General features: G+C 70.1%; 41 protein-coding genes and 8 pseudogenes. 19 read left to right on the forward strand and 30 right to left on the reverse strand.

The window, feature by feature from the left end:
* Nucleotides 1–71: 71 nt before the first annotated feature.
* The 3 genes from ACGFSA_RS20005 (at nucleotide 72) to ACGFSA_RS20015 (ending at nucleotide 3,380) form a co-directional block, all read left to right on the forward strand.
* A complete protein-coding gene (locus tag ACGFSA_RS20005) occupies nucleotides 72–746 on the forward strand; it encodes a formylglycine-generating enzyme family protein (RefSeq protein ID WP_393305922.1) in 675 nt (224 codons plus the stop codon).
* A gap of 393 nt (nucleotides 747–1,139) precedes the next feature.
* Entirely contained in the window at nucleotides 1,140–1,589 is a 450-nt protein-coding gene (locus ACGFSA_RS20010) for a DUF2871 domain-containing protein (RefSeq protein WP_393305924.1), read from the forward strand.
* A 291-nt stretch (nucleotides 1,590–1,880) separates the two neighbouring features.
* Nucleotides 1,881–3,380, forward strand: coding sequence for a glutamate synthase subunit beta (locus ACGFSA_RS20015; RefSeq protein WP_393305926.1), 1,500 nt, complete (start codon nucleotides 1,881–1,883; stop codon nucleotides 3,378–3,380).
* A gap of 144 nt (nucleotides 3,381–3,524) precedes the next feature.
* Here ACGFSA_RS20015 and ACGFSA_RS20020 read toward each other — a convergent pair whose 3' ends face one another.
* Nucleotides 3,525–4,940: a DEAD/DEAH box helicase gene (locus ACGFSA_RS20020; RefSeq protein ID WP_393305928.1), complete on the reverse strand. Its 1,416-nt coding sequence runs from the start codon at nucleotides 4,938–4,940 to the stop codon at nucleotides 3,525–3,527.
* 143 nt (nucleotides 4,941–5,083) lie between these two features.
* The gene (locus ACGFSA_RS20025) at nucleotides 5,084–5,263 is read right to left on the reverse strand and encodes a hypothetical protein (RefSeq protein ID WP_393306007.1); all 180 of its coding nucleotides are present in this window, start codon (nucleotides 5,261–5,263) and stop codon (nucleotides 5,084–5,086) included.
* On the opposite strand from ACGFSA_RS20025, the pseudogene ACGFSA_RS20030 reads away from it, so the two are divergent.
* Nucleotides 5,214–5,465, forward strand: a pseudogene (locus tag ACGFSA_RS20030) (nuclear transport factor 2 family protein); the annotation flags it as partial. The gene ACGFSA_RS20025 and the pseudogene ACGFSA_RS20030 sit on opposite strands and share 50 nt — an antisense overlap.
* A gap of 269 nt (nucleotides 5,466–5,734) precedes the next feature.
* On the opposite strand, the gene ACGFSA_RS20035 reads toward ACGFSA_RS20030, so the two are convergent.
* From ACGFSA_RS20035 to ACGFSA_RS20095, 13 genes and pseudogenes are all read right to left on the reverse strand, one after another.
* Nucleotides 5,735–6,955 carry a cysteine desulfurase-like protein gene (locus tag ACGFSA_RS20035; RefSeq protein WP_393305930.1) on the reverse strand — a complete coding sequence of 407 codons (1,221 nt, stop codon included), beginning with the start codon at nucleotides 6,953–6,955 and terminating at the stop codon, nucleotides 5,735–5,737.
* A 294-nt stretch (nucleotides 6,956–7,249) separates the two neighbouring features.
* The gene (locus tag ACGFSA_RS20040) at nucleotides 7,250–8,860 is read right to left on the reverse strand and encodes an APC family permease (protein ID WP_393305932.1); all 1,611 of its coding nucleotides are present in this window, start codon (nucleotides 8,858–8,860) and stop codon (nucleotides 7,250–7,252) included.
* 243 nt (nucleotides 8,861–9,103) lie between these two features.
* Entirely contained in the window at nucleotides 9,104–9,493 is a 390-nt protein-coding gene (gene rbsD / locus ACGFSA_RS20045) for a D-ribose pyranase (protein ID WP_393305934.1), read from the reverse strand.
* Nucleotides 9,490–10,395 carry a ribokinase gene (locus ACGFSA_RS20050; protein ID WP_393305936.1) on the reverse strand — a complete coding sequence of 302 codons (906 nt, stop codon included), beginning with the start codon at nucleotides 10,393–10,395 and terminating at the stop codon, nucleotides 9,490–9,492. The genes rbsD and ACGFSA_RS20050 overlap by 4 nt, the downstream gene beginning before the upstream one ends.
* Before the next feature lie 37 nt (nucleotides 10,396–10,432).
* Nucleotides 10,433–10,759, reverse strand: a pseudogene (locus ACGFSA_RS20055) (substrate-binding domain-containing protein); the annotation flags it as partial.
* Nucleotides 10,747–11,346: a hypothetical protein gene (locus ACGFSA_RS20060; RefSeq protein WP_393306009.1), complete on the reverse strand. Its 600-nt coding sequence runs from the start codon at nucleotides 11,344–11,346 to the stop codon at nucleotides 10,747–10,749. The gene ACGFSA_RS20060 and the pseudogene ACGFSA_RS20055, both read right to left, overlap by 13 nt.
* Nucleotides 11,321–11,515, reverse strand: coding sequence for a hypothetical protein (locus tag ACGFSA_RS20065; RefSeq protein WP_393305938.1), 195 nt, complete (start codon nucleotides 11,513–11,515; stop codon nucleotides 11,321–11,323). The genes ACGFSA_RS20060 and ACGFSA_RS20065 overlap by 26 nt, the downstream gene beginning before the upstream one ends.
* Nucleotides 11,516–11,649: 134 nt before the next feature.
* Nucleotides 11,650–11,895: pseudogene (locus tag ACGFSA_RS20070) on the reverse strand (hypothetical protein); the annotation flags it as partial.
* 231 nt (nucleotides 11,896–12,126) lie between these two features.
* Nucleotides 12,127–13,242 carry an acyl-CoA dehydrogenase family protein gene (locus tag ACGFSA_RS20075; protein ID WP_393305940.1) on the reverse strand — a complete coding sequence of 372 codons (1,116 nt, stop codon included), beginning with the start codon at nucleotides 13,240–13,242 and terminating at the stop codon, nucleotides 12,127–12,129.
* Entirely contained in the window at nucleotides 13,239–14,426 is a 1,188-nt protein-coding gene (locus tag ACGFSA_RS20080; protein WP_393305942.1) for an acyl-CoA dehydrogenase family protein, read from the reverse strand. Before ACGFSA_RS20080 ends, ACGFSA_RS20075 begins: the two co-directional genes overlap by 4 nt.
* Nucleotides 14,423–15,388: an NADPH:quinone oxidoreductase family protein gene (locus tag ACGFSA_RS20085; protein ID WP_393305944.1), complete on the reverse strand. Its 966-nt coding sequence runs from the start codon at nucleotides 15,386–15,388 to the stop codon at nucleotides 14,423–14,425. Before ACGFSA_RS20085 ends, ACGFSA_RS20080 begins: the two co-directional genes overlap by 4 nt.
* Nucleotides 15,389–15,604: 216 nt before the next feature.
* On the reverse strand, nucleotides 15,605–15,946 hold the full coding sequence (locus tag ACGFSA_RS20090) for a hypothetical protein (protein ID WP_393305946.1): 342 nt from the start codon (nucleotides 15,944–15,946) through the stop codon (nucleotides 15,605–15,607).
* 213 nt (nucleotides 15,947–16,159) lie between these two features.
* A complete protein-coding gene (locus ACGFSA_RS20095) occupies nucleotides 16,160–16,588 on the reverse strand; it encodes a TIGR03668 family PPOX class F420-dependent oxidoreductase (RefSeq protein ID WP_393305948.1) in 429 nt (142 codons plus the stop codon).
* A 344-nt stretch (nucleotides 16,589–16,932) separates the two neighbouring features.
* On the opposite strand from ACGFSA_RS20095, the gene ACGFSA_RS20100 reads away from it, so the two are divergent.
* Genes ACGFSA_RS20100 through ACGFSA_RS20110 form a run of 3 tightly spaced genes read left to right on the forward strand, consistent with a single transcriptional unit; the run spans nucleotide 16,933 to nucleotide 19,535 of the window.
* Entirely contained in the window at nucleotides 16,933–18,345 is a 1,413-nt protein-coding gene (locus ACGFSA_RS20100; protein ID WP_393305950.1) for a rhodanese-like domain-containing protein, read from the forward strand.
* A gap of 51 nt (nucleotides 18,346–18,396) precedes the next feature.
* Complete coding sequence (locus tag ACGFSA_RS20105) at nucleotides 18,397–18,756, forward strand: rhodanese-like domain-containing protein (protein ID WP_393305993.1); 360 nt, start codon at nucleotides 18,397–18,399, stop codon at nucleotides 18,754–18,756.
* Nucleotides 18,753–19,535, forward strand: coding sequence for a sulfite exporter TauE/SafE family protein (locus ACGFSA_RS20110; RefSeq protein ID WP_393305952.1), 783 nt, complete (start codon nucleotides 18,753–18,755; stop codon nucleotides 19,533–19,535). Before ACGFSA_RS20105 ends, ACGFSA_RS20110 begins: the two co-directional genes overlap by 4 nt.
* Nucleotides 19,536–19,728: 193 nt before the next feature.
* Here ACGFSA_RS20110 and ACGFSA_RS20115 read toward each other — a convergent pair whose 3' ends face one another.
* Nucleotides 19,729–20,007, reverse strand: a complete 279-nt coding sequence (locus ACGFSA_RS20115) for a metal-sensitive transcriptional regulator (RefSeq protein WP_266978054.1) — start codon at nucleotides 20,005–20,007, stop codon at nucleotides 19,729–19,731.
* A 76-nt stretch (nucleotides 20,008–20,083) separates the two neighbouring features.
* Between ACGFSA_RS20115 and ACGFSA_RS20120 the strand changes: the two genes are divergently transcribed.
* Nucleotides 20,084–20,656, forward strand: a complete 573-nt coding sequence (locus ACGFSA_RS20120; protein WP_393305955.1) for a rhodanese-like domain-containing protein — start codon at nucleotides 20,084–20,086, stop codon at nucleotides 20,654–20,656.
* A 77-nt stretch (nucleotides 20,657–20,733) separates the two neighbouring features.
* Here ACGFSA_RS20120 and ACGFSA_RS20125 read toward each other — a convergent pair whose 3' ends face one another.
* Entirely contained in the window at nucleotides 20,734–22,029 is a 1,296-nt protein-coding gene (locus ACGFSA_RS20125; RefSeq protein WP_393305957.1) for an alpha/beta fold hydrolase, read from the reverse strand.
* Nucleotides 22,030–22,187: 158 nt separating this feature from the next.
* Between ACGFSA_RS20125 and ACGFSA_RS20130 the strand changes: the two are divergent.
* Nucleotides 22,188–22,320 (forward strand): annotated as a pseudogene (locus tag ACGFSA_RS20130) (DUF6807 family protein); the annotation flags it as partial.
* On the opposite strand, the pseudogene ACGFSA_RS20135 reads toward ACGFSA_RS20130, so the two are convergent.
* Nucleotides 22,306–22,497 (reverse strand): annotated as a pseudogene (locus tag ACGFSA_RS20135) (ABC transporter permease); the annotation flags it as partial. The pseudogenes ACGFSA_RS20130 and ACGFSA_RS20135 overlap by 15 nt on opposite strands.
* A 252-nt stretch (nucleotides 22,498–22,749) precedes the next feature.
* On the opposite strand from ACGFSA_RS20135, the pseudogene ACGFSA_RS20140 reads away from it, so the two are divergent.
* Nucleotides 22,750–22,932, forward strand: a pseudogene (locus ACGFSA_RS20140) (flavodoxin family protein); the annotation flags it as partial.
* Nucleotides 22,933–23,308: 376 nt separating this feature from the next.
* On the opposite strand, the gene ACGFSA_RS20145 reads toward ACGFSA_RS20140, so the two are convergent.
* From ACGFSA_RS20145 to ACGFSA_RS20155, 3 genes and pseudogenes are all read right to left on the reverse strand, one after another.
* A complete protein-coding gene (locus ACGFSA_RS20145) occupies nucleotides 23,309–24,010 on the reverse strand; it encodes a hypothetical protein (RefSeq protein ID WP_393305959.1) in 702 nt (233 codons plus the stop codon).
* A 409-nt stretch (nucleotides 24,011–24,419) separates the two neighbouring features.
* Entirely contained in the window at nucleotides 24,420–24,749 is a 330-nt protein-coding gene (locus tag ACGFSA_RS20150; RefSeq protein WP_393305961.1) for a hypothetical protein, read from the reverse strand.
* 230 nt (nucleotides 24,750–24,979) lie between these two features.
* A pseudogene (locus ACGFSA_RS20155) lies at nucleotides 24,980–25,177 on the reverse strand (ISAzo13 family transposase); the annotation flags it as partial.
* A gap of 236 nt (nucleotides 25,178–25,413) precedes the next feature.
* Between ACGFSA_RS20155 and ACGFSA_RS20160 the strand changes: the two are divergent.
* Together ACGFSA_RS20160 and ACGFSA_RS20165 are read left to right on the forward strand one after the other, a co-directional pair.
* Nucleotides 25,414–27,192 (forward strand): aminotransferase class I/II-fold pyridoxal phosphate-dependent enzyme, encoded by a 1,779-nt coding sequence (locus ACGFSA_RS20160; RefSeq protein ID WP_393305995.1) that lies wholly within the window; start codon nucleotides 25,414–25,416, stop codon nucleotides 27,190–27,192.
* On the forward strand, nucleotides 27,189–27,992 hold the full coding sequence (locus ACGFSA_RS20165; protein WP_393305963.1) for a phosphatidate cytidylyltransferase: 804 nt from the start codon (nucleotides 27,189–27,191) through the stop codon (nucleotides 27,990–27,992). The genes ACGFSA_RS20160 and ACGFSA_RS20165 overlap by 4 nt, the downstream gene beginning before the upstream one ends.
* A 250-nt stretch (nucleotides 27,993–28,242) precedes the next feature.
* On the opposite strand, the gene ACGFSA_RS20170 is transcribed toward ACGFSA_RS20165, so the two are convergent.
* The 3 genes from ACGFSA_RS20170 to ACGFSA_RS20180 are packed head-to-tail and all read right to left on the reverse strand — an operon-like array spanning nucleotide 28,243 to nucleotide 30,346.
* On the reverse strand, nucleotides 28,243–28,941 hold the full coding sequence (locus tag ACGFSA_RS20170) for a TetR/AcrR family transcriptional regulator (RefSeq protein ID WP_393305997.1): 699 nt from the start codon (nucleotides 28,939–28,941) through the stop codon (nucleotides 28,243–28,245).
* Nucleotides 28,942–28,979: 38 nt separating this feature from the next.
* The gene (locus ACGFSA_RS20175) at nucleotides 28,980–29,660 is read right to left on the reverse strand and encodes a DUF4166 domain-containing protein (protein WP_393305965.1); all 681 of its coding nucleotides are present in this window, start codon (nucleotides 29,658–29,660) and stop codon (nucleotides 28,980–28,982) included.
* A complete protein-coding gene (locus ACGFSA_RS20180; RefSeq protein ID WP_393305967.1) occupies nucleotides 29,657–30,346 on the reverse strand; it encodes a hypothetical protein in 690 nt (229 codons plus the stop codon). Before ACGFSA_RS20180 ends, ACGFSA_RS20175 begins: the two co-directional genes overlap by 4 nt.
* A gap of 106 nt (nucleotides 30,347–30,452) precedes the next feature.
* On the opposite strand from ACGFSA_RS20180, the gene ACGFSA_RS20185 reads away from it, so the two are divergent.
* Complete coding sequence (locus tag ACGFSA_RS20185) at nucleotides 30,453–30,875, forward strand: site-specific integrase (protein ID WP_393305969.1); 423 nt, start codon at nucleotides 30,453–30,455, stop codon at nucleotides 30,873–30,875.
* A 29-nt stretch (nucleotides 30,876–30,904) separates the two neighbouring features.
* Nucleotides 30,905–31,147 carry a hypothetical protein gene (locus tag ACGFSA_RS20190; RefSeq protein ID WP_393306011.1) on the forward strand — a complete coding sequence of 81 codons (243 nt, stop codon included), beginning with the start codon at nucleotides 30,905–30,907 and terminating at the stop codon, nucleotides 31,145–31,147.
* Between the two features lie 26 nt (nucleotides 31,148–31,173).
* Here the strand turns inward: ACGFSA_RS20190 and ACGFSA_RS20195 are convergent, their stop codons facing one another.
* Nucleotides 31,174–31,452, reverse strand: a complete 279-nt coding sequence (locus tag ACGFSA_RS20195; RefSeq protein WP_393305971.1) for a GNAT family N-acetyltransferase — start codon at nucleotides 31,450–31,452, stop codon at nucleotides 31,174–31,176.
* Between the two features lie 28 nt (nucleotides 31,453–31,480).
* Between ACGFSA_RS20195 and ACGFSA_RS20200 the strand changes: the two genes are divergently transcribed.
* Nucleotides 31,481–31,678 (forward strand): hypothetical protein, encoded by a 198-nt coding sequence (locus ACGFSA_RS20200; protein WP_393305973.1) that lies wholly within the window; start codon nucleotides 31,481–31,483, stop codon nucleotides 31,676–31,678.
* On the opposite strand, the gene ACGFSA_RS20205 is transcribed toward ACGFSA_RS20200, so the two are convergent.
* Together ACGFSA_RS20205 and ACGFSA_RS20210 are read right to left on the reverse strand one after the other, a co-directional pair.
* The gene (locus tag ACGFSA_RS20205) at nucleotides 31,673–32,674 is read right to left on the reverse strand and encodes a PHP domain-containing protein (protein WP_393305975.1); all 1,002 of its coding nucleotides are present in this window, start codon (nucleotides 32,672–32,674) and stop codon (nucleotides 31,673–31,675) included. The two genes, ACGFSA_RS20200 and ACGFSA_RS20205, sit on opposite strands and share 6 nt — an antisense overlap.
* A 167-nt stretch (nucleotides 32,675–32,841) precedes the next feature.
* Nucleotides 32,842–33,194 (reverse strand): annotated as a pseudogene (locus tag ACGFSA_RS20210) (zinc ribbon domain-containing protein); the annotation flags it as partial.
* 214 nt (nucleotides 33,195–33,408) lie between these two features.
* On the opposite strand from ACGFSA_RS20210, the gene ACGFSA_RS20215 reads away from it, so the two are divergent.
* On the forward strand, nucleotides 33,409–34,128 hold the full coding sequence (locus ACGFSA_RS20215; protein WP_393305999.1) for a TetR/AcrR family transcriptional regulator C-terminal domain-containing protein: 720 nt from the start codon (nucleotides 33,409–33,411) through the stop codon (nucleotides 34,126–34,128).
* A gap of 110 nt (nucleotides 34,129–34,238) precedes the next feature.
* Here the strand turns inward: ACGFSA_RS20215 and ACGFSA_RS20220 are convergent, their stop codons facing one another.
* On the reverse strand, nucleotides 34,239–35,933 hold the full coding sequence (locus ACGFSA_RS20220) for an acetolactate synthase large subunit (RefSeq protein ID WP_393305977.1): 1,695 nt from the start codon (nucleotides 35,931–35,933) through the stop codon (nucleotides 34,239–34,241).
* A 215-nt stretch (nucleotides 35,934–36,148) separates the two neighbouring features.
* On the opposite strand from ACGFSA_RS20220, the gene ACGFSA_RS20225 reads away from it, so the two are divergent.
* Nucleotides 36,149–36,886, forward strand: coding sequence for a flavodoxin family protein (locus ACGFSA_RS20225; protein ID WP_393305979.1), 738 nt, complete (start codon nucleotides 36,149–36,151; stop codon nucleotides 36,884–36,886).
* An 806-nt stretch (nucleotides 36,887–37,692) separates the two neighbouring features.
* On the opposite strand, the gene ACGFSA_RS20230 is transcribed toward ACGFSA_RS20225, so the two are convergent.
* Nucleotides 37,693–38,631 (reverse strand): sigma-70 family RNA polymerase sigma factor, encoded by a 939-nt coding sequence (locus ACGFSA_RS20230; RefSeq protein ID WP_393305981.1) that lies wholly within the window; start codon nucleotides 38,629–38,631, stop codon nucleotides 37,693–37,695.
* Nucleotides 38,632–38,641: 10 nt separating this feature from the next.
* Nucleotides 38,642–39,832, reverse strand: a complete 1,191-nt coding sequence (locus ACGFSA_RS20235; RefSeq protein ID WP_393305983.1) for an NAD(P)/FAD-dependent oxidoreductase — start codon at nucleotides 39,830–39,832, stop codon at nucleotides 38,642–38,644.
* A gap of 540 nt (nucleotides 39,833–40,372) precedes the next feature.
* Here ACGFSA_RS20235 and ACGFSA_RS20240 point away from each other — a divergent pair.
* Nucleotides 40,373–40,768: a WD40 repeat domain-containing protein gene (locus ACGFSA_RS20240; RefSeq protein WP_393305985.1), complete on the forward strand. Its 396-nt coding sequence runs from the start codon at nucleotides 40,373–40,375 to the stop codon at nucleotides 40,766–40,768.
* A 25-nt stretch (nucleotides 40,769–40,793) separates the two neighbouring features.
* Nucleotides 40,794–42,020, forward strand: coding sequence for a damage-control phosphatase ARMT1 family protein (locus tag ACGFSA_RS20245; protein WP_393305987.1), 1,227 nt, complete (start codon nucleotides 40,794–40,796; stop codon nucleotides 42,018–42,020).
* Nucleotides 42,021–42,630: the final 610 nt, after the last annotated feature.

Consider the following 42,630-nt stretch of genomic DNA (forward strand, 5'->3'; position numbering starts at 1 on the left):
GAAATTCCGCATCCCAACCCACGGGCAGCTCCGAGGCGACGACGATCACGTCTCGGTATGATCGCCTGCTTATGGACGTGAACACAGGAATCGAGTTGATCGCCGTTCCTCCGGGGCGGGTGACGCTGTCGGACCGACGAACGCAGCGGAGCTGGTCGACCGAGCTCGCGCCCTATCGGTTGGCGGCGTTCCCGATCACTCAGGCGCACTATGCGCAGGTCACCGGTCAGCGCCCGAGCAGCGCCCGAGGCGACCGGTTGCCCGTCGAAGGCGTGTCCTGGTGGGACGCGGTCCGATTCTGCAACACCCTCTCCGAGCACGAGGGGTTGGCAGCCGCCTATCGCCTCCGCGCTGACGCCGAGGGCATCGAGTGGGACGCGTCTGCTGACGGGTACCGGCTGCCGACCGAGGCCGAGTGGGAACACGCATGTCGTGCCGGTACGGCCGACGCGCGGTACGGGCAGCTCGACGAGATCGCCTGGCACCGCGGCAACTCCGGTGAGCGGATTCACGACGTGGCCGGCAAGCAGCCCAACGCGTGGGGCATGTACGACATGTTGGGCAACGTATGGGAGTGGTGCTGGGACATCTACGATGCCGAGGTCTACGGCAGCTATCGGGTACTGCGTGGCGGTGGATGGTTTGACGAGCACTGGAGCTGCCGGGCCTCGGTGCGGCGCCGCAGCCACCCGACCTTCCAGATCGACGACGTAGGATTCCGAATCGCGCGTTCCGTGCTGCGCTGACGTGCGTCGTGTGCGGCGACTGCTTCGCCCGCAGGACCGGCAGAGTGGCGCATCGGCGCCCATCCATGGGGCAGACCGCCTGCTGCGCCCGGCCGAGGACGGATCGTCCGGGCGTCCCGCGGTGCCCGCCCAGGAGAGACGCTTCAGCGCCGGCTACGGAAGGTGCGACGCAGGTCGGCGACCTCTCCGGCGCTTCCACCGCGGCAGTCCGGCGCCGAGGGGGCTGCGGCCTGGGGCGGGGAGACCGGCGCACCCCGGAACACTGCAGGGGCAGGCGAGGGCCGCTCGCCCCGGCTTTGTGCGTTATCCCGAACCCGGCAGACAGCTGCCACCCGGAATGCTTCAATGACACTCGTCGGGGCGGTACTTGATCGGCAGGGAGCTGGCGCGGAGATGCGGAAGTCGTACATTGCGGCACACGTCTACATGATTCTGGGAGTGATTTCCGGACTGTTCTACCGGGAGTTCACCAAGGCCCACGATTTTGAGGGCGACACGCAACTGGCAGTCATGCACACCCACTTGCTCGCCCTGGGCATGCTGGTCTTCCTCATCGTCCTTGCCCTCGACAAGCAGTTCCAGCTGTCCGGGACGAAACTCTTCACCGCGTTCTTCTGGTTCTACAACGTGGGCATCGCCATCACCGTCACCATGATGGGCGTCCACGGCATCGAGACAGTGCTCGGCAAGCATGTCCCCGAGGCCGTGCCGGGGATCGCCGGCCTGGGCCACACCCTCCTCACGGTTGGGCTCGTCCTGCTGTTCGTCCTGCTCGGCAAGCGCCTCGGCAAGCCCACCACGACAGGGACCACGGAGCCGGAGCCCGCGAAAACCTCGACCTGAACCGTCGAGGCCGAGGAGACCCTCGTGGAGGCCATCGCGCGCAAGGTACGAGGTGGCGGACGAGACCGGGTGGCGCCTGCGCCACCCGCGGCAATTCCCCGGCAGCACCCCCCTGACCGCCTCAAGGGGAACCAGGTGCCCGGAGAGTTTCTCGGTCCACGACCTGATCACAGGAGCCGCGCAGGACCCACCCGGACGGGTCCCGGAGCACGCAGGCCGATGAAAGCGGCAGAAAGCAGGCGTAGGCTGGCCGAAACGCCTGTACACCGCAAGGGGCGACGGAGGCGGCGCATGACCGACCCTTTCGGCTTCCTCAAGGTTCCCCGCCGGCCCGCCCCGGCACGCCCCGTCGATGAACGGCTGAGCGACTGGGACGAGGTCTACGCGGGCCAGCCACGCCTTCCGCTCGTGTCCGAGCAAGCGGGACGCTGCATGGACTGCGGCATACCGTTCTGCCACCACGGCTGCCCGCTGGGAAACCTCATCCCCGAGTGGAACGCCTACGCGGCACGGGCCGACTGGCGGGCCGCCGCCGAACGACTGCACGCAACGAACAACTTTCCGGAGTTCACCGGGCGGCTGTGCCCGGCGCCGTGCGAGGACGCGTGCGTGCTCACCATCAATGCCGATCCAGTGACGATCAAGAACGTCGAACAGGCGATCGCCGACCAGATCTGGGCGCGCGGGTACGCGACACCGCAACCGCCCGAGCGGCTCAGCGGGAAGACCATCGCCGTCATCGGCTCCGGACCCGCCGGACTGGCGGCAGCGCAGCAGCTCACCCGCATCGGTCACACCGTCGCCGTCTACGAGCGGGCCGACCGCATCGGCGGCTTGCTGCGCTACGGGATCCCCGCATTCAAGATGGAGAAGCACCACCTGAACTGCCGCATCGAGCAGATGCGGGCCGAAGGAACCAAGTTCCGCACGGGTGTGGACGTCGGCGGCGATCTCGACGCCACCGAACTCAGAAGACGTCACGACGCGGTGGTCGTCGCCGTAGGGGCCAGGGGACAACGTGAGCTGCCCGTCCCCGGTCGCGAGCTGGACGGCATTTATCAGGCCATGGACTACCTGACCCTCGCCAACCGGGTCAGGGAGGGCGACTACGTCTCGCCTCCCGTCACCGCCGAGGGCAAGTACGTGGTGATCATCGGCGGCGGGGACACCGGCTCGGACTGTCTCGGCACCGCCCTGCGCCAGGGCGCGAGCTCCGTGGTGCAGCTGGATATCAATCCGGAGCCCGGCGAGACCCGGCGGGACACCGAGCCGTGGCCCACGTATCCGAAGGTCTATCGGATCTCCCATGCCCATGAGGAGGCCCGGGGGCGGAAGGGCGCGGATCCAAGAGTCTTCGCCTCCGCCACCCTCCGTTTCGAAGGGGACAAGGCCGGCCACGTGCGCGGACTGCGCCTGGCGAAGGTGGAACCCATGGTCAGAAGGCCGCAGCCGGGCACCGAGCATCTGATGGCAGCGGATCTGGTCCTGCTCGCCCTCGGCTTCTACGGTCCCGAACGGGGCACCGGTCTCATGAAGCAGCTCGGGCTCACCCTGGACGACCGGGGGAACTTCGCCCGGGATGCCGCTTTCGCTGCCGAGACGGTCGAGCGGACGGTTCGCACCAGGACGGACGGGGTCTTCATCGCCGGTGACGCGGGACGTGGCCAGTCCCTCGTGGTGTGGGCCATCGCGGAGGGCCGGTCCGTCGCGGCCGCGACGGACCGGTTCCTGAGTGGCTCCACCGTGCTGCCTGCCCCCATCGCGCCAGGGGACCGGCCGCTGGCGGCGTGAGCACCCCTGGCGTGGCCGTGCCCGTCGGGACGGAACGTGGCTCGGGGCCGGCCGGAACGCCTCGATGGTCCGACCGGCCCGGCCCGGCACGCGCATGCAGCCGGTCGTTGTCCGCGGTCCGTCCGCTCCCCGGTCCCGGCCCCGCTACGAGCCGCGGCGCACCCGTGCGGCTTTGCGGGCCTCGGCCATCTTGCGGGCCTCGCCTCCGCGGCGGGACCCGCCACCGGCGCGCCCGGAATCACCCCGGGCCGTGCCCATGCCACGGAACGGGGCGTGGCCGCCGGCGGGGCGCGCCGCGGCCGGACCGCCGTCAAGAGGAAGGCCGGACGGGACACGGGCACCGGTGATCCGGCTCAGTTCCGCCTCACCCGAGCGCACCTTGGTGATCTTCGGCGTAATACCGGCGTCGGCCATCAGCCGGCTCATGTCGCGGCGCTGGTTCGAGAGGACCAGGGTGACGACGCTGCCGGATTCACCGGCACGGGCGGTGCGCCCGGCACGGTGCAGATAATCCTTGTGGTCGCTGGGCGGATCGACGTTGACCACCAGGTCGAGGTCGTCCACGTGCAGGCCCCGGGCCGCGACATTGGTGGCCACCAGTGCGGTGACCTGACCGTTCTTGAACTGTGCGAGGGTACGTGTGCGCTGGGGCTGGGACTTGCCGCTGTGCAGCGCGGCGGCGCGGACACCGCTGGCCCGCAGGTGCTTGGTCAACTGGTCGACCGCGTGCTTGGTGTCAAGGAACAGGAGCACCCGTCCGTCCCGGGCCGCGATCTCGGTCGTGACGGCGTACCGGTCGGCGCCGTGGACGGTCAGTACATGGTGTTCCATCGTCGTGACCGCCCCTGCCGACGGGTCGACCGAGTGGACCACCGGGTCGTGGAGGTAGCGGCGGACCAGGAGGTCGACGTCCCGGTCCAAGGTGGCCGAGAACAGCATCCGCTGGCCGTCGGGGTGCACCTGGTCGAGCAGTTCGGTGACCTGGGGCAGGAAGCCCATGTCACACATCTGGTCGGCCTCGTCCAGGACGGTGATGCGCACCCGGTCCAGGCGACAGTCCTTGCGCTCGATGAGGTCGTGCAGGCGTCCGGGCGTCGCAACGACGACTTCGGCCCCGGCCCGCAGTTCGCCGGCCTGCCTGCCGATCGAAATGCCGCCGACCACCGTGACCATCCGCAGCTTCAGCTCCCGGGCGTACGGCGTGAGCGCCTCGCCGACCTGCTGGGCCAGCTCCCGGGTCGGTACGAGGATCAGCCCGAGCGGCCGTTTCGGCTCCGCGCGCCGGCCTGCGATCCGCGTGAGCAGCGCCAGACCGAAAGCGAGGGTCTTGCCCGACCCGGTGCGGCCCCGGCCCAGGACGTCCCGGCCCGCGAGGGAATTGGGCAGTGTGGCCGCCTGGATCGGGAACGGATGGTTCACGCCGAGGCCGGTGAGCGTCTTCAGCAAGGCGGGCGGAAGATCCAGGTCGGCGAACGACGCGGCCGCCGGCAGCGCCGGGGTGATCGTCTCCGGCAGGGCGAACTCGTCCTGCGTGGTGTCCGTGCGAGCTGGGTGCTTCATGACGAGCCTTCCTCGATGTGCGGCACGTATCGAGGAATTCCCGGCAGGCGGAGAAGCCGGCAAACCGCAAGAACGGGCGAATGAAGATGATGGGATCCGACCAACGGTAGCAGCCCAGGCCCACCGGGAGCGCGCCACCTCGATCAGCCGTCGACGGACCGGCGCGGCGTGGGGATGACGACGGATCCGGGCCGTTGCACCGGCCGGGCACTCTCGCGCGCCCCGGCCGCCCGCTCGACGCCGCCGCACAGGGCCTCGGCGTGCGGCGCGCCCGGGAAGACGATCACCGCGTCGATCGTATGCGGCGTCTCGCGAGTCTTCACCGACTTCCACTACGTACGGGAGACAGCGGGAGCCGACGGCCGCGACCACGCCCTCGTCTTCAAAGCGAAGGTTGGCGACCGGGAGATCAACGGCTGCGATTTCCCGCATGCCGACGAGGACGGCAAGATCGACGACTTCATGGTGATGGTTCGCCCCATGTCGGCCGCGCAGGCACTGGCGGCGGCCATGGGCGCCGAGTACAGGTGGGACCCCGCTCAGCCGTTGATCTCCACGCGCGCCGCATGTCCGCCGATGGTGATCTTGCAAGGCCTGGCGCGCTCGGCGATCGGGATACGCAGGGTTTCCTTCCTCGCCGCGCAGCGGCGCTGGAGGCCATCGGCGCAGCCGTACGCGGCGCCCGCACCGCCGACGAGGCACCGCGCGGTTGCGGCACAGAGCCCGACCAGGCCATGGCCTCACTCCTGCTGCTGCGCGAGGTACGCGAGCAGCTTGCGGGCGGGCCGCCCGCGTCAGCCGCTGGCGGGCGAGGTGCCCAGGAAGCCGGACAGGGCGTCCAGCAGCCGGTCGACGTCCTCGGCACTGTTGTAGGGGGCCAGACCGATCCGCAGTCCGCCCTCGTCGCCCAGTCCGAGCCTGCGGGATGCCTCCAGCGCGTAGAACGAGCCGGCCGGAGCGTCGATACCTCGCTCCGCCAGATATCGCGAGGCGACGGTGGCGCTTCGGTCCGCCAGGGTGAGCAGCAGAGTCGGCGTGCGGTGGGCGGCCCGGGAGTGCACGGTGACACCACCGAGGGCGGCCAGTCCTTGCTCGATACGGGCCCGCAGGGCGTCCTCGTGGGTCTCGATCGCCTCGAAGGCGGCGCGCAGTCGTTCCCGGCGGGTGCCGTCGGTGCAGGGGGCCAGTCCGGCGAGGAAGTCCACCGCCGCGCGGGCACCGGCGAGCAATTCGTAGGGCAGCGTGCCCAGTTCGAAGCGCTCGGGAACCGCGTCGGTGGAGGGCAGGAGCTTGTCCGGGTGCAGCGTCTCCAGCAGCTCGGGGCGGCTCGCCAGCACGCCGAGGTGCGGGCCGAGGAATTTGTACGGCGAGCAGACCAGGAAGTCCGCGCCGAGGCCGGGCAGGTCGACAGCGGCGTGCGAGGCGTAGTGCACCGCGTCCACATGCAGCAGTGCTCCGGCCTGGTGTACGAGGTCGGCGACGGCCGGGATGTCGGGGCGGGTGCCGATCAGGTTGGATGCTGCGGTGATGGCGACCAAGCGGGTGCGCGCGGAGAGCACCTGTGCGATGTCGTCGGTCGTCAACTCACCGGTGGCCGGGTCGAAGTCTGCCCAGCGGACGGCGGCGCCCACAGTCTCGGCCGCCTGGATCCAAGGGCGGATATTGGAGTCGTGGTCGAGCCGGCTGACGACCACTTCGTCGCCGGGGCCCCAGTTCTTGGCGAGGGTGCGCGACAGGTCGTAGGCGAGCTGAGTGGAGCTGCGGCCGAAGACGATGCCCCGCGGATCGGCGCCCAGCAGGTCGGCCAGCGCGCGGCGGGCGCCGGTCACGACAGCCTCCGCGTTGCGCTCGCCCTCGGTGGTGAGGCCCCGGTTCGCCAGCGGGTTGGCCAGTGCGTCCGCGATGGCGTCGATCACCGGTTGAGGTGTCTGGGTGCCGCCGGGGGCATCGAAGCGGGCGGAGCCCGACTTCAGGGCGGGGAACTGGGCGCGGACGGCGTCGGCATCGAAGCTCATGCGTACTCCTGTAGGCGAGATGACGAGGTGAGCGCCACGGTACGGGGAGCGGGAGCACGGCTGCCGGTGCGGGGGTGGGCATCGGACCGTCCAGGCCGGACCGGACGCCCCGGGGCGTGAGGGAACCCGCCCGCCCACAACGGACCGGCCCCCTGGAGGGCCGTGGCTGAGCGGGAAACGAAAGCGGGAACCCGGTGCATCCACAACCGTTCGGGATGCGCCCAGTACGCAACAGTGGGTACAAGACTCACTTACGCACACTGGTGAGGAGCGGTACGGCGCATCGTGATCCGCTCAGACGGGCGGCGCCACGGTCGGAGCGGTCCGCAGATGGTCGACGCCCGAACGCACCGCCCATACGAACACGATGAGCGCGACGGCGCCCACCGTGACGGAGTCGTACGGTGCCGGCAAGCGCCCGGAGCCGCCGAAGGTGCCGAGCCAGGACAGCAGGGTCAGCACGGCCAGATAGCAGACCAGCCAGGCACCCTGCCGCAGTTCATGACGCGGCAGAAGTCCCTCGGTGTCGCGCCGCTGCACCAGGAACAGCGGGACACCGACCAGGACGAGCGGCAGCGCGAGCCGCAGGTCGTGCCAGCCCGACCAGAAGATGAACTCGCCGGCCACGACGAAACTGACCGGTGCGATCCAGCGCACCCCGGGCGCCTGGCCCTCCGTCCGTGGCACCCCCTGCTCCCGGTCGTGTGCCCGGAACACCGCGACGGCGACCGCCGAGGCCGCGTAGATGAGCAGATACATGTCCCCCATCACGCTCACGATGTCCTGCCAGCCGCCGAACGGCAGCAGGAAAACGATGATGACCGCGAGGTTCAGGACGAGCGCCCGGTGCGCCATGCCGGACCGGGCATCGATCCGCATGAAGAAGCGCGGCAGCAGGCCGTTCTTGGCCAGGGCATACGTATGCCGGGCGTCGATCGCCACCCCCACGTAGGCCGAGCCACCCGGGGAGATCACCGCGTCGGCGTAGAGCAGCGTGGCCAGCCAGTGCAGATTGAGCACCAGGGCGAGCTGCCCGAACGGTGATTCGAAGTTGACGCCCTGCCAGCCGTGGGTCAGCAGGGACTCGGGCACCGTGAACAGGAAGGCGAGTTGGAGTGCGAGGTAGACCAGCACGGCAAGACCGATCCCGGTGAGCACGGCGGCCGGCACGTTACGGCGCGGATTGCGGGCCTCACCCGAGAAGTCGAGCGGGGCCTGGAAGCCGTTGACGGAGTAGACGATGCCACCACCGGCGAGAGCGGTCAGGGATGCCGCGTAGCCGTACGGTGCGAAGCCGCCGTGGTCGGTGAGGCGACCGGAGTGCGTGCCCGACAGGAACAGCGCGATGACCGTGACGACGGGGACCACGACTTTGAACACCGACACCAGGTTGTTCAGCCGCGCGAACATCCGCACGGCGAACCAGTTGAGCGCCGTCAGCAGAACGCTGAGCCCGACCGCCACGCCGAGGCCGGAGACGCTCAGTCTGCCGCCGCTGTGGAGCCCCGGCAGGTAGTGCGCGGCGTACTGCATGATCGCGCTGATCTCCGCCGCGGTACCGCCGACCGAAAGCAGCACGGACCATCCGATCACTGTGCCGACCAGTCGCCCGCTCGCGTACAGAGGCCAGCGTACGGTGCCGCCGCCCTCCGGACGGGTGGCCCCGAGCTCCACCATGACCAGGGCCAGCAGGGCACACAGCGCACCCGCCGCAATCCAGGACAGCAGAGCGGCGGGTCCCGCGGTCTGGGCGGCGTACATGGCGGCGAACAGCCAGCCGGAGCCGAGGATGTTGGAGAACCCGATCGCGGTCAGGCCCCAGAATCCGAGATCTTTGCGGAGCCTGCGCTCCTCGGCCAGCACCGCCGGGGCGGCGAAGGACTCCGGTGGCGGGCTCTGCGGCACGTGGCACGTCCTCCTCGGACAGTCAAGATCACCAAGTCCCCATCTGGGACACCTTACTGAATTATCGCCAAACGGCAAAAAGGGCACAAAACTGCTTGATCATCATCCCTCGACGCGGAGCTGCTGACGTCCTCGGTGTCGGCGGCGCAGGCGGCGCGGGCGCGCTGAGCTGCCGGACCGCCAGGGCATGAGTGAGGCCCGGCACCCTGTCGCGGTGCCGGGCCTCACTCGTATGAACGCGTATCAGAAGAAGACCCCGCAGCGCAGCAGGACGTTCGCGTAAGGCCGCGCCTCCCCGGTGCGTACGACCAACCGCGCCCCCGCCGACAGCGCCTTGAGCTCGTCGTGCGGAACCAGCCGCAGATCCGGCAGGCATCCTGCCAGCAGCCGGGCGGCCGCCGGATTCGCCTCCCGCACCTCGCGCGCGGCCGTGGCGCCCTCGATCACCAGCTCGTCCAACAGCCCTTCGAGCACATCGGCGAACGAAGGTATTCCGGCGCGGAAGGCCAGATCGACGACCCGCGGACCGGCCGGGACGGGCATGCCCGCGTCACAGACGAGGACCCCGTCGCCATGGCCCAGCTCGGCCAGCGCCCCGGCCAGATGACGGTTGAGGATTCCGGCCTTCTTCACAGCGCGGAGACCTCCTCGGCGGTCGGGAAGGACGCCTGCGCGCCTTCCCTGGTGACAGCTGCGGCGCCCACCCGCACGGCGAAGGCGGCAGCCGTCGCGAGGTCCTCGCCCACGCTCAGCCGCCAGGCAAGGGCGGCGGTGAAGGCGTCACCGGCACCGGTGGTGTCCACGGCCTCCACCCGGAGGCCCGGGATCCGCACCACGACGTCCGTACGGCCGTCGGCGATCAGCGCGCCGTCCGCGCCCAGCGTGATCACCACCGACTGCGGGCCGAGGGCGAGGAGTGCCCGAGCCCAGTCCTCGGGGCCGGGCCCCGCGGAAGCGCCGAGCACGAACCGGGCCTCGTGCTCGTTGACGACCAGCGGGTCGCAGGCGGCGAGTACGTCGTCGGGCAGCGGCGCGGGCGGAGACGGGTTCAGAACGAACCGGGCACCGGGTGGCCGGGTTCGTACCACCTCGGCCACGGTCTCCAGGGGAATCTCCAGCTGTGCCGAGACGACCCGGGCGCCGGCGAGCAGGTCCGCTGCGGCGCGGATGTCGTCGGGGGTCAGCCGGGCGTTGGCCCCCGGCGAGACCACGATGCTGTTGTCACCCGACGGATCCACCGTGATCAGCGCGACCCCGGTGGGCGCCCCGCCCACGCGGACACCACCGGTGTCCACGCCGGCCTCGCGCTGCGATTCCAGCAGCAGCCTCCCATGGGCGTCGTCGCCCACCCGGGCCAGCAGAGCGGTCCTGGCACCGAGGCGGGCTGCGGCTACGGCCTGGTTGCCTCCCTTGCCGCCCGGATGGACGGCAAGGTCGGAACCGAGCACGGTCTCGCCCGGCGCGGGGCGCCGCTCGACGCCGATCACCAGGTCGGCGTTGGCCGACCCCACGACCAGCAGGTCGTAGTCGTGCATCGCTGTCCTTCTTTCACTGGGATCCAACGGTGGCTGGTCAGGAGAAGTCGGCGACGTTCTTCTCCGTCACGACCTTCACGGGCACCTTGACCATGCTGTCGACCTTCTTGCCGCGCGCGGCCTCGACCGTGTTCTGCACGGCGATCTTCCCCAGCTCCTTCGGCTGCTGGGCCACCGAGGCGTACAGCGTGCCCGTCCCGACCGCCTTCAGACCGTCGGGGGTGCCGTCGAATCCGACGACGTCGACGGACGTGCCGGCCTTGCTGCCGAGCGCCTTGACCGCGCCGAGCGCCATCTCGTCGTTCTCGGCAAAGACGCCGGTGACTCCCGGGTGGGACTGCAGCAGGTTGGTCATGACGTCCAGCGCGGGTCAGCCCCCCGCACGGAGAGCAGCACATCGCCGGTCTCCGGGCGTTCACGCGGGTACTGCTGATCGATGCTGCGCCCGACCATGAGTCGCACGAGCTCGTCCTCGGGTGTCGAGGCGGGCACCTGGTCGATGCTGCGGCCGTCGCGCAGAACGGTCCGCCCGCCCCGCGAGACCCCCATGCCGGTCATTCCCCGGGTGATGCCGGAGGGATGGCTCCCGACAAGGTACTGCCCGACGACGTATTGGCTGAGCAACGCACCGTACAGCTCGTCCGTCGGGCGGGTGTGCCAGGCGGCGAGCGCGAGTTGCACAGCCGTGGCGGGTTCCTGACCGTTGCGAAGCTCCACCGTCCGGGCCAGCACCTGGGATGCCTGGGCGCGCAGTTGGGACTGGATGTCGCGGTTGGTCTTCAACGCGGCCACCACACCGGAGGCCGCTACCAGCAGGAGGAACACCAGGAGCGCCACCGCGCCCTGCCTCAGGCGCACGCGGTACCTGGCGCGGGCGATGCTCGCCTCGATGAAGTGGAACGGGCCGCGGGCAGGCGGGAGCGCGTCAGGGCTGGAGGCTGCTGACGACATTCGCCGTGGCCGTCAGTCCCTCCTGGATCGTCGGCCCCATGCTCGTACCCGCAAGGAAGAATCCGAGCATCCCGCAGACGATCGCATGCGAGGGTTTCAGCCCGCCATTACGGAGAAAGAGCACCGCAAGCATCAGCAGAAGCAGCACCAGTGAGATCGAAATGGCCATGGCCAACCTCCTACGCCGCGCCGGAATGCGGCATTCGGCCGCCAGTGTGGCGTAGCGGAGGGACCATCCGGCGGACTGGCATGTCCGCCATCCGGGTGTTGACTGGCTGTCACCACCTCGGGTCGTACGGTCCGTCAGATGCCGCCTCGGACACCTGTGTCCTGCGCGCGGAGGAAGAGCTCCAGCCCGGCCAGGTCGTCCGTGTTGAGGTGGTCGACCCCGGCGGCCAGCAATTCGGACCAGACGGCGTCCCGTTCGGGGCACGCCACGTCGGGCGTGGCCCAGAAGCGCACACGCCGGCCCTCACGATGGGCGGCGGTGACGAGGGCGCGGATCCTGTCCCGTTCGGCGGTGGGGAAGGCGCCCGCGCCCAGCCGGCCGGGGCGTCGTCCGCCCGTCGACTGGCGTTCCCCGGCCGGGCCGGGTTCGTCCAGCGCGGATTGGCGCCGCCGCGGCTCTGGTTGTCGCCGCCGGTGCAGCCGCACAGGTTCGGCTGCGCCTCGGCGCTGCCACCGGGAAGAGACGACCAGGAACCGCCCGCCGGGAACGGCGTAGGGGCGGGACTGCCAGGAAGACCCACCCCATGTCCCTTTGTTCGCGAGGCAGTTGCTCTACGGTGCGGGCAGCTCCATCAGCTCGGCGATGGCCTCACGGTGGCGGCCCGCCGTGCCGTACGCGATCGAGTCGGCCTTGGCCCGCTTCAGATACAGATGCGCGGGGTGCTCCCACGTCATGCCGATGCCTCCGTGCAACTGGATGCACTCCTCCGCCGCACGGACCGCGACCCCGGAGCAGTACGCCTGCGCCACGGCCACCGCGAGCGGCGTGTCGGGGCTGCCGGACGCCAGGGCGTCCGCTGCGTTGCGCGCGGCGGCGCGGGCCGAGACGACCTGGAGCCAGAGCTGCGCCATCCGGTGCTTGAGCGCCTGGAACGAGCCGACGGGCCGGTTGAACTGGTGCCGCTCGCGGGTGTACCGGACCGTCTCGGTCAGGCACCATTCGGCGAGACCGAGCTGCTCGGAGGCGAGCAGTCCGGCACCGGCGAGCAGCCCCCGGCTTACGGCGGGGCGCGCGGCCTCCGCGTCCGCGAGGCGGGTGCCGGTGGCTGCGGTGAGGGTGACGGTGGCGAGCGGGCGGGTCAGATCGAGCGCGACGAGCGGCTCGACGGTGACGCCCGTGGCACCGGCCTCGACGGCGTACAGGCCGTCACTGGTCGGCACGAGCAGCAGATCGGCGGCGGCCGCGTCGGCGACCGCGCTGACGGTCCCGTCCAGGGTGCCGGCCACCGTCACGGTCCAGGCCGTTGCGGAGAACGGCACGGCGAGGGCCGCGACCTTGCGGCCCGCCGCCAGCTCGCCGAGGAGTTCGCCGACCGGTCCGTCCTCGGTCCCCAGTGCGAGGAGTGTCTCGGTGGCGACGACCGCGCTGGTCAGATAGGGGGCGGGGGCGACACTGCGGCCCAGCTCCTCCAGGACCACCGCAGCCTCGCGATGGCTTGCACCCTGACCGCCGAGCTTCTCCGGCACGAGCAGCCCCGCGGCACCGATGTCCGCGCCGAGGACCTTCCAGAGCCGCGGGTCGTACGGCGTGTCGGACTCGATACGGGCGATCACCGTCGGCGCGTCGGCCCAATCGGCGAGCAACGACCGTACGGAGGCCCGCAGATCGTCCTCGGCCTCCGAGTACAGCAGATCGGGCGCCAGGGTCTCTTCGGTCTGTGCTGTCATCGGGACAGGTCCTTCCAGGCGACGTCCTTGTCGTTGCGCGGCTCGGCGGGCAGTCCGAGGACGCGTTCGGCGACGATGTTCAGCAGTACCTCGCTCGTACCGCCCTCGATCGAGTTGCCCTTGGACCGCAGATAGCGGTAGCCCGCATCGCGTCCGGTGAAGTCGACCAGCTCAGGGCGGCGCATGGTCCATTCGTCGTACAACAGCCCCTCCTCGCCGCGGAGTTCGACCTCCATTCCGCTGATCTCCTGGTTGAGACGGGCAAAGGCGAGCTTCATGCCGGAGCCTTCGGGGCCCGGCTGTCCGGCGACGAGTTGCTGGCGCAGCCGCTCACCGGCGAGCCGGGCGACCTCGGCCTCGACCCAGAGGGTGAGCAGGCGCTGGTGGAGATCGTGGGTGCGCAGTTCGGGATGCTCGCGCCAGGTCCTGGCGACGGGGCCGATCATGCCGCCCTCGCGCGGGATGCGGGATCCACCGATCGAGACACGCTCGTTCATCAGGGTGGTCCGGGCGACCTTCCAGCCGTCGCCGACAGGTCCGAGCCGCCTGCTGTCGGGGATGCGTACGCCGGTGAGGAAGACCTCGTTGAACTCGGCCTCGCCGGTGATCTGACGCAGCGGCCGCACCTCGACGCCCGGGTCGGTCATGTCGCAGATGAAGTAGCTGATGCCACGGTGCTTGGGCAGGTCCGGATCGGTGCGGGCGATGAGGATCGCCCAGCGGGCCACATGGGCGCTGGACGTCCAGACCTTCTGCCCGTCGACCACCCAGTCCTCGCCGTCCCGGACGGCGCGGGTGCCGAGCGCCGCCAGGTCGGACCCGGCGCCCGGCTCACTGAAGAGCTGGCACCACACCTCCTCGCCGACCCACAGGGGTCGCAGGAAGCGCTGCTTCTGCTCGTCGGTGCCGAAACCCAGGATGGTGGGGGCCGCCATGCCCAGGCCGATGCCGATGCGGCGCGGGTCGTTGTCGGGGGCTCCCGCGGCAGCGAGTTCGGCGTCGACGACGGGCTGCAGCGAGCGCGGTGCGTCGAGTCCGCCGAGCCCGGCCGGGTAGTGGACCCAGGCGAGTCCGGCGTCGAAGCGGGCCTTGAGGAAGTCGGTCCGGTCGGTGGTGGCCGGGGGGTGGGCGGCGAGCAGTTCACGGGTGAGGCGGCGGAGTTCGGCCGCGTCGACGGTCGTCATCGGGCACCTCCCGGAAGGACGGCGATCCGGCCGGTGCTCGTGCCGTCGGCGACACGCTGAACGGCGGCCGCCGCCCCGTCGAGTGCGACACGCTCGCTGATCAGTGGCTTGATGACGCCCTGCGCCGCGAGCACGGTGAGCTCCTCGTGGCAGGCGCGCACCGCGGCCGGGTCCTTGGTGTTGTACAGACCCCAGTGGAGTCCGACGATCGAGTAGTTCTTGACGAGGGCGTGGTTGAGCGCAGGGGTGGGAATGCCGCCGCTCGCGAATCCGACGACGATCACCCGGCCCTCGAAGGCGATGCACTTGACGGACTTGGCGTACGCGTCGCCGCCCACCGGGTCGTAGACGACATCGGCCCCGCGTCCGCCGGTGAACTCCTTGACCGCTGCGACCATGTCCTCGGTGCGCCGGTCGATGACCAGGTCGCAGCCGAGCTCATGGGCGGTCTTGGCCTTCTCGGGGCCGCCGACGACACCGATGACCTTGACCCCGGCGGCCTTGCCGAGCTGGACGGCCGCACTGCCGACTCCGCCCGCCGCGGCGTGCACGAGAAGAGTCTCGCCCGCCTGGAGGTGCGCCCGGCGGTGCAGTCCGAACCAGCCCGTCTGATAGCCGATGTGCAGGGCAGCCGCCTCGGCGTCGTCCAGGGCCTCCGGGGCCGGCAGGAGCGCCGCCTCGTCCGCGACGGCGTACTCGGCGAAGCCGCCGTTCGGCAGGGCGGGTGTGGCGAGCACCCGGCGCCCGTCCGGCGTCTCACCGCAGATTTCCACGCCGGGGGTGAACGGCAGCGGCGGCCGTACCTGGTACTGGCCGCGGCAGAGCAGCGCGTCGGGGAAGTTGATGTTCGCCGCGAGCACCTCGATGAGCACCTGCCCGTCGCCGGGCGTGGGCCGGTCCGTCTCTTCGAGCCGCATCACCTCGTTCGGCTCGCCGTTCCGGTGCACTCGCCATGCCTGCATGAGGGGCCTCCACAACACTGTCGGCGTTACCACTGCTCCGGGGCATACTAAGCGGTCGCTTGTCTCTCTGGGAACAACCTGTCCCGGACCGTTTCGACCGGACCGGGACATGGCTGCGCGCCCGGCACGCCCCGGGAGGTACGGGGATGCCGGGCGCGCGGCCGGCCGGAGCAGGGCCGGCCGGGGTCATGGGCCTCCGGGACGGTCCCTACCGGTTCAGCCGACCACCAGCTCGGCGATCTGCGGTGCGGCGGACCCGGCGCGCCAGGCGAGACGTACCGCATCGGCCGTCCGGCCTGCCGGATTCACCCTGGTGTAGGGACCGTCGAGCGCACCGACGGTCCTCCAGGTCCCGTCGGTGCCCCGCAGCTGGATGTCGGCGAGGGCGTCCGACCCGGCCGGCTGCAGGACGGTGACGGACCCGACGGAGCGCGCGGAGCCGAGCCCCAGCCCCAGCGCCTCGCCGGCCTCGGGCGCGCGCCGCCCGCTAGACGGTGCCGAGGTCGCCGTCGGCCGCCGAACGCAGGGCGGATCCGGCGGCGGCGGGTGGTCCGCCATCACCCGCCCTCCACCTGAAGGGAGTCAGGGCCTTCCGTCCGGATCATGCTGAATCGGGGCCGAACACCCCAGAGGACAGCCCTGCTCACCGTCATGGCGAGCAGCTCGGCGACGTTCTGCGACTCCGCGGCTACGAAACCCTCGCATCGGCAGGTCCCGCACCGGCCTCCGGCGAGGTGGGCCGAGAACCGCCCGGTCGCATGGCCACGCGGCTCAGGAAGCGCGCCAGCCGCTCCAACGCAGCACCGAGACTTCGACCATCGGTCCGCCGGGAGGGCGGTCGGCGTACTGCCGGTATTTCGCCGTGAGCAGGCCGACGCGGCGGTCGGCCTCGGGGGAGCGGTCCGGCGGAGGGAGTACGCGGGCCTCACCGTCGGCCCGCACCCACCACAGCCGTTCCCAGTCCTCCTCGTAGTGGTCGGCGAGCAGGCAGACCGAGGGGTTGGCGGCGATGTTGGCCAGGCGTTTCAGCCGCATCGTCCGCTTCGGTTTGTGGTCCACGACCAGCATCACCGTGTCGCCGTCCAGGGCGAACACCACCGGCACCAGGTGCGGGCGAGAGTCCGTGTCGGTCGTCGCAAGGTGGGCGATGCGGGCCGCGGCGAACCGCTCACGCGCCTCAGCGCTTGTCAGAGTAGGCATCGCACCGTTCCTAACCAGTGTGCGTGAATGGGTCTGGTACCCACTGTTGCGTACTGGGCGCATCCCGAACGGTTGTGGATGCACTGGGTTCCCGCTTTCGCTTCCCGCTCGGCGACGGCCCTCCAGGGGGCCGGTCCGTTGCGGGTGGGCGGGCCTGCGAGTGGCGAACGCGTCGGCAACCTCGCCCCGTCCCGCCCGCCCGCCCGGCCGGGCGGGACGGGGCGGGCGACAGCCGTCTGTCGTTCCGTACGTCACACTGGAATCGGTGAATACCCCCTGGGGTATAAGTGCTAATCTTGATGAGAGATACCCCCCGGGGTAAACTGTACCGAAGGAGTCATGCCGTGTTCTTCGTCGACACCCTGGAGACCGCCAGCCTCGGCAACCGCAGCTATCTGGCGGGCGGCCGGCACTCCGCGCTGGTGGTGGACCCGCCTCGCGACATCGACCGGGTCATCGCCGCGGCGGCACGGCGCGGCGTGCGGATCGCCCTGGTCGTGGAGACACATCTGCACAACGACTACGTGACGGGCGGCCTGGAGCTGGCGCGTGTCACCGGGGCCCAGTATCTGGTGCCCGCCGCCGCACTGGTCTCCTTCGACCGGGTTCCGGTCGCCGACGGGGACACCGCCCCGGTCGACGAGGGGCTGACGCTGTGCGCGATGGCCACCCCCGGGCACACCCCGCACCACACCTCGTACGTACTGGAGGAGGACGGGCGCGCGGTGGCCGCCTTCACCGGCGGTTCGCTGCTGATCGGCAGCGTGGGCCGGCCCGACCTGGTGGAGCCCCGGCTGACCGCAGCGCTGGCCCGTGCCCAGCACGCTTCCGCGCACCGGCTCGCCGACGAGCTCGACGACGCCGTTCCCGTACTGCCGACCCACGGCTTCGGCAGCTTCTGTTCCTCCGCACAGGCCGACGGGAGCACCACGACGATCGGCGCCGAGCGGGCCCGTAACGACGCGCTCGTCAAGGATGTGGACACGTTCGTCGCCGAGCTGCTCGCCGGACTGGACGACGTCCCCGCCTACTACGCGCACATGGGCCCGGCCAACGCCGCGGGTCCCGATCCGGTCGATCTGACCCCGCCCGCCCCGGCGGACGCCGAGCAGATCGCGCGACGGCTGGCCGCAGGTGAGTGGGTGGTGGATCTGCGCAGCCGGGTGGCGTTCGCCGAGGGGCATGTCGCCGGTTCGTTCAACTTCGAGGGCGAGGGGCAGCTCGCCACGTATCTCGCCTGGCTGATCCCGTGGGGCAGGCCCGTCACCCTGCTGGCGAGCAGCGCCGCCGACGTCGCGCACGCCCAGCGCGAGCTGACCCGGGTCGGCCTCAGCCGCCCGGTGGCTGCTGCTACCGGTGACCCGCGGTCCTGGGTCCGCACGGCGGAAGAGCTGCGCTCGTTCCGCAGGTCGGACTTCGCGGGGCTGGCCGCGGCACGCGAGCGCGGCGAGCAGCCGGTGGTTCTCGATGTCCGCAGGGACGCCGAGCGCCGCACCGGTGCGGTAGCAGGGTCGGTGCACATCCCGGTGCACGAGCTGCCCAAGCGGCTGGCCGAGGTGCCGGGCGGAGTGGTGTGGGTGCACTGCGCAGGCGGGATGCGGGCGGCGATCGCGGCGTCGCTGCTGGACGCCGCCGGGCGCGAGGTCGTGGCAGTCGACGACGGGTTCGGCGCGGCTGAGGCCGCCGGCCTGACGCTCGCGGATCCGGCAGCCGGTGCCCCGGACGGGACGACCGGCACCGCACCGGCCACCGCCTGACCGTCGGACTCCCGTCCCGTACTTCTGGAGCACTTCCCCATGTCTTCCCTGATGTCCTTCTTCGGGCGCGGCCCCGGCCGTGTCACCCCGGCCGAGGCCCTCCGCCGGACCGCCGATGGTGCGGCGGTTCTGGTCGACGTACGCGAAACCTCCGAGTGGAAGGCCGGACACGCCCCGGGCGCCGTCCATCTGCCGCTCTCCCGGCTGGCGGCCGGGCAGTCGCTGCCCGCTTCGGCGGCGGGCCGCCCCGTGGTAGTCATCTGCCGTTCCGGCCACCGGTCCCGGCAGGCCGCCCGCATCCTCGCCGGACGCGGCACCGAGGCCGTCGATGTCACCGGCGGCATGACCGCCTGGGCGGCCGAGGGGCTGCCTGTCCGAAACCGTCACGGAGCCGCGGGCACCGTCGCATGAGCACCCTCATCCTGGCCCTGACCGCCGGTGCCGTGGTCGGTCTGGCACTGGGCGGGCTGGGCGGCGGCGGCAGCGTCCTCGCCGTTCCCGCGCTGATCTACCTGCTCGGATTCACCCCGGCCGCGGCCACCACCGCGGCTCTGCTCATCGTCATCGCGACCTCCCTGACCGGGCTGGTCGCGCACGCCAGGGACGGTCACGTCCGCTGGCGGACCGGCGGCCTCTTCGCGGTGGCCGGCATCGTGCCGGCGGCGGTGGCCGGGGCGCTGTCGGTCCGGATTCCGGCGGAGGTACTGACGGCGGCGTTCGCGGTGCTCGCGGTGGTGGCGGCAGTGCGGATGATCCGGCCGCGGGCGCCCGCGCGGTGCGAGGCGGCTTCGGCCAAGCCGAACGCCCCGGGCCCCGCCGACCGTACGGGCGCCGGGCGGGTCGTCCGCGCCGGGGCCGGCCTCGGCGCCGTGACCGGGTTCCTCGGGGTCGGCGGAGGATTTCTCGCTGTGCCCGCGCTGGTCACCGTCCTCGCCGTGCCCATGACGGCGGCGGTCGGCACCAGCCTGCTCGTCATCACGGTGAACTCCACGGCCGCCCTGGCCACCCGCCTCACCACGCTCACCTCGCTGGACTGGGCGGTGATCGCCCCGTTCACGGCGGCGGCGGTCCTCGGTGCGTGGGACGGTAAGCGGCTGGCCACCAAGGTGTCCACAGCCGCGCTCCAGCGGATCTTCGGCGCTGCGCTGCTCGCCGTGGCCCTCTTCATGCTGGTCGATGCCGTGGCCTGAGCCACGGCACCGACCCCGCATCCGGGCTCAGAGCCTGTCGGGTGACCTCTGATCGGGCGGCCACGCCCTGGCACGCATGCTTCCCGCGTTGCCAAAATGCCCTAGTAGCTCCGCTACAAGGCCATCCCAGCGCCTTGGAATCGCACGCACCAGACCGCGTCCGCTTTCCGATCGAAGGTCACCCGACAGGCTCTCAGGCCAGCGAGAGGAAGAGCTTCTCCAGCCGGGCGCGCATCTGGTCCCGGTCGGCCGGTTCTGCACCGTCGTCGGCCATGCAGTGCTGGAGGCCCGTCGCGATGATCGCGAAACCGGCCCGGTCGAGCGCGCGCGAAACGGCTGCCATCTGCGTGATGACGTCCTCGCAGTCCCGGCCCTCCTCGATCATCCTGATGATCGCGGCAAGCTGGCCCTGAGCGCGGCGAAGGCGGTTGAGTACCGACTTCAGTTCGTCGGCCGCCATGTCTATTTCCACACATCCTCCTCCGAATACCCCAAGGGGTATTCTACCTGTCCGGGGTACGCCCCGGCGACGAAAGGAAACATCCCTCGTGACCAGCCCCGCCACCCTCTCCCCCGCCCAGGCCGCAGCCCGGATCACGGAGTTCACCGTCATCGACGTGCGGGCTCCGGGCGAGTACACCTCCGGGCACGTGCCCGGCGCGCTGAACATCCCGCTGGACCGTCTCGAAGAGGCGCTGCCCGCCCTGAAGGCGGCGGCGGCCCGCGGATCCCTGCTCGTGGTGTGCGCCTCCGGCGTGCGTTCCACCCGGGCCTGCGACATTCTCGCCGCGGCGGACATCGACGCCGTCACGCTGTCCGGCGGCACCTCCGCATGGGAGGGCGAGGGCCATGACCTGGACCGTCCCGCCGGCGCCCGGGCCACTTGGCCGATGGAGCGTCAGGTCCGGTTCGCCGCCGGTTCGCTCGTGGTGGCCGGCCTGCTCGCGGGCCGGCGTTTCCCGGCCGCGCGCTGGCTTTCGGCCGGTGTCGGCTCCGGTCTGGTCTTCTCCGCGGTGACCAACACCTGCGGAATGGCCGCCGTCCTGTCGAAGCTGCCGCACAACCGGGCCCCGCGCTCGGCTGCGGACTTCGACGCCACGCTGGACGCCCTGCAGGGCTGAAGCAATCCGGACGTACCCGTACGGCAGGAGCCGGTCACGCCACCCGCGTGACCGGCTTCTGCCGTGGAACAAGCAGGTCAGAGCTCGTCCCGGACAAGGGCGAGCAGCCGGTCCAGCACCCGCGGTCCCCCGGCGCGCAGCCCGTCGTGCTCGAACTCGTTCGTCACCCAGGTGCGCAGTCCGCGAATCGCCGCGGCGGTGCGCAGCGCGTGCTCGGTGTCGACGTACATGTCGTCGTGATAGACGGCCGCGGCCACCGGTACGTCATTGGCGGCGAGCCGCTCGGTGTCGTACAGCTCGGGCCAGTCGGTACGGGTGGCGAGCAGTTCGGCGGTCTCACGGAGCGGGCGCAGGGCCGGGTCCACGTCGAAGTGCCAGGGGTGGATGCTCTCGCCGGTGAAGAGCACGGGCGCGTCGCCGGCCAGGGCGGTGGCGGCGTCGAACTGCGGGAATTCGGCGCGGACCCGCTCGGCGGACCAGCCGGTGGGCTCCTTGCCCTGGCCGTAGATCGCCTCGTGCATCAGGGCGTACAGCGGGTGGCCCGCAAACGAGTTGGCGGTGCGCACGGCCTCCTGGAACGTGTCGGAGAGCTCGGTGCCCAGCGGCGTACGGACAAAGGCGTTCTCCAGCAGGTAGTGCAGCTGATGGCTGCCGCTGTCGCCGCCCAGCATGATGCCGAGAGACTGGAATCCCTCGGGCGTCAGGCGGTGTCCGGCGCTCTCCGGGCGGTGCTCCAGGAGGTACGCGGCGATCTCGCGGGCGCGCTCGACGTCCTGCGGGTAGCGGGCGTAGTGGGCGGCGACCTTCCGCTCGATCCGCGGGTACGCGGCCCGGTACACGTCGTCGGCGTGGGCGTCGAGCGAGGGCAGTCCGCCGGTGATCAGGACGGCCTCGAGCCCCTCGGGGGAAACCGACAGGTAGCGGACCGCGCAGAAGCCGCCGAACGACTGGCCGAGCACGGTCCACGGGGCGCCGCCGGTCAGCTGCGGCCGGATCAGCTCGCAGTCGCGCACGATGTTGTCGGACCGGAAGTGGGCGAGATAGTCGGCCTGCTCACGCGGGCCGCCGCGCAGCGGAAGAGTCTGCCGGTTGGCCGGTGTGGACAGCCCGGTGCCGCGCTGGTCGAGCAGCAGCACCCGGAACTCCTTCACCGCCCGCCCCAGCCAGGCCTCCGTGCCGACGAAACGACGGGCACCGAAGCCGGGTCCGCCCTCCAGGTACACCAGCCACGGCAGCTCGTCGTCGACCCTGCCGCTCGCGACGGCCTCCCGGCCGAAGATCTCGATCTGCTCGCCGCCCGGATCGGCGTGATCGAGCGGGACGGTGAAACTGCGGTCGGTGAGAACGACGCCGGGCTGCCGGTAACTGGTCAAAAGGTGCTCCTGAATCAGACGTATAAGCGACAGTTCAGCACACGCCCGTGACTCGGACAGTCCCGGCCCGTGTGCGACGCGCCCGACGGGCTCCCAGCGTGCAGTCATGATCCGGTTCGAGCCGGTCAGCAAGGTTCACCCGGACGGTACAACCGCGGTCTCGCTGGGAGGCACCGAAGCCGTACATCCATCCACTGCGCACCCTGTCGGACCGGGTGGTGACCGGCTACCGCCCCAATGACCACCGCTGGCACAAGGGTCTGCAGCTCACGGCCTCCCATCTGTCCAGCGCAGGCGACGGGCGGCAAGCGCGAGCGGAGGGGCGAGGAGCAGTCCGACGCACACGGCGAACGCGGTCAGCAGGAGGTGCTGGAGGACGGCGTCCCAGAGAATGTTGCGACGGCTGGTCGTATAGGCACCGCAGAGCCATTCGTTGCGCGCGAGACAGTCGTCGGGGGGCGCGGTCACGAGTTCATTGGAGCGCGGGAGACGGGCACCCGCTCGTCTTGACCGACTGCTCGGGGGGCGGGTGTGCGGGGGCGGAGGGCGGGGGCAGAGGCACGCCCGAAGCGGCGGCCGCCACCACTTCCATCGGGTGACCAGGCGGGTCCGTTGCCTTCCGCCGTTCAGCCTGCCGCCCGCCTCCGCCGGACTTATGATCGCCATCACGCGCCTTCGCGGGCCTGCATGCACACCGACTGCACGCCCCAGCGTTCCCCTGCGTACTACGGGCGCGTTGGAAGTTGTCTGATCACGGGCCACGAGCCCACTGCGAAGCACCGCGCGATGAACGCGCTCTACAGCCTGCAGCACCAGGGGCACACAGTGTCGCCGCAGGCGGACGTCGGCTGGGAGGGATCGGCAGGTACGGGGCCGTCGCACCCGAACCCGTCACCGAACGGGACGCGAAAGCGGGAACCCAGCGCATCCAACACCGTTCAGGACGCGCCCAGTACACAGCAGTGGGTCCAGGACTCACTCATGCGCACTGGATAGGAACGGTTTCCATGGGGATGTGACGAAGCTCCCGGTGGATGAGTTGCCGAGCAACGTCTTCCACCAGGAGCCTCGAGTGCCCGTCCACCCCTCTGCCATCGACCTGCCCAGCTCTGCCCCGGGCGTTCCTGGCATCGGAGTTGACGGCGTATCGGCCGCCGGTCGGGACCCGGTGGCGGCGTCCTTGTCCGACACGACGCCCCTTGCTGGCCCTGGCCGACCTCCCGGAAACCCCGGACCGATTCCGACGGACCGCGGGTTCCAAGTGATGCGGGTGTCGCTGTTACCACGTGTTGTAGCGGTCACCGATCACCCGGAAGCTGCCCACGACGGCATCGTTGGCGAACAAGCCCCCCTCGACCGTGGGGGTCACGACGCCGTGGGTGGCGCCGTGGGGACCGACGGTGGCGACCGGAGAGCCGTTGTCGCAGGTGGACCCGCGGTAGACCTCAACAGTCTTCCAACTGTCGTTGCTGATACTGAAGCTGGTTGAACCCAGTCCGCTGGCCGCGGTGATGCAGCCGTCGGAGGCAGCGGAGTACGTCCGATCGTTGAATTGGATTCTTCCGTCTTCCCCGCGGTCGTAGCCGCGGTCGCGGCCCCCGTAGCCGCGACCCCCGTCATCACGGCCCTCATCGTCGCGGCCCCCGTCATCACGGCCGCCATAGTCGCGGCCTCCGTCATCACGCCCCCCATAGTCGCGGCCTCCGTCATCACGGCCGCCGTCATCACGGCCGCCGTCCCCCTTCCCGTTTCCGCTGTTCCCATCAGGGAGCGTCCCAGCAGGGTCGGTCTTCGGGACGGACGGCACGGACTTCGGGACGGACGGGGCGGCCTTCGGGACGGACGGCACGGACGGGGCGGCCTTCGGGACGGACGGGGCGGCCTGGGTGGATCCGTCGGCCGAGGCATAGGTGATACCGGTGACGGCAAGGACCGATGCGCCTACTACGGCGGCGGTCACGGCGAAGTTGCGCGTGGTCATGTCACTTCTTCCTGTCTCAGAGACGCCGGCCGTGCAGCCGACCTGTGATGAAACGTACTGATGCCCCCATTGGCTGTCATATCGGGCATATCGAAGGTGTGACACCAGGGGGCTGACCGGGCGTACGAACGAGAAGCGGCAGCCCGAGCTGCTACGTCAGTCGGGTCGACGGATCCGCCGGTGGCGAGAGGACGCGGCGAGCCGTAGCGGTCGGAGAGCGGCGCGACAGGGGATTGGGCAGCCCGGCGACACCCACGGATGATCTCTCCACAAGGAGAGCCGACCGCGAGGAGTGCACCGCCCTGCACACCGTGAAGACGGCCCGCAGGGCCTCCGTCGCCCTGGGAGGGGTCGGCACAGACGAAAGGGCTCGACCGGGTCACCCCGGGCAAGCGCCTCAGCCGGTCGTTCATCCTCCCCGTCGGCCCAGCCCGCTGAGAAGTTCGTGCCATTGCTCCTCCGCTTGGGAGCCGGTGAGGTGCGTATAGCGCGGCCCTGCCACCCACTCAAGGAAGAACGTGGTGAAGCCGTCGGCCGCCCTCTCGAAGACGGCCGACTTCCACCATTCGACCCCGGTCTCGGGGAAGTACCAGACCGCGCCCGTCGATCGGTTGACGAAGAACGGTGCGTCGGAGACGACACCGGGGCAGAACCATTCCTCGCGGCCGAGGTTGACCTCGGCCCCGTCGACCGGGTCCGCGTAGAACTGCATGCTGTCGACCGTCGCGGCGTCGAACACGGTGACGTCTCCGCAGATGGCGCCATCGCATACCGCAAGGAACTCATGTTATCGGTTTGGCAGTTCGGCTCCGATTCTCTCGGGCGTAGCCCCGGCGGGCAGCGAATTCAGCATGCTCCACTCATTTCGCGTGGCGGTCATGGAGCGCAATTCCTCTACCACCCGCCGGAGTTCGGCACTCAATCGCGACCGCTTCCGCCGTGCTTATCGACCGCAGCCGCTCGTGACGGGATCCGCTTGCGGCCGGCACCCACCGCTCGCACCCGACCGGTTGACTCCCCATCCGAAGCCAGCTCGCGCGCACCGCGCGCGACAGTGGACTCGGACACCTCCGCGACCCGCGCAACCCGGCGAATGCCACCGTATCCCAGCACCTGGGCATCCGCCCCCAACGTCAGGCGCCGCTGCCGCTCGTCCAGATGGGGCATCAGCCTCGCGAACGCCTCACCGAGTTCCTCGCTCTACGAGATCTAATAATTCAACTGCTCGGCCTTTCCAGGGAGTTCGCAACCCATGATGGTTACCGCAGCCAGCCTCTGTGGACGTAGCACACAGGGGACGACCACGCCTGAGTACGCGTACTCAGGTCGATTGCGTCGCTCGGCCCTGGCGTGGCCTGTCTACGTTTCCCATGATGCAATCCCCTGAATCTAAAGAGGTGTTCATGGTTTGCGATCTGCAGCTGCGCACTGCCACCCCAGAGGATCTTGAGTGGATCCACGAACTGCGTCACAGGGTGTACGCGCAGGAGTTGGGCCAGCATGTGCCTGACCCGTCCGGGCAGCTTCGCGACGGGCTGGACGGTGACAACGTCTACCTGGTCGCGGCGCGAGGCGCGTCCCGAATCGGCTTTGTCAGCCTGACTCCACCCTGGTTGGGGCGATATGGGCTGGAGAAGTACCTGATGCGTGACGAACTGCCGCTGTTGGCCGACGACGACCTGTTCGAAGTGCGCGTCCTCACCGTTGAGCCGAGCTGGCGTGCCACCGCGGCGGCACCGCTGCTGATGTACGCGGCGCTGCGCTGGATCGCCGTCCGGGGCGGCCGGCGCGTGGTGGCGATGGGGCGTAGTGAACTGCTCGACATGTACCTGGCCGCCGGCCTGCGCCCGGTCGGCCGTACTGTTCACAGCGGTGCGGTGACGTTCGAGGTGCTGACCGGCAGCGTTACCGAGCTGACGAGGCTCGCGATGGACCGGTACGGCACCACGCTGGAGCGTCTGCGGTCCGCAGTGGACTGGCGGCTGGACGTGGCGTTTGCACCGCGGCCGGACGGCTGCGAACATGGCGGCGCCTCGTTCACCGCCATCGGCACTGACTTCCGTAACCTGCACCGGCGCCAACGCATCGTCGCGGCCGACGTATTGGACGCCTGGTTCCCGCCGGCCCCTGGGGTGCGGGCGGCGCTCGCGGAAGACCCGGCCTGGGCCGCCCGGACCTCTCCGCCGACCGGCGCCGAGGGCCTGCTGGCGGAAATTGCCACGGTCCGGGCGCTGCCGCCGGAGACGCTAGCGGTCGGCGCCGGTTCATCCGACTTGATCTTCAGGGCGTTCGGTCAGTGGCTGTCCCCGGAGAGCAGAGTGCTTCTTATGGACCCGGGCTACGGCGAGTACGCCCACGTCACGGAGAAGGTGATCGGATGCCGGGTGGACCGGTTCCGGTTGCGCCGCGAGGACGGCTGGCGGATCGATCCGGACCGGCTGTCCGACGCCGTCAGGTCTGGCGGCTACGACCTCGTGGTGGTGGTCAACCCGAACAACCCGACCGGACGCCACGCACCGGTCGCGGAGCTGCGCTCGCTGATCGCCGCCGCGCCTGCCCGCACCCGCTGGTGGATCGACGAGGCGTACCTGGGCTATGTCGGCCTGACCGAATCGCTCGCCGACCTCGCCGCGTCGGACCCGCGGGTGGTCGTCTGCAGTTCGCTGTCCAAGATGTATGCGCTGTCCGGCATGCGGGCCGCGTACCTGGTCGCCGAGCCGGCTACCGCGGCGCTGCTACGCCGATGGACTCCGCCCTGGCCGGTGAGTCTCCCGGCACAGCTGGCCGCAGTCGCTGCCCTGCGCGACCCGGCGTACTACAACGACCGCTGGCTCCGTACCCACGCGCTGCGAAGGCACCTGGCCGCCGAACTGGCCGGGTTGGGCGAGAACGTGATCGTCGAAGAAGCCGTGGCGAACTTCCTCACCGTGAACCTGCCGACCGGCGGGCCAAGTGCCGCGCACGTGGTGAACGAGTGCCGTCGCCACGACGTATATCTGCGCGATCTGTCCCCGCTGTCGTCGCGGTACCAGGGGCGCAGCGTGCGTATCGCGGTCAAGGACACAGTCGAGAACGCCCGCATTGTGGCCGCCTTCCATGCCTCCCTGGACGGGCTGCGCCCGGATCCGGCCTCGCTCGTTCCGACACCTCGGTCCGTTCTCGCCGCCGGATCCGCTCTGTGATCGCTGTGGCCTCTCTGACGCCCTTCCTTGGCGGGGCGCTGGTGCTGAGCGGCATCGCGGTGGCGGTGTCCCGGCGCCGCGAGTTGCTGATCCGGTGGTGCGCCTGGGCGGTGGGAGTGCCACTGGTCGTCGGTGCGTTCTGGTGGGGCCGCCCAGGCGCCGCAGCCGTCGCCATCGCAGCTGGGGTGATTGCGGTGATGGAGTTCGGTGGGCTGATGCGGTTGGGCCGGCCAGACCGGGTAGTGCTGGCCGCAGCGGTGGTAGGCGTGGTGCTGGCCGCCTGGTTGGCGCCAGGGCAGGTGCTCCGAGTGGTTGCCATCGGGGCGCTCGCGGTGGCCGCGGTGCCGCTCCTGGCCGGCGACGCTGATCATGGACTGCGCCGGCTCGGCGTCGGCCTGCTCGGGCTGGCCTGGCTGAGCGTGACAGCCGCGCTGGTGACGCTCGGTGCGGGCGCGCTCGTCCTCTTCGCAGCGGTCTCGATCGCCGACATCGTGGCGTACTTCGCCGGTCCAGCGCTGGGCGGGCCGCGGCTGTCACCTCTGTCACCGGCCAAACGGTGGAGCGGCACCTTTGCCGGGGCTGCAGCCGGCCTCGGCGTACTTGCTGTGCTGTCCGTGCTGAGCTGGCCGATGGCGGTTGCGGTGGCGGTCGGCGGTCCGGCCGGCGACCTTCTCGAGTCCATGGTCAAAAGAGGCGTACAGACGAAGGACGCAGGCCATTGGCTGCCCGGCTCCGGCGGCCTGCTGGACCGGATCGACTCGCTGCTCATCGCGCTGGCAGTCCTGCTTGTCCTGCGCTGACCCTCATCGCCCCCGGCCGGACAGCGGAGAGTGACGAAGGACTGACGCCGAGGCACGCACCTCTGCCAGGAAGGCTGCGCCCACACCGACGAATCTGGCGAGGTCGGCGGACAGCGACGCGTCAGCCGGCGCGGCATCAGCCAAGGAGCGTTGGACCGGCGCACGGCGCTCGTTGATCGTCTTGCGGGTGTCGGTCGCGCAGGCGGCCTGCAACACCCCCACCTGGCCCTCGGGACACCCGCCCCCTCCCCTACTTCGAGCGCCGCACCTTCCTCCTGGAGGTGCTCGCCGGATTCGGCGCGCCCTGCTGCCCCTGCTCGTCCGTCACGGCTCGCAAGCTGCTGGTACGCCGCATGGTGTGTCGAATCGTGTGCCGCACGGTCCGTTGAGCCACAGGCCCGAGTTCTTCCAGAACGTCGGCCAGGGTGGCGAGCTGCTCCAGTGCATCGAGTGCCTGTTCTGCGCCGTCATGGTCGACTCCTTCGTACAGTTCCAGACCGACGAACGACGCCGCCACCGCCCGGGCCAGACCGGCGGGGTCGGTGAAGTCGGCGAGCGCGGTGGAGCCGAGGAGGCGGATCAGAACCTTCTCGATCTCGTCGATCCACAGCTTCAGTCCGGCCGCGGTTGCCGGAGCGAGGCGCGGTTGGGTCTGGGCGCCGGCCAGGAGCTGAGCAAGGAAGGCGACGTGGCCACCCGCCCGCTCCTCGGCATGCAACTCGCGCCCGAACTGGAGGAGTTCGGTGAGAGTGCTGACGGAAGCCAGGCGGTCGCGATAGCGGACCACGCGCTGTTCGGCCCCGTAGCGGCAGGCTGCTGCCAGGAGTTCGTCGACGGAGCCGAAGTGGTAGAAGACCAGAGCCTGGTTGACCCCCGCGGCGGCCGCGACGGTGCGGGCAGAGGTCTTGGCAATACCGTGCTCAGAGAGCGTGTTCAGGGCGCCTTCCATGAGTTTCGTCCGGGTGTCCTGGCCATCGGTCGCCCCAGTCACGCCCGCGCTTCTTCCCGTACGGGGCGCAGGCCCGCGCGGACGCCGTGCCGGCGGGCGTCGACATAATGGGCGCGGAACGTTCCCTCGTATCCGAACAATGGACCGAAGCGCCGGTTGGTCACTGCCACCCGAATACGGAACCGGCCGGTCATGTCGTCGAAGGACTCGCGTACCTCGGCATCGCCTCCGAGGAGTTCTGGGACACGGAGGTCGAACGGCCCCTCTCGGAAACGGTGTTCGCCGGATCGGATCAGAAGAGAGCCGTCGGGCTCGGCGCTCAGCCAGAGATCGCTGGCGAGATGCTGGTGGGTACCGAGATAGTCCAGAACACAGGACCGTTCGGGGCTGTGGATCATAGTGGCGTCGAACCGGCGCGTTCCGCCGGGCAGCGCGAACGTGCGCACGAAGGTGACGGTCTCGCGGCCGAAGGAGTCGGTGTACGGCACGTTCTCTATCGTGAAGGGGATGTGACGGCCGGCCCGGGGAACGAGGACATTGCGCGTGCCGCCGAGGACAAGGAACGGCTTCACGAAGGGCCGGCCGTGCCAGATCCGGCTCATGACACCGCGGCCGATGCATGCCTCCCCGCTCTCCAGGCCGACCGAGAAGCGCCGTCGCAACTGGGGATGCAGCCGGTCGAAGTCCTGGCCCATGGCGAGGCGGAAGATCGACGTCATGGATGCTCCAGACGGGCGAGGAGGGCGGGAGTGGCGGTCCGGGCCGGAGGTCTGCGCAGACAGCGACGCGCCGCGGGTGTGGTGGACAGGGGCGGCAGCAGGAGCGCGGCCATGACTGCGACCAGCGCGGCCCCAGGCCCGAAAGGCAGGAGCGAGAGGACCGCCAGCAGCCGGACGCCGAGCTCGGCGAGCGCGTGCCAGAGCGAGCGGGCAGGGCTGATGCCGCGTTCGCACCAGAGCCGCAGCCGGTCGAAGGACCAGGCGGTGGCCCAGCCCATCAGCGGCCGGAAGACCAGCCGGTCCACGCCGGCCCCGGGGCGACCCCAACGCGTCCTGTAGTCGTAGCCGGTCAGGAAACGGATGCCGTCCGGTGTCGGTACGTAGCGCCAGTAGCCGCTGCCCTCGGCCAGCAGGGAGAGTGGATGGGCCGATGCGAACCGCAGCGCCGAGACCCGATCGCCGTCCGGCCGACGGCGCTCGCCCGCACTGATGCCCGTGCCCGTGACGGTCAGGAAGGGGAGCACCCGGGTCGCGTAGCGGAACCGTTGGGCATCGCTGGGCCCGCCCGGCAGACAGGTGATCTCGGTGAAGCGGAGATCCCACCGCTGGTGCTGCACAGGATTCCGGGTCCGCTCCCAGAGGTCTTCAAGGTCTGCGCGAATGCGCGTCTCGACGTACAGCCCCATACCGCCCCACCCCCTGCTCCGCAGCATTTGAGCGATCGCTCAACCTGCTGTCGCCGCGGACAATAACAGGGAGTTGAGCGATTGCTCAAGCAGGTGGCACCCGCGCATGAGGTGCTCCCCCGCCGGGCTTCGGATCAACGAGGCACGGATGCTCGACCTGGACGACGTCCGGTGGGATCTGGACCGGTTCGGCAAGCTCAATGTCCGGCACGGCAAGGGCTCCCGGCGGCGCGGGCCGAAGCCGCGGCCGGTGCCACTGATCAACGGCGCCGACCGCAACCTGCAGTGGTTCATCGAGGACGTACGGGACCACTTCGACGCCGACCGCACCCGGCCGGGCGCCCCGTTGTTCCCCTCCGAGCGCAAGAACCGGGACGGCTCCTGCGCTCGAGCGACCGCCGACACCTTCCGCCGGTCGCCGGCCGATGTCGCCGCCCAGCACCTCCCCACCTGGGCCGGAAAGCTCACCCCGCACGTGCTGCGGCTGGCTTCGTTCACTTTCAGCGACAGCGTTTGTCGATGGGTTTGAGCAGCAGTTGGCCATCAACCTGCTTGGGAATGTTTCACGAGAAGTGCCGGCAATGCTGTGTCGCCGAGACGGACCGGTCGGTCGGCGTTCGTGAAGGGACTCTGCTGCCCGAGTCCAGTTCACCGCGCTGCGCTGCTTTCGCCCTGGACGGCACCGACCACCGCAGCCACAAAGAGCAAGGCAGCATGATCCGCCGCTACATCATCTGGCGAAACCGCCACGCCGACGACACCCGCCTACGTCAAGTCGTCGCCCGAGCCAACGTGCCCTGACCAGCGACTACCCGAACGACCAGTCCTCAGCCCGCGGTCATGGTTTTGATGAGCGGCGCGTCCCGCGTCAACTCCCGGAACCCGACGCCGTAGTACAGCCCGCGCGCCTGAGGATGCCCCGGCGCACCCAGGCAGGCGACCGTCATATGAGTGGCCCCAGCCGCCCGCGCCAGATGCATCCCGTGCAGAAGCATCGCCCTTGCCAGCCCCAGACGCCGGTAGTCCGGATACGTCCCGACCGGCAGGCCGGGCAGCCATGTCCCTCGATTACGCCAACCACCCGCCGGCCGCGTCCCCAACCTCACGGGTCAGTACATCAAGGCCGGCCACCGGATGGTCTCGGGAAGCTGGTTCCACGGACCGGGCCGGGCCGTCGTGCCGACCACCTTCCTGGCCGCCACCGACACCCACATCGGGGACACCGTCACCCTGGACGGCCACGGCAAGGCGATCCCAGTCCGGATCACCGGCGAGGTCTTCGCCCCCCATGTCTTCGCCCTCGCCACGGACCGACCGGGCTCGGCGTCATGACCAGGCCAGCAGTTCGTCCACCGGCCACGACGTGATGACCCGTTCGGCGAGCACACCGCACTCCTCTGCCCGGGCGCAGCCGAAGATCTGCCAGTCGAGCTGTCCCGGCGCGTGCGCGTCGGTATCGATCGCGAACAGCACACCTGCGTCGACGGCCCGCCGCAGCAGACGCCGCGGCGGATCGAGCCGCTCCGGACGGCTGTTGATCTCCACCGCGGTGCCCGCCTCGGCACACGCGGCGAAGACCTCGTCCGCGTCGAACTCCGACTCCGGGCGTCCCCGGCCGGTGATCAGACGGCCCGTGCAGTGCCCCAGCACATCCGCCTGCGGATGGCGAACGGCCGCGACCAGTCGGCGCGTCATGGCCCGTGCGTCCATCCGCAGCTTGGAGTGCACGGACACGACCACCACGTCGAGCTGTTCCAGCAGTCGGTCCTCCTGGTCGAGGGAGCCGTCCGGAAGGATGTCGCACTCGATGCCGGTGAGCAGCCGAAACGGTGCCCATTGCTCGTTGAGCGCGGCCACGACCTCCAATTGGCGGCGCAGCCGTTCGGGCGACAGTCCGTTCGCCACAGTCAGCCGGGGCGAGTGGTCGGTGAGGACCGCCCACTCGTGCCCCAACTCGATCGCCGTCCGTCCCATCTCCTCGATCGGGCTTCCGCCGTCCGACCAGTCGGAGTGCAGATGGCAGTCGCCACGCAGCAGGGCGAGCAGCGTTTCACCGCCTTCCGCGAGGGGAGCCGCGGCGGCGTCCTCCAGCCGCTGGAGGTAGCCAGGGACTTCCCCGGCCAGCGCTTCACGTACCGCCTGTGCCGTCTTCGGCCCGATGCCCCTGACCGACTCCAGCGACCCCGACGCCACTCCTTCCGCGACCTCGTCGCCCGTCATCGCCCCCACCGCGGCGGCGGCCTTACGGAACGCCTGGACGCGGTACGTGGCAGCCTGATCGCGTTCCAGCAGGAAGGCGATCCGCCGCAGGGCATCGACCGGGTCCACCGGCACCTCATTTCCGGCCCCGGCACGACGGGGCTGCGCCGCTGCTCCCTCCACGTTGGCACAGCCCGGCAGCAGGCGGCATCTCGTGCACGGACGGTGGCCCGAGTCCGAAGTCCGGTGAGGTACGTGTCGTGACTCCTCCACCCTCTGGAGGGGGTGGCTTCTCGCTATGCCGGTTGGGCTTCGCGACGGGCCAGCCCGGCCCGTAGAAAGTTGGTTGCTCCCACGGTGTCCGCGTGCGCCTGGTGGCCGCATGCGACGCAGTGGAACTCCTCCTGTGTGGGCCGGTTCTCCTTGGCGGTGTGCCCGCATTCGGGGCATCGCCGCGAGGTGTTGGGGGGGCCACAGCGATCACTTCCCGTCCGGCGCTTTCAGCCTTGGCGTGCAGGATCGTGAGGAACACCCCCCATCCGGCATCAGCGATCGAGCGGTTCAGCCCGGCCTTGGACGCGGCCCCGTTCGGCAGGAAGCTGCCCGGCCGGTCAGGGTCGGGCTTCGGTGCGGGTGCCCGGCTCATGTTGTGCCGCTTCGCCGGGAGATCGCGCCAGGTCGCTCGCATCATCCGTGCGGACAGCGGCGGCTTCCCGGAAGGCGGCGTCCAGGCCGGCCTCGGCACGGCGTCGTGCGCGCGTGATGTGATCGTTGCCCTCCACTATTCCCGTACTATGTACGAGAATAGTGGATGCTTGGATGGCTTCCACACGAGAGGCAGCGGCGAGGAAAGGAAAACGGAGATCCGTACCCCTGACGGCGGGTCCGGCGCCACGAGCGTCGACCCCCAAGAACTCTGGCTCGGCCCCACCCGGCCCCACAGGGGGCGCAGGCCCACCTTCAGCCGCGAGGCGATCACCGCGGCAGCCGTCGCCCTCGCAGACGCGGAAGGGCTCGACGCAGTCACCATGCGACGGGTCGCGTCACAGGTCGGGGCCGGCGCCATGTCGCTCTACAGCTACGCCCCCGACAAGGAGACGCTGCTGGAACTGATGGTCGACCACGTCAGCGGTGAACTACCGACGGCTGACTCCCCCACCGGCGACTGGCGCACCGACCTCAAGGCCATCGCCCACCTCCAGCGCGCTCACATGCTCCGGCATCCCTGGCTGCCCACCGCCCTGTCGGCCCGCCGGACACCCGGCCCCAACACCCTGGCCTTCCTGGAACGCGCCCTTGCCGCCCTACGGCCCACCGGGCTGGACGGCGCAGCGAAGCTGGAGGTCTTCGCCCGGCTCACCGGATTCGTAGCCGGGCACGTCGCCCACGAGATCGCGCAGGCCGCAGCCGCGGGATCACCCGACCGGGCCGCAGCCGAGGCCCGCTACCTCGCCGCTGTCGCCGCGGACGGCCACCATCCGGAGCTCGCCGAGGCCCTCGCCGCACCCGGACGCCCGCTGGCCCCGGAAGCCACGTTCACCCGGTTCCTCAACCGCCTGGTCGACGGCCTCGACACCGACTGATCCGGAAGCCTGTCGAGAAGGACACGTCGGCCGCAGCGCCGGGCACGTGCGTACGCCCTCGGCTTTAGACCGACCCGCTGAGCGGCGTCGTCGCCTGTGGACACGTGGAGTCAGAACGGGCCGTGGAGCGCGCCGAGCCGCTCTGTGAGCCGCAGGTTCTCGGAGTAATCGACCGGGCAGGCGATCACCGACACCCCGTCACCGGCCAGCGCACGCTGCAGCACCGGCAGTAGCTGATCAGCCGTCTCGATGCGGTAGCCGTCGGCGCCGAAGCTCTCGGCGTAGGCGACGAAGTCCGGATTGGTGAAGCGGGTGTGGCTGTGGCGTTCGAGTTCGAGCTCCATCTTCCAGGTGATCAGGCCGTACTCCTCGTCGACCAGTACGAGGACCACCAGCGGAATGTTTTCGCGAACGGCAGTCTCCAGTTCCTGGGAGTTCATCAGGAAAGAGCCGTCGCCCATCATGGCCAGCACGCGCCGCTCCGGACGGGCGAGTTTCGCGGCGATGGCACCGGGCAGCGCGAAGCCCATGGTGGACAGCCCGTTGGAGACCAGGCAGGTGTCCGGCTGGTACGCCGGATACAGGCGGGCCATCCACATCTTTCCGGCGCCGGTGTCGGCGAGCACGATGTCGTCGCGCCCCAGTGCCGCTCGCACGTCGGCAACCACGCGCTGCGGCACGAGCGGGCATGCGTCGCTCCGTCGTCCGTACTCCAGCTCCTCGTTGAGCAGGGCCCGGATGTATGCACCGGGCCCTGACTCGTAGTCGAGGCTGTCCGGCAGCGCAGCCGCCAGCGCGTCCAGTGCCTGCGAAAGATCGCCCTCGACGCCGACTGTGACCGGATAGTGCGCATCCACCTCGGCGGGAAACCGGTGCAGGTGAACGATGCGCTTGTCACCGTCCGGATTGATCTTCACCGGGTCGAACTCCTGGACTTCGTAGCCGACGCACATGAGGACGTCCGCGGTGTCGAAGCCGAAGTTGGAATAGTCGTGGCGCATAAAGCCGACCGCCCCAAGTGCGTTCGGATGGTCGTCGGGGAAGACGCCCTTCCCGTGGAAGGTGGTCGCCACAGGCACGTTCAGCCGCTCGACAAAACGCATGAGAGCCTTGGATGCCTTGCCCCTCGCGGCGCCGTGGCCGGCAAGCACGACCGGTCGGCGCGCCGTCGCGAGAACCTCCGCGGCCCGGGCGATCTGGGAGGGCGACGGCGCGTCGGCGTGGACCGTGTCGACCTGCAGGGGGTTGAGCGGCTCGGTGATCCGTGAGGCTTCGATGTCCTCGGGGACCGCTACGAAGACCGCACCCGGACGCTCGCTCTGCGCGGTCTTGAACGCCTTCCGTACCATCTCGGGCACCGCGACAGGGCTGTGCACGCTCGCGGACCACTGGGTGACCGGCGCGAACATCGACACCAGATCGATGACCTGATGGGACTCCTTGTGTGCCCGGTTCAGCGATCCTTGCGCGGCGAGAGCCACGAGTGGTGTGCTGTTGGTCGTCGCGTCCGCGGCGCCCAGCAGGAGATTGATCGCACCGGGCCCCAGCGTGGCCGAGCAGACTCCGGCCCGCCCGGTCAGGCGTCCGTAGATCTCGGCCATGAACGAGGCGCCCTGCTCGTGGCGGACCAGGACGTAGCGGATGCGCGAGCCGTCCAGGGCATCGACGAAGCGGATATTCTCTTCGCCCGGGATCCCGAAGATGTATTCCACACCCTCGGCCTCAAGACAGCGGACCATCAGGTTCGCGACGTCCTCGGTCCCCGTCTCGGAGCTCTGCGGACCGGAGGTGCGGTGGGTGTCCATGGGCCGAACGTATGCGCATGCCGGAGGGCGAACCACGCACCGGCCCCCGGCCGGGTGAGGGACACGTCCGTCAAGGGCCGGCCAGCCGGGTGTTCGGCTGACGGAGTGATCACCGGTGTTCGACCGTGCCATAACAGTCGTATCCGGATCCCTGCCAGCACGATGGTCGGTGTTGCACCGCCGTGACGGCACGGCGGCGAAAGCCAGGAGGACCTGTGACCACCAAGTCGCCCAGTGCCGACTCGTCGCCCGCTCGCTACGACGACCTGCGCGCCCTCGTCGTCAACTGCACGCTGAAACGCTCACCCGAAGTCAGCAACACACAAGGGCTGATCGACAGGAGCCGGGACGTGATGGAGGCACAGGGCGTAAGCGTCGACGTCGTCCGGGCCGTCGACCACGACATCGCGACCGGCGTCTGGCCGGACATGACGGAACACGGCTGGGCCAGTGACGAGTGGCCCGCACTGTACGACCAGGTGATGGCGGCCGACATCCTCGTGCTGGCCGGCCCCATCTGGCTGGGAGACAACTCTTCAGTCATGAAGCGAGTGATCGAGCGGTTGTACGCGTGCTCGTCGATCCTGAACGAGGCCGGGCAGTATGCCTACTACGGGCGAGTCGGGGGCTGTCTGATCACGGGCAACGAGGACGGTGCGAAGCACTGCGCGATGAACGTGCTCTACAGCCTGCAGCACCTGGGCTACACGGTGCCGCCGCAGGCCGACGCCGGCTGGGTCGGGGAAGCAGGTCCGGGGCCGTCGTACCTGGACGAGGGCTCGGGCGGCCCGGAGAACGACTTCACCAACCGCAACACCACGTTCATGACATGGAACCTGCTGCACCTGGCACGACTCCTCAAGGACGCGGGCGGCATTCCGCCGCACGGCAACCAGCGCTCGGAATGGGACGCCGGCTGCCGCTTCGACTTCGACAACCCCGAACACCGCTGAAACCGGCAGCCGGAATGGCGACCGGGGCGATCCGGGGAAACCCGCGTAGTGGTCGCGCGGGAGGCGAAGCGAGGACAGCCACCAGCCTGGCAGGTCGACGGGCGGTAGCATGCGGGCCCTGTCCACCTTGATTCTGTCCGACGGACGGGCCTGCACAATGCGGTGAATGCGCCGGTTGGCCCGGGCCAGCCAGTCGGCCAGCTGCATGTTGAAGTCGGTCGGCGAGGCAAACACCCGCCCCGGCAGGGAGCTGGTCTCCAGAAAGCCATCGTCCCGCTCGACCAGCCCATTCGCTGGATTGGCGGGCCGGCACTTGACGATCCGGATGCCCAGCAGTCCCGCGAACGCCGCGAAGTCTTCCGTCAATTGTGGCCGTCCGCCCCCACGAACCGACCGCACCCTCGTTGTCTCAGACCAGGCCTTGGGAACGCGCCGAGCCCGGTCAACAGCCGCCAGTGGCCGGCGATCAGGTCCGCCGCACTCCTCGTCAGCACCATCGCCGCGGTTACCCACCGCGAATAGCCTGCCACGATCACCAGCACCGGCGGGCTCGCGGCCTGTCCGAACCTGAGCGGGATCTCCGCAGATGGGAACCACAGGTAGCACTGGGCCAGTTCGCCCGGTTCATAGCCCGTCCGGGAGACCGGGTCCGCCGCCCGATAGACCGGTCACAGTTCACGGCCCCGCTTCTTGATGACTTGCAGGGGAGACCGACGCGCTTCGGCCCCCGCGCCGCTGTGCGGCGCGGGGGCCGAAGGGGTGCCGCCCTCGCTCCGACTCAGGTCACTGGATTCCGGTGGCTCTGGTCACCATGCGTGGATGACCGGCGCGTCGGTTTCGTGCTGCCGCCAGGCCTCGTTGAGGCGCGCGAGCCGGGCCGCGGCGCCGATGCCGCGCAGGGACGCGACCTTGCCGTCGCTGACTTCGAACGCCACGGCGCCCACGACCCGGTCGTCGACTACGGCGAGGACGGCCGGGGAGCCGTTGACCCGCGCGATATGCATCGCGGGCGAGCCGCCGGCCAGCCGCCGCTTCGCCGGCGTGGGCTTGAAGCCGGCCCGCACGTAGGAGGCGACCCGCTCGCGCGTCTTGTACCGCAGCAGCCGCTTGCCCAGTCCGGCGCCGTCCGAGACCGCCGTCACATCGTCGGTGAGCAGCGCCACCAGCCGTTCGGTGCGCCCCGACGTGGCGGCGGCGAGGAACTCCTCGACGACCCGGCGCGCGGACGCGGGGTCGGCCTCGCCGCCGCGGCGGCGCTCGGCGGCGACCCGGATCCGGGCCCGGTGGACATGCTGCTGGCTCGCGGACTCGGTGATGTCGAGGATCCCGGCGATCTCGGCGTGGCTGTACGAGAAGGCCTCACGCAGGACGTAGACGGCCCGCTCGACCGGCGAGAGGCGCTCCAAGAGGGTCAGTACGGCCAAGGACACCGATTCGCGCTGCTCGAAGGTGTCGGCCGGGCCGAGCATCGGGTCGCCCTCGAGGAGTGGCTCGGGCAGCCAGGCACCGGCCGCTCGCTCGTGGCGCGCCTGCGCCGAGCGGAGCCGGTCGAGGCAGAGATTGGTGACGACCTTGGTCAGCCACGCTTCCGGCACCTCGACCCGTTCGCGGTCTGCGGCCTGCCAGCGCAGGAACGTGTCCTGCACGGCGTCCTCGGCGTCGGCGGCCGAGCCGAGCAGACGGTACGCGAGCGAGGCCAGCCGGCCCCGGCTGGCCTCGAACCGATCGATGGCTGCGCTGTCCATGCGGAACAGCCTATGCGGCGACCCTCACACCGGCCCGGTCAGGCGCGGTGGTAAGGCGGCGCTTGCGCTTCGGCATGCCGAAGGTCGGGTGGGCGATGCCCCACCCGGCCCCCTTGAGCACGCCCGACTTGAGCCGCGCGGCGGTCCGGCCGCCCAGGTACCAGGACTTCGACCGGACGTCCCCGTCCACCATCTGGAAGATCGCGTCCCGCCGCCCGAGGCTGATGTGGTTGCCGTAGTACTTCAGCCCGGTGGTCGGGACCTCGCTGCCCGTCAGGCGCGCGATGATCGCGGCGGTCGCCTGCATATTGGTGAAGCCGGCCGAGGCGCAGGACATCGGCAGCGGCCGGCCGTTCTCGCCGATCGCGTAGGCGCAGTCACCGGCGGCGTAGACGTCCGGGTGCGAGACCGAGCGCATGGTGCGGTCGACGACGATCTGGCCGGTCTCGGCGACCTCCAGGCCGCTGGCGGCCGCGATGGGGTGCACGGCGAACCCGGCCGACCACACGGTCACGTCGGCCGGGATGGACGTACCGTCGGCGGCGATCGCCCGTGTCGGCTCGACGGCTTCGATGCCGGTGTGCTCGTGGACGGTGATGCCGAGCCGGTCGAAGGCCTGGCGCAGGTGACGGCGGGCCTTCGTGGAGAGCCAGGCGCCCAGCTCGCCGCGGGCGGCGAGCGCGACCGAGAGGTCGGGCCGGGACTCGGCGAACTCGGTGGCGGTCTCGATGCCGGTCAGCCCCTCACCGACGACCAGCACGGTGCCGCTCTCGCCCAGGCCGGCCAGGCGCTCGCGCAGACGCAGCGCCGAGGACCGGCCGGTCACATCGAAGGCGTACTCGGCCACGCCGGGGACGCCATGGTGGGCGACGGAGCTGCCGAGCGCGTAGAGAAGCGTGTCGTACGCGAGCTCGCCGTCGCCGTCCTCGCCGGTCACCGCGACGATCCTGCGCTCGGGGTCGACGCCGGTGACGCGCGCCAGGCGCAGCCGCACCCCGGTGCCCGCGAATACGTCGGCGAGCTTGCGGAACGCGAGGTCCTGTCCGATCGCGAGCTGGTGGAGCCGCATCCGCTCGACGAAGTCGGGCACGGCGTTGACGACGGTGATCTCGGTGTCGGCGGGCGAAAGCCGGCGGGCCAGGTTTCCGGCGGCGAAGGCCCCGGCGTATCCGGCGCCGAGGACGATGATGCGGTGCTTCATGGCGTTGCTCCTGTCTCGTTCCCGTGCCCCTTGAACGAGACGGCGCCCCGATTACTGACAGGAGCCGGGTGTGACGTGGGTCACCGAACTGAGACGAGCGGCTGAGAGCCTGTCGGGTGACCTTCGATCGGAAAGCGGACGCGGTCTGGTGCGTGCGATTCCAAGGCGCTGGGATGGCCTTGTAGCGGAGCTACTAGGGCATTTTGGCAACGCGGGAAGCGTGCGTGCCAGGGCGTGGCCGCCCGATCAGAGGTCACCCGACAGGCTCTGAGCCTCCGACAGGCGCTTGGGCCTGCCTTGGGCAGTCGAAACGGGGCGCTGGTCAACGACCAATGGCTCGAACACCGTATGGTCCATCCAGTTCGCCGCCGAGGGCCGTACTGCCGTGGTCGGCGACGGGGCCGGCGGTGTTGGCATCATCGACACCTCGACCGCGACGGTCAGCCGGAGACTCCCGGCGGCCTACGGGCGCGTCTGGTCCTTGGCCGGCGGCGAGGAGCACGTCGCAGCGGCCTGCGGCGGCGACGGCTCCGTACGTGTGTGTGGCACGCCCTCGCCGGGGAGTTCAGAAGCCGGTTCTCCAGCCCCAGCGGGCGGGCGCGCGCCGTCACCGTGGACGTGCCAGGTCATCGCGTGGCGGTCGGGGCGGGAACCGGTGACATCGCGGTACGGCACCTGGGCACGGACAAGTTCACCTCTCACCTCTCCGGCCACACCGGCCGCATCCTCATGCTCGGCTTCACCAGCGGCGAGGATCACCTGGTGTCGGCCGCGGCTGATGGGACGGTGCGTCTGTGGTCGCTCGGCGAGCAGCGCCAGATCGCCGAGGTCAGGGTGGACGCCTCACTGCACTGCGCGGCCTTCGAACCCGGGACGGGCGAGGTGCTGATAGGCAGTTCTGCGGGGGTCGTGGCCTTGGAGATCAAGGACACATGAGCGACAAGCGAAGGGCTTGGACACCATGACAGAGAAGACTTCCCGCGCCTCGGGCGAAGAGGCCGACCGCAGCTCCGGCCCGGCCGCCGAAACCGGCGCGCCGGTCATCCTGAGTAACGAGCCCGGCTCGTTTGCCTGGGGCGTCCTGGCCAAACGCCATCCGGCCCTGATCCAGCAGGTGCGAGACGCCTTCCCGTACGGCCGCCGACAGCACGAGGCCCTCGACGCCCTGCTGGACGAGATCGCCAACCGTGTCGTCGAACCGCTCGCCCTCTCGGAGCACGACCACGGGCCCTGGTCGGACTGGGGGCGGGAACACGTCGGGCGATCGTGGTTCGACACCCCGTTCCTGTGGGCGGAGAGCTTCTTCTACCGCAGGCTCCTCGCCGCGATCGAGTACTTCGGTACGGGCCCGTGGCAGGGAATCGATCCCTTCGCCCCTTTCAAGCAGGCCGAACTTCGCGGCACGGCGGTGGACGAGGAACTGCGGGCCTTGGACGCACTCGCCGACGCCCCGGTCGACGAGCGTTCAACGGCTCTGCTCCACGCCTCGCTCTGGGGCAACCGCGCAGACCTCGGCTTCCGCGTCGCGGCGGGGGAACCGGCCCTCGGCGAGGCCGACCCTGGCCTGGTCGCCGACGACAGCGCCGTGCTGTGGCAGCTGCTGCCCGCTGGAGCGCTGTCCACCGTCGCCGTGGTGGCGGACAACGCGGGACGAGAACTGATCCCGGACCTGATCCTCATCGACCACCTCCTTGGGCACCAGCGCGCCGAACGGGTCGTACTTCACGTAAAGCCCTACCCGTACTACGTCTCCGACGCGACGACGGCAGACGTCGTCGATTGCCTCCGCCGCCTCATCCAGGCGCCCGGTGAAGCCGGCAGGATCGGCGGGCGCCTGTGGGAGGACATGGCGACAGGCCACTTGGAGGTGCGGACCCATCCGTTCTACTGCGCTCCGCTGCCGTACGAGGACATGCCTGAGGACCTGCGGATGGAGTTCGCGGCCGTCACGCTGACTATTTTGAAAGGCGACCTCAACTACCGCCGGCTCGTGGGCGACCGGCTGTGGGACGCGACGACGCCGTTCGCCGACCTCACTGCGTACTTCCCAGGCGCTGTTGCGACACTTCGCACCCTCAAGTCCGATGTCATCGTCGGGTTGGAGCAGCAGACGTTGAATGGCCTCGAGCGGTCCGGTTCGGCCTGGCGTACCAGCGGCACTCACGCTCTGATCCAGGTTCGACGGTAGACCTGGCGGCCATACGACTCCTCGCTCAACAGACCTCACGCTGCGAGCGGCCGCGCATTATCGGCCCGGCCGCTCGGCGCCTGAGAGCCTGTCGGGTGGCCGGTTGATTACGCTGCGATGTAGTCCTCGACGGTGTCGGCTCTTGCGGTCCTGCGGTGGGATTCATGGCTCCACCGCAAGGACTGCCCGGCGTCGCTGCTGCGCCATATAGCCGGCCGAGCAGAGCGACCCCTTCAGCGGCAACAGCTCCGACGCGTGGATGGTCGCACAGGACAGTGAGCGATGCGGCTACCCGAGGCGCCAGAACGGTGGTCATGATTCGGTAGACGTCTCCGGCGTCTTTTGCCGAGAGACGGTGCGGCCTCGTGGCGGCGCCTTCAATGCGCTCGTGAATCTTGAACGCCTTGGCGATGAGCAAGGCTGCCGGCCCCGCCACGTATGCCTGAATGTGACGGGAATCGGCTGGGCTGAGAGCCTGTCGGGTGGCCGGTTGATTACGCTGCGATGAGGTCCTTGATGGTCTTGGTTCGGGCGGTCTTGCGGTGGGATTCATGGCTCCACCGTGATGGCTGCCCGGCGAGCCGGACGAGCATCAGGCGGATCATCGCCA

Origin of the sequence: Streptomyces sp. NPDC048496 (assembly GCF_043200055.1) — a bacterium.
Classification (GTDB): domain Bacteria; phylum Actinomycetota; class Actinomycetes; order Streptomycetales; family Streptomycetaceae; genus Streptomyces.

Coding starts and splice junctions, on each gene's coding strand:
- ACGFSA_RS20005 (WP_393305922.1), top strand. CDS start 72: ATGGACGTGAACACAGGAATCGAGTTGATCGCCGTTCCTCCGGGGCGG.
- ACGFSA_RS20010 (WP_393305924.1), top strand. CDS start 1,140: ATGCGGAAGTCGTACATTGCGGCACACGTCTACATGATTCTGGGAGTG.
- ACGFSA_RS20015 (WP_393305926.1), top strand. CDS start 1,881: ATGACCGACCCTTTCGGCTTCCTCAAGGTTCCCCGCCGGCCCGCCCCG.
- ACGFSA_RS20020 (WP_393305928.1), bottom strand. CDS start 4,940: ATGAAGCACCCAGCTCGCACGGACACCACGCAGGACGAGTTCGCCCTG.
- ACGFSA_RS20035 (WP_393305930.1), bottom strand. CDS start 6,955: ATGAGCTTCGATGCCGACGCCGTCCGCGCCCAGTTCCCCGCCCTGAAG.
- ACGFSA_RS20050 (WP_393305936.1), bottom strand. CDS start 10,395: ATGCACGACTACGACCTGCTGGTCGTGGGGTCGGCCAACGCCGACCTG.
- ACGFSA_RS20060 (WP_393306009.1), bottom strand. CDS start 11,346: ATGTCGTCAGCAGCCTCCAGCCCTGACGCGCTCCCGCCTGCCCGCGGC.
- ACGFSA_RS20065 (WP_393305938.1), bottom strand. CDS start 11,515: ATGGCCATTTCGATCTCACTGGTGCTGCTTCTGCTGATGCTTGCGGTG.
- ACGFSA_RS20075 (WP_393305940.1), bottom strand. CDS start 13,242: ATGACAGCACAGACCGAAGAGACCCTGGCGCCCGATCTGCTGTACTCG.
- ACGFSA_RS20080 (WP_393305942.1), bottom strand. CDS start 14,426: ATGACGACCGTCGACGCGGCCGAACTCCGCCGCCTCACCCGTGAACTG.
- ACGFSA_RS20085 (WP_393305944.1), bottom strand. CDS start 15,388: ATGCAGGCATGGCGAGTGCACCGGAACGGCGAGCCGAACGAGGTGATG.
- ACGFSA_RS20090 (WP_393305946.1), bottom strand. CDS start 15,946: ATGGCGGACCACCCGCCGCCGCCGGATCCGCCCTGCGTTCGGCGGCCG.
- ACGFSA_RS20095 (WP_393305948.1), bottom strand. CDS start 16,588: ATGCCTACTCTGACAAGCGCTGAGGCGCGTGAGCGGTTCGCCGCGGCC.
- ACGFSA_RS20105 (WP_393305993.1), top strand. CDS start 18,397: ATGTCCTTCTTCGGGCGCGGCCCCGGCCGTGTCACCCCGGCCGAGGCC.
- ACGFSA_RS20110 (WP_393305952.1), top strand. CDS start 18,753: ATGAGCACCCTCATCCTGGCCCTGACCGCCGGTGCCGTGGTCGGTCTG.
- ACGFSA_RS20145 (WP_393305959.1), bottom strand. CDS start 24,010: ATGACCACGCGCAACTTCGCCGTGACCGCCGCCGTAGTAGGCGCATCG.
- ACGFSA_RS20160 (WP_393305995.1), top strand. CDS start 25,414: ATGGTTTGCGATCTGCAGCTGCGCACTGCCACCCCAGAGGATCTTGAG.
- ACGFSA_RS20170 (WP_393305997.1), bottom strand. CDS start 28,941: ATGGAAGGCGCCCTGAACACGCTCTCTGAGCACGGTATTGCCAAGACC.
- ACGFSA_RS20175 (WP_393305965.1), bottom strand. CDS start 29,660: ATGACGTCGATCTTCCGCCTCGCCATGGGCCAGGACTTCGACCGGCTG.
- ACGFSA_RS20180 (WP_393305967.1), bottom strand. CDS start 30,346: ATGGGGCTGTACGTCGAGACGCGCATTCGCGCAGACCTTGAAGACCTC.
- ACGFSA_RS20185 (WP_393305969.1), top strand. CDS start 30,453: ATGAGGTGCTCCCCCGCCGGGCTTCGGATCAACGAGGCACGGATGCTC.
- ACGFSA_RS20190 (WP_393306011.1), top strand. CDS start 30,905: ATGTTTCACGAGAAGTGCCGGCAATGCTGTGTCGCCGAGACGGACCGG.
- ACGFSA_RS20200 (WP_393305973.1), top strand. CDS start 31,481: ATGGTCTCGGGAAGCTGGTTCCACGGACCGGGCCGGGCCGTCGTGCCG.
- ACGFSA_RS20220 (WP_393305977.1), bottom strand. CDS start 35,933: ATGGACACCCACCGCACCTCCGGTCCGCAGAGCTCCGAGACGGGGACC.
- ACGFSA_RS20230 (WP_393305981.1), bottom strand. CDS start 38,631: ATGGACAGCGCAGCCATCGATCGGTTCGAGGCCAGCCGGGGCCGGCTG.
- ACGFSA_RS20235 (WP_393305983.1), bottom strand. CDS start 39,832: ATGAAGCACCGCATCATCGTCCTCGGCGCCGGATACGCCGGGGCCTTC.
- ACGFSA_RS20245 (WP_393305987.1), top strand. CDS start 40,794: ATGACAGAGAAGACTTCCCGCGCCTCGGGCGAAGAGGCCGACCGCAGC.